General features: G+C 56.4%; 44 protein-coding genes, 2 tRNA genes, 1 pseudogene and 1 riboswitch (1 of these 48 running past the window's edge). Of the genes and pseudogenes, 11 read left to right on the forward strand and 36 right to left on the reverse strand.

Annotation, left to right across the window (positions count from 1 at the left end; genetic code table 11):
* Positions 1-81: 81 nt before the first annotated feature.
* From RTU96_RS00005 to RTU96_RS00020, 4 genes are all read right to left on the reverse strand, one after another.
* A complete protein-coding gene (locus RTU96_RS00005; RefSeq protein ID WP_312634208.1) occupies positions 82-1,218 on the reverse strand; it encodes an acyl-CoA dehydrogenase in 1,137 nt (378 codons plus the stop codon).
* 25 nt (positions 1,219-1,243) lie between these two features.
* Positions 1,244-2,722, reverse strand: coding sequence for a 4-hydroxyphenylacetate 3-hydroxylase N-terminal domain-containing protein (locus tag RTU96_RS00010; RefSeq protein WP_312634209.1), 1,479 nt, complete (start codon positions 2,720-2,722; stop codon positions 1,244-1,246).
* 67 nt (positions 2,723-2,789) lie between these two features.
* Positions 2,790-4,346: a CoA-transferase gene (locus RTU96_RS00015; protein WP_312634210.1), complete on the reverse strand. Its 1,557-nt coding sequence runs from the start codon at positions 4,344-4,346 to the stop codon at positions 2,790-2,792.
* A gap of 45 nt (positions 4,347-4,391) precedes the next feature.
* The gene (locus tag RTU96_RS00020; RefSeq protein ID WP_312634211.1) at positions 4,392-5,168 is read right to left on the reverse strand and encodes an enoyl-CoA hydratase-related protein; all 777 of its coding nucleotides are present in this window, start codon (positions 5,166-5,168) and stop codon (positions 4,392-4,394) included.
* A 394-nt stretch (positions 5,169-5,562) separates the two neighbouring features.
* On the opposite strand from RTU96_RS00020, the gene RTU96_RS00025 reads away from it, so the two are divergent.
* Entirely contained in the window at positions 5,563-6,999 is a 1,437-nt protein-coding gene (locus RTU96_RS00025; RefSeq protein ID WP_312634212.1) for a sigma 54-interacting transcriptional regulator, read from the forward strand.
* A gap of 166 nt (positions 7,000-7,165) precedes the next feature.
* Here the strand turns inward: RTU96_RS00025 and nifJ (RTU96_RS00030) are convergent, their stop codons facing one another.
* Positions 7,166-10,825, reverse strand: coding sequence for a pyruvate:ferredoxin (flavodoxin) oxidoreductase (nifJ, locus tag RTU96_RS00030; RefSeq protein WP_312634213.1), 3,660 nt, complete (start codon positions 10,823-10,825; stop codon positions 7,166-7,168).
* A 370-nt stretch (positions 10,826-11,195) separates the two neighbouring features.
* Between nifJ (RTU96_RS00030) and RTU96_RS00035 the strand changes: the two genes are divergently transcribed.
* From RTU96_RS00035 to RTU96_RS00050, 4 genes are all read left to right on the forward strand, one after another.
* On the forward strand, positions 11,196-12,713 hold the full coding sequence (locus tag RTU96_RS00035) for a YifB family Mg chelatase-like AAA ATPase (protein ID WP_312634214.1): 1,518 nt from the start codon (positions 11,196-11,198) through the stop codon (positions 12,711-12,713).
* A gap of 152 nt (positions 12,714-12,865) precedes the next feature.
* Entirely contained in the window at positions 12,866-14,053 is a 1,188-nt protein-coding gene (thiI, locus tag RTU96_RS00040; protein WP_312634215.1) for a tRNA uracil 4-sulfurtransferase ThiI, read from the forward strand.
* Positions 14,050-14,256 carry a hypothetical protein gene (locus tag RTU96_RS00045; protein ID WP_312634216.1) on the forward strand — a complete coding sequence of 69 codons (207 nt, stop codon included), beginning with the start codon at positions 14,050-14,052 and terminating at the stop codon, positions 14,254-14,256. The genes thiI and RTU96_RS00045 overlap by 4 nt, the downstream gene beginning before the upstream one ends.
* Before the next feature lie 2 nt (positions 14,257-14,258).
* A complete protein-coding gene (locus RTU96_RS00050; RefSeq protein ID WP_312634217.1) occupies positions 14,259-15,527 on the forward strand; it encodes a competence/damage-inducible protein A in 1,269 nt (422 codons plus the stop codon).
* A 55-nt stretch (positions 15,528-15,582) separates the two neighbouring features.
* Here the strand turns inward: RTU96_RS00050 and RTU96_RS00055 are convergent, their stop codons facing one another.
* Positions 15,583-16,344 carry a ZIP family metal transporter gene (locus RTU96_RS00055; RefSeq protein ID WP_312634218.1) on the reverse strand — a complete coding sequence of 254 codons (762 nt, stop codon included), beginning with the start codon at positions 16,342-16,344 and terminating at the stop codon, positions 15,583-15,585.
* Positions 16,345-16,537: 193 nt separating this feature from the next.
* Positions 16,538-16,638, forward strand: a riboswitch (purine riboswitch).
* A 54-nt stretch (positions 16,639-16,692) separates the two neighbouring features.
* On the opposite strand from RTU96_RS00055, the gene RTU96_RS00060 reads away from it, so the two are divergent.
* The gene (locus tag RTU96_RS00060; protein ID WP_312634219.1) at positions 16,693-17,943 is read left to right on the forward strand and encodes an amidohydrolase family protein; all 1,251 of its coding nucleotides are present in this window, start codon (positions 16,693-16,695) and stop codon (positions 17,941-17,943) included.
* Between the two features lie 54 nt (positions 17,944-17,997).
* Positions 17,998-19,077, forward strand: coding sequence for a hypothetical protein (locus tag RTU96_RS00065; RefSeq protein WP_312634220.1), 1,080 nt, complete (start codon positions 17,998-18,000; stop codon positions 19,075-19,077).
* Positions 19,078-19,199: 122 nt separating this feature from the next.
* Here the strand turns inward: RTU96_RS00065 and RTU96_RS00070 are convergent, their stop codons facing one another.
* From RTU96_RS00070 to RTU96_RS00115, 10 genes and pseudogenes are all read right to left on the reverse strand, one after another.
* Entirely contained in the window at positions 19,200-19,670 is a 471-nt protein-coding gene (locus tag RTU96_RS00070; RefSeq protein ID WP_312634221.1) for a small multi-drug export protein, read from the reverse strand.
* Between the two features lie 73 nt (positions 19,671-19,743).
* Entirely contained in the window at positions 19,744-20,547 is an 804-nt protein-coding gene (locus RTU96_RS00075; RefSeq protein ID WP_312634222.1) for a hypothetical protein, read from the reverse strand.
* Complete coding sequence (locus RTU96_RS00080; protein WP_312634223.1) at positions 20,541-21,236, reverse strand: ABC transporter ATP-binding protein; 696 nt, start codon at positions 21,234-21,236, stop codon at positions 20,541-20,543. The genes RTU96_RS00075 and RTU96_RS00080 overlap by 7 nt, the downstream gene beginning before the upstream one ends.
* Positions 21,223-21,609, reverse strand: a complete 387-nt coding sequence (locus tag RTU96_RS00085; protein ID WP_312634224.1) for a GntR family transcriptional regulator — start codon at positions 21,607-21,609, stop codon at positions 21,223-21,225. Before RTU96_RS00085 ends, RTU96_RS00080 begins: the two co-directional genes overlap by 14 nt.
* Before the next feature lie 242 nt (positions 21,610-21,851).
* The gene (locus RTU96_RS00090; protein WP_312634225.1) at positions 21,852-22,697 is read right to left on the reverse strand and encodes an HAD family hydrolase; all 846 of its coding nucleotides are present in this window, start codon (positions 22,695-22,697) and stop codon (positions 21,852-21,854) included.
* A gap of 517 nt (positions 22,698-23,214) precedes the next feature.
* Positions 23,215-24,039, reverse strand: a pseudogene (locus tag RTU96_RS14705) (stage 0 sporulation family protein); the annotation flags it as partial.
* Positions 24,036-24,902: a DNA polymerase III subunit delta' gene (locus RTU96_RS00100; RefSeq protein WP_312634227.1), complete on the reverse strand. Its 867-nt coding sequence runs from the start codon at positions 24,900-24,902 to the stop codon at positions 24,036-24,038. The pseudogene RTU96_RS14705 and the gene RTU96_RS00100, both read right to left, overlap by 4 nt.
* A 435-nt stretch (positions 24,903-25,337) precedes the next feature.
* Positions 25,338-26,231: a dihydrodipicolinate synthase family protein gene (locus RTU96_RS00105; protein WP_312634228.1), complete on the reverse strand. Its 894-nt coding sequence runs from the start codon at positions 26,229-26,231 to the stop codon at positions 25,338-25,340.
* 26 nt (positions 26,232-26,257) lie between these two features.
* Entirely contained in the window at positions 26,258-27,976 is a 1,719-nt protein-coding gene (ilvD, locus tag RTU96_RS00110) for a dihydroxy-acid dehydratase (protein WP_312634229.1), read from the reverse strand.
* Between the two features lie 194 nt (positions 27,977-28,170).
* Complete coding sequence (locus tag RTU96_RS00115; RefSeq protein ID WP_312634230.1) at positions 28,171-29,589, reverse strand: SLC13 family permease; 1,419 nt, start codon at positions 29,587-29,589, stop codon at positions 28,171-28,173.
* Positions 29,590-30,055: 466 nt separating this feature from the next.
* Here RTU96_RS00115 and RTU96_RS00120 point away from each other — a divergent pair, with 466 nt between their 5' ends.
* Positions 30,056-31,858 (forward strand): helicase-related protein, encoded by a 1,803-nt coding sequence (locus RTU96_RS00120; protein WP_312634231.1) that lies wholly within the window; start codon positions 30,056-30,058, stop codon positions 31,856-31,858.
* Positions 31,859-32,052: 194 nt separating this feature from the next.
* Here RTU96_RS00120 and RTU96_RS00125 read toward each other — a convergent pair whose 3' ends face one another.
* Complete coding sequence (locus RTU96_RS00125) at positions 32,053-32,862, reverse strand: SDR family oxidoreductase (protein ID WP_312634232.1); 810 nt, start codon at positions 32,860-32,862, stop codon at positions 32,053-32,055.
* Positions 32,863-32,935: 73 nt separating this feature from the next.
* Entirely contained in the window at positions 32,936-33,700 is a 765-nt protein-coding gene (locus tag RTU96_RS00130; RefSeq protein WP_312634233.1) for an IclR family transcriptional regulator, read from the reverse strand.
* A 228-nt stretch (positions 33,701-33,928) separates the two neighbouring features.
* Here RTU96_RS00130 and nifJ (RTU96_RS00135) point away from each other — a divergent pair, with 228 nt between their 5' ends.
* Positions 33,929-37,450, forward strand: coding sequence for a pyruvate:ferredoxin (flavodoxin) oxidoreductase (gene nifJ / locus RTU96_RS00135; RefSeq protein ID WP_312634234.1), 3,522 nt, complete (start codon positions 33,929-33,931; stop codon positions 37,448-37,450).
* Between the two features lie 13 nt (positions 37,451-37,463).
* Positions 37,464-37,907, forward strand: coding sequence for a 3-hydroxyacyl-ACP dehydratase FabZ (fabZ, locus tag RTU96_RS00140; RefSeq protein ID WP_294852239.1), 444 nt, complete (start codon positions 37,464-37,466; stop codon positions 37,905-37,907).
* Positions 37,908-37,979: 72 nt separating this feature from the next.
* On the opposite strand, the gene RTU96_RS00145 is transcribed toward fabZ, so the two are convergent.
* The 14 genes from RTU96_RS00145 to RTU96_RS00210 all read right to left on the reverse strand — a co-directional run bounded on the left by RTU96_RS00145 (position 37,980) and on the right by RTU96_RS00210 (position 51,778).
* Entirely contained in the window at positions 37,980-38,654 is a 675-nt protein-coding gene (locus tag RTU96_RS00145) for a class II aldolase/adducin family protein (protein WP_312634235.1), read from the reverse strand.
* Between the two features lie 13 nt (positions 38,655-38,667).
* The gene (locus tag RTU96_RS00150) at positions 38,668-39,720 is read right to left on the reverse strand and encodes an S-methyl-5-thioribose-1-phosphate isomerase (RefSeq protein ID WP_312634236.1); all 1,053 of its coding nucleotides are present in this window, start codon (positions 39,718-39,720) and stop codon (positions 38,668-38,670) included.
* Positions 39,717-40,937, reverse strand: a complete 1,221-nt coding sequence (mtnK, locus tag RTU96_RS00155; RefSeq protein ID WP_312634237.1) for an S-methyl-5-thioribose kinase — start codon at positions 40,935-40,937, stop codon at positions 39,717-39,719. The genes RTU96_RS00150 and mtnK overlap by 4 nt, the downstream gene beginning before the upstream one ends.
* Before the next feature lie 320 nt (positions 40,938-41,257).
* Positions 41,258-41,758, reverse strand: coding sequence for a hypothetical protein (locus tag RTU96_RS00160; protein WP_312634238.1), 501 nt, complete (start codon positions 41,756-41,758; stop codon positions 41,258-41,260).
* Between the two features lie 118 nt (positions 41,759-41,876).
* Positions 41,877-42,509, reverse strand: a complete 633-nt coding sequence (locus tag RTU96_RS00165; RefSeq protein ID WP_312634239.1) for an undecaprenyl diphosphate synthase family protein — start codon at positions 42,507-42,509, stop codon at positions 41,877-41,879.
* 215 nt (positions 42,510-42,724) lie between these two features.
* On the reverse strand, positions 42,725-43,714 hold the full coding sequence (locus RTU96_RS00170) for an aldo/keto reductase (RefSeq protein WP_312634240.1): 990 nt from the start codon (positions 43,712-43,714) through the stop codon (positions 42,725-42,727).
* A 96-nt stretch (positions 43,715-43,810) separates the two neighbouring features.
* Positions 43,811-44,815, reverse strand: a complete 1,005-nt coding sequence (locus RTU96_RS00175) for a Gfo/Idh/MocA family oxidoreductase (RefSeq protein ID WP_312634241.1) — start codon at positions 44,813-44,815, stop codon at positions 43,811-43,813.
* Positions 44,816-44,831: 16 nt separating this feature from the next.
* Entirely contained in the window at positions 44,832-45,995 is a 1,164-nt protein-coding gene (locus RTU96_RS00180; protein WP_312634242.1) for a UxaA family hydrolase, read from the reverse strand.
* 15 nt (positions 45,996-46,010) lie between these two features.
* The gene (locus RTU96_RS00185; RefSeq protein ID WP_312634243.1) at positions 46,011-46,298 is read right to left on the reverse strand and encodes a UxaA family hydrolase; all 288 of its coding nucleotides are present in this window, start codon (positions 46,296-46,298) and stop codon (positions 46,011-46,013) included.
* 29 nt (positions 46,299-46,327) lie between these two features.
* Complete coding sequence (locus RTU96_RS00190) at positions 46,328-47,392, reverse strand: hypothetical protein (protein ID WP_312634244.1); 1,065 nt, start codon at positions 47,390-47,392, stop codon at positions 46,328-46,330.
* A 122-nt stretch (positions 47,393-47,514) separates the two neighbouring features.
* Complete coding sequence (locus RTU96_RS00195) at positions 47,515-49,005, reverse strand: tripartite tricarboxylate transporter permease (RefSeq protein WP_312634245.1); 1,491 nt, start codon at positions 49,003-49,005, stop codon at positions 47,515-47,517.
* Positions 49,006-49,048: 43 nt separating this feature from the next.
* Positions 49,049-50,077 carry a tripartite tricarboxylate transporter substrate binding protein gene (locus RTU96_RS00200; protein ID WP_312634246.1) on the reverse strand — a complete coding sequence of 343 codons (1,029 nt, stop codon included), beginning with the start codon at positions 50,075-50,077 and terminating at the stop codon, positions 49,049-49,051.
* A 48-nt stretch (positions 50,078-50,125) separates the two neighbouring features.
* Positions 50,126-50,632 (reverse strand): tripartite tricarboxylate transporter TctB family protein, encoded by a 507-nt coding sequence (locus tag RTU96_RS00205; RefSeq protein ID WP_312634247.1) that lies wholly within the window; start codon positions 50,630-50,632, stop codon positions 50,126-50,128.
* Between the two features lie 120 nt (positions 50,633-50,752).
* On the reverse strand, positions 50,753-51,778 hold the full coding sequence (locus RTU96_RS00210; RefSeq protein ID WP_312634248.1) for a LacI family DNA-binding transcriptional regulator: 1,026 nt from the start codon (positions 51,776-51,778) through the stop codon (positions 50,753-50,755).
* 891 nt (positions 51,779-52,669) lie between these two features.
* On the opposite strand from RTU96_RS00210, the gene RTU96_RS00215 reads away from it, so the two are divergent.
* Entirely contained in the window at positions 52,670-54,814 is a 2,145-nt protein-coding gene (locus RTU96_RS00215) for a methyl-accepting chemotaxis protein (protein WP_312634249.1), read from the forward strand.
* A 719-nt stretch (positions 54,815-55,533) separates the two neighbouring features.
* Here RTU96_RS00215 and RTU96_RS00220 read toward each other — a convergent pair.
* From RTU96_RS00220 to RTU96_RS00235, 4 genes are all read right to left on the reverse strand, one after another.
* Positions 55,534-55,609: transfer RNA gene (locus tag RTU96_RS00220), tRNA-Met, on the reverse strand.
* 26 nt (positions 55,610-55,635) lie between these two features.
* Positions 55,636-55,722 (reverse strand) — tRNA-Leu (locus RTU96_RS00225).
* A gap of 271 nt (positions 55,723-55,993) precedes the next feature.
* Positions 55,994-57,070, reverse strand: coding sequence for a tRNA 2-thiouridine(34) synthase MnmA (gene mnmA, locus RTU96_RS00230; RefSeq protein ID WP_312634250.1), 1,077 nt, complete (start codon positions 57,068-57,070; stop codon positions 55,994-55,996).
* A gap of 94 nt (positions 57,071-57,164) precedes the next feature.
* Positions 57,165-57,671, reverse strand: partial view of an ATP-binding protein gene (locus RTU96_RS00235; protein ID WP_312634251.1) — the 3' portion only. Its footprint extends 315 nt past the window's final position; 507 of the gene's 822 nt are visible here — the last part of the coding sequence; its start codon lies off the right edge, out of view — the gene reads right to left on this strand; it ends in the stop codon at positions 57,165-57,167.

Raw genomic sequence — 57,671 nt, forward strand, 5'->3', positions numbered from 1 at the left:
CATCCGGATTCACAGCCACCTTCCCGGAGGTATCGGGTACCTGCTTTACACATACAATAACTTTCATTTGTTTGCGCCTCCTTACAGAATGTGGTTGGAAATGACCACGCGCTGGATCTCGGAGGTGCCCTCGTAGATCTCGGTGATCTTCGCGTCACGCATCATGCGCTCCATGGGGAAGTCCTTGGTATAGCCGTAGCCGCCGAACATCTGAAGAGACTTAGTGGTGATCTGCATAGCAGCCTCGGAGGTAAACAGCTTGGCCATGGCGGCTTCCTTGGTGAAGGACTGGCCATTGGTCTTGCGGATGGCGGCCTGATAGGTCAGCAGGCGGCCCGCCTCGATGGACACAGCCATGTCGGCGAACAGGAACTGGGTGTTCTGGAACTTAGAGATGGGACGGCCAAACTGGACGCGGCTCTTGGTGTAGGCAACAGCCTCATCCATCGCGCCCTGAGCAAGACCAAGGCCCTGTGCGGCGATGCCGATACGGCCGCCGTCCAGCGTCTGCATGGCGATCTTGAAGCCCTTGCCCTCTTTGCCCAGCAGGTTCTCCTTCGGCACGATGCAGTCGGTGAACACGATCTCGGCGGTGGGGGAGCCGTGCAGGCCCATCTTTTCCTCGTGCTTACCCACGGAGAAGCCGGGGAACGTGTTCTCCACGATGAAGGCAGAGATGCCCTTGGTGCCCTTGGAGGGGTCGGTCATGGCGAAGACCACAAACACCTCGGCGGCATAGCCGTTGGTGATGAAGATTTTGGAGCCGTTGATGACATAGTGATCGCCGTCCAGTACCGCGACGGTGGTGCCCTTGGAGGCGTCGGAGCCTGCGTCAGGCTCGGTGAGGCAGAAGGCGCCCAGCTTGCCGCCGGTGGTGAGCATGCGCAGATACTTCTGCTTCTGCTCCTCGGTGCCGTTCTGGATGATGGGGCCGCAGCACAGGCCGTTGTGGGTAGCCACAATGTCACCGGTGGACGCGCAGACCTTGGAGATTTCCTCCACGGCAATGGCGGCAGACAGATCGTCCGCGCCGGCACCACCGTACTCCTTGGGTACGCTCATGCCCATGACGCCATAGCGGAACAGCTGGTCGATGGTTTCCTTGGGATACTTGCAGGTACGGTCGGTTTCGGCCGCGATAGGCTTGATCTCATTCTCGGTGAACTCACGGGTCATTTTCCGGATGAGTTCCTGCTCTCGTGTCAATTCAAAATCCATGTCAGTCTCCTATGCTCTAAATTTTTTAGTCCTGAATGCCGGCAATGTATTTCGCCAGCTCTTTTTTGCCCTCGATGTTGCCCTGACGAGCAATCATGACGCGCTGGGCCTGGGGAGAGCCCGCACCGTGCATGGATTCCGTGCGGTAACCCACAGCGGCGGAGCCCAAGCAGATGTTTTCCAAGAACCGGAACACGCGGGCCCGGTCCTCGGCGGATACGCCTTCCTTGGTGGCAAAGAACTTGTGGCAGATTTCGCCGATGGTTTCGCCGTTGTTCCCAACCACCGTGTCGGACTTGAAGTCCGTCTCGGAGGGCAGGGTGACCATTGCGCCGCCGGCAATATCTTCCGCCAGACGCACGATCTCGTAGGGGAAGCGGGTAATGTTCTGCTTGCAGACGTTGGCAAGCAGGAGGTCAATCTGGTAGTTGCCCGCCTTGGTGGGGCAGCCCTCGCAGGAGCAGGCGATTCCGCAGGAATACAGCGTCTCGTTGAGGTGGGTCATCTCGATGAGCTTGTCCTTCACCGCGCTGGCCTTCTCCACGCCGTTGTACTCTGCCGCCAGCGCCGCCGCGCCGATGACCACGTCGCCCACGCCGACCTTGCAGCCGCCGTAGCTCTGGCGGTGATACCCGGCAAAGCGCTCCACCATCATGCCGGCAAACTCATGCTCGCCGTTGAGGAACAGGTACTCGTTGGGAATGAACACATGGTCCAAAACCACCAGAGCCTCCTGACCGCCGAAGCGGGCATTGCCCAGATCCACGTCCGCGTCCTTTTCCATCTTGCGGGTGTCGCAGGACTGACGGCCATAAATCATGTACATGCCTTCCACGTCGGTTGGGCAGGCGAAGGAAACGGCCCAGTCCTTGTCGTCGGGACCCATGGCGATGGTGGGCATGAAGATGTGCCAGTGGGAGTTGACGGAGCCGGTCTGGTGAACCTTAGCGCCGCAGACCACAATGCCGTCGTCCCGGCGCTCCACCACGTGGAGGTACATGTCGGGGTCAGCCTGCTGGTGGGGCGCCTTGGACCGGTCGCCCTTGGGGTCGGTCATGGCGCCGTCCACAGTCAGGTCGTTGTCCTGCACCATGGTGAGGAACTTTTTGAAGTTCTCATGGTAGGAGGTGCCGTGGGCCTCGTCAATTTCAAAGGTGGTGGAGAACACGGCGTTGAACGCGTCCATGCCCACGCAGCGCTGGAAGCAGCTTGCGGTCTTCTGACCCAGCAGGCGCTGCATTTTCACCTTGTTCAGCAAATCCTCGGTGGACTGGTGAAGATGGGTGAAGCGGTTGATCGTGTTGCCCGTCAGGCTGGATTTGACCGTCATCAGGTCCGTGTAGCGGGGGTCGTGGGCCAGACTGTACGTCATGGCCACACAGTTAATGCTGGGGCGAATCATGGGGTGATCCACCCAGTTGTCAATCTTCTCACCAAACATGTACACACGGGTTTTCAGTTGGCGCAGACTTTCCACATATTCTTTTCCTGTTTTGAGTGCCATTTTTTTATTCCTCCTGTAATAAGTCGGTTATAAAACGTTCTTCACCTTTGACGATGAAGAACAGGGATTACTTGCTGACAAGGCCCATCAGTTCATCGCGGAAAATGCGCTCGTCCATGAGCTTCAAGTCTCCCGCGATCTTGGGGATAAACTCCATCTGGTCGAGGACCTGCGTCTGCAAATCCACGCCGGGAGCAATCTCAACGAGGGTGACGCCCTCGGGACGCAGCTCGAACACTGCGCGCTCGGTGACATACAAGACCGGCTGACCTGTCTTGAGGGCATACTTTCCTGAAAAGGTAATATGTTCCACTTCTTTGACAAATTTCTTTCTCGCGCCCTCACGGGCAATCACCAGATGGCCGTCCCGGCAATCGGTTTCAAGGCCCTTGGCGGTAAATGTGCCGCAGAAGACAACTTTTTTGGCGTTTTGGGTGATATCAATAAAGCCGCCGGCCCCGGCCAGACGGGAGCCAAACTTGGAGACGTTCAGATCGCCGCTGGGCGCCGTCTCCGCAAGGCCCAGAAAAGCTGCGTCCAGTCCGCCGCCGTGGTAAAAATCGAACTGTACGTTATGAGGCAGAATCGCCATGGGGTTTGCCGCCGCGCCAAACTGGGTTCCCCCGTAGGGAATGCCAGCAATGGAACCAGCCTCCACCGTCAGGGTCAACTGGTCGGAAATGCCTTCCTCCGCAGCCACATTGGCAATTTTCTCCGGTGCGCCGGTGCCGAGGTTTACCACCGCGTCCTGCGGCAGCTCCATGGCGGCCCGGCGGGCAATAATTTTTTTCGCGTCCAAGGGAATCGCGGGAATGGCGTCCACGGGGATGCGGAACTCGCCGGTGAGCGCCCCGTCATAGGGCATGCCAAGGCACTGCTCGTTGTCCTGAACGGAACCCACCACAATGGAGTCCACGTAGATGCCGGGAATGGCCACAAGCTTCGGGTCCAAAGAACCGCCCTGCACCACCTTTTCAACCTGAACAATGACTCTTCCGCCGGAGTTTTTGCAGGCCTGTGCCATGGCGGTCACGTCGATGGGGCCAATTTCCCGGTGGACGGTGCAGTTGCCGTATTCATCGGCATAGCTTGCCCGCAGGAATACCACGTTGATGGGGAAGGACTTGTAGAGCAGGCGTTCCTGACCTTCAATCTGGATGACCTTGACCAAATCCTCCTTGGTGTGCTCGTTCAGCTTGCCGCCGCCGTTGCGGGGGTCGACAAAGGTGTAAAGCCCCACGGTGGTAATGGTGCCGATGTTGTGGCCCGCAATGTCCCGGTACATATGGGAAATTACGCCCTGCGGCAGGTTATACGCCTCGATTTTATTTGCAAGGGCAAGGTCGCCAAGCCTTGGCGCCCGGTCCCAGTGGCCACCGATCACCCGGCGCAACATGCCCTCGTGACCGAAATGGTCGCCGCCGGTGCCGTCCCGATGGCCCTGTCCAGCCGCGAAAAACAGCGTCAGATTCCGGGGGTGGCCCGTTTCCAGAAACCGCTGCTCCAGCGCTTTGGAAAGCGCCTCGGGGCAGGCGCAGCTGACAAAGCCTCCGGTTGCGATGGTGTCTCCGTCCCGGACCAGTTCAGCCGCCTGCTCAGCGGTGAGAATCCTGACCTTTTTCATGGCAATGTACCCCTCGTATTTGTTAAAATTACGCAGGTTGGCAGCTTACTTGTTTTTGAACTGTGCGGGGCGCTTTTCCAGGAAAGCGGTCATGCCTTCTTTCTGATCCTCCGTACCAAAGCACATGGCAAACAGCTCGTTCTCCATGGCGATGCCGCTGTCCAAATCCGTCTGAAGACCCCGGTCGATGCAGGCCTTGGAGTATTTGACGGCAATGGGCGCGTTTTTCGCAAAGGACTGCGCCATCTCCAGAGCAGCGTCCATCAGCGCCTCAGGGGCGTGGACGGCGTTGACAAGACCCACTTCTTTTGCCTCGTCGGCTTTGATCATCTTGCCGGAGAAAATCAGCTCCTTGGCTCTTGCCGCGCCGATACGGCGCGCCAGACGCTGGGTGCCGGAAAAGCCCGGAGTGATGCCAAGGCCCACCTCGGGCTGGCCGAATTTTGCCTTTTCAGAGGCGAGAATAATGTCGCAGGCCATGGCCAGCTCGCAGCCGCCGCCCAGAGCAAAGCCGTTTACCGCAGCAATGGTGGGAATCTCCAGCAGCTCAATTTTGCGGAACAGAGCGGAACCCCTGCGGCCCCAAGCCCGTCCTCCGGCCAAATCCAGGGGGCACTGCTCGGCAATGTCGGCTCCGGCAACAAAAGAGCGGCCCTCTCCGGTGATCACGAGCGCCCGCAGTGCGTTGTCGTTCTCTATTTCGTTTACCAGTGCCGAAAGCTCCTCGATCACCGTGGAATTCAGGGCGTTCAAAGCTTCGGGCCGGTTAATGGTGGCAATTCCTACACTGTCTTTTACTTCATAGCGAATAGTAGTGTACAATTAAAACCCTCCTTTTCAATGCGTTTTGATTGAGCGAATCCTTCTGCTTTATATTCTAGCAAAATACGTGCCAGAAAAGCAATGGAAATTACAAGAGTTTAAAAAGGATTCACAAAGTATTTGGAAGACCTTGGTGGCATATGCAACAAAATTTTACAAGATTAGCTGATTTTACAGAAACTTTTCGGTAAAAAAGAAGTTGCAATTCAAAAGCGAATAAAGTTAAAACAAATTAAGTCATCAGTAATTTGTGCATTTGTACAAAATTCGAGAATGAAATTTGGCTATGTAAACGTTAAAAAGTAGTTTTTCTCTCTTTCTATTCATTTGTGAATATGATACAATCATAAATGAATAGAAAAAGCATAGGAGGGCTGAGAGGAGTTTGATCGATATGAGTGGGTACCAGGGAATGGATATACAGGATTTCCTGGCCGAACAGGACATCAATTTGCAAGGGCTTTTTGAAATCATCAATCCGGAAAACAATTTGGTTTCCGCAGACGACATGATGCTTTCCGCCGCGGACGGAACGATTCTGCGGGTGAGCAAGTCCTATGAAAAAAACTTTGGATTTGCGCCCGGTTCCATTGTGGGGAAATCGGTGTTTGACCTGGAGAAGGACGGGACCTTTCAGCCCTGCATTACCGCGCAGATTATTCGTGAGAAGCGGAAGATCATGACGGTGCAGACGGTAAACCATATCAATAAGAATGTGTTGACCGTGGGGATTCCCTTGTTTGACAATCAGGGCAAACTTAAGTATGCCGCCTGCTTCAACACGCTGTCTATGGAGCAGATCAACACCATCCAGCGCAGTTACCAGCGGCTTCAGGAATCTGTGCAGCAATATTCTCAGGAACTGGCGGATCTGCGGGCAAAGAACATGGCGGCGGCAGACCTGCTGTTCAAAAGCCCCCCGATGCAAAAGCTCCTCATCCTGATGCAAAATACCGCCAACACCCGGGCCAACATTTTGATTACGGGAGAGACGGGCGTGGGCAAGAGCGCCATCGCAAAAATGATTCATAAAATGAGCGATTTTTCCACCGGCCCGTTCATTGAGGTCAACTGCGCCGTGCTGCATGAAAATCTCATTGAGTCGGAGCTGTTCGGCTATGAGAAGGGCGCGTTCACGGGCGCGTCCTCCGGGGGTAAAATCGGAAAGATTGAGCTGGCCAACCACGGAACGCTGTTTCTCGACGAGATTGGGGAGCTGCCTACGGCATTGCAGTCCAAGCTGCTGCAATTGATTCAGGAAAAGACCATTGAGCGTGTTTCCGGAAATCGGAAGATCGTGCTGGATTTCCGGCTGATCGTGGCTACGAACCGGAATCTTGAGAAGGATGTGGCGGACGGGCTGTTTCGATCGGATCTGTTTTACAGGCTCAACGTGATTCGGATGCAGATTCCGCCCCTGCGGGAGCGGAAGGAGGACGTGCTGCCCATGGCCTATCAGTTCCTGACGCGGTTTAACCGGGAGTATCGGAAGGAACTGACCTTCAGCCCCAGATTTTTAAACTTTCTGGAGATGTACCCATGGCCCGGAAACGTCCGCCAGTTGGAAAACCTGATGGAGCGTCTGGCCATTACGGTGCAGGACCCGGTGATCGACGTGTCCGCGCTGCCCTCCGAATTTGCTGCCCAAACTGCCCCGGCGGAGGATGGGAGGACAGCTCACTCCGCAACATTACAGGAACGGTTGGACGCCTACGAGGGTCAGATTGTGCGGGAGGCCTACGGACTTATGGGTACGACCGTGGGTGTTGCGAAGCGGCTGGGCATCTCGCAGGCCACCGCAGTGCGCAAAATTGCAAAATACGTCAGGTAAGGCAGCGGAGTTCGCAAGTCTGCGGGAAACGGTGGGGTTTGCAGATTTTTTTAGTAATAACGGAGGCTCCCGGCTTTTAAGCCGGGAGCCTCCGTTTTAAATTAGAGAAGATGGCCTTCCACGGAGCGGCGCTTTTTGGTAAGCCTGAGCCGCGAAAAACCGAACCTTACTCGGCGTACAGGGACTTCAGCTTCACCAGCTTGTCATAGCGCGCCTTGGCGGCGTCCTCGCTTCTGGCGAACAGGCTGTCGGCACGGTCCGGGAACTCGCGGGTCAAGCGGGAATACCGGGCCTCGCTCATCAGGAAGTCCTGATAGCCGCCTGCGGGCTCCTTGGAGTCCAGAGTAAACTTCGCGCCTTCGGCGGCGGGGTTGAACCGGAACAGGTTCCAGTAGCCGCACTCCACGGCCTTCTTCATCTCCACCTGGCAGTTGGTCATGCCGCCCTTGATGGAGTGCATCTCGCAGGGGGAATAGCCGATGATGAGGGACGGGCCGGGATAGGCCTCGGCCTCCTGAATGGCCTTGAGGGTCTGGGCGGGGTTGGCGCCCATGGCCACCTGCGCCACGTACACATAGCCATAGCTCATGGCGATCTCGGCCAGAGACTTCTTCTTAACTTCCTTGCCGGCGGCGGCGAACTGAGCAACCTGACCGATGCTGGAGGCCTTGGAAGCCTGACCGCCGGTGTTGGAATAAACCTCGGTATCGAAGACGAAGACGTTCACGTCGTTGCCAGAGGCCAGAACGTGGTCCAAACCGCCGAAGCCGATGTCATAGGCCCAGCCGTCACCGCCGAAGATCCAAGTGGATTTCTTGGTGAGATACTCGCTCTGGGCCAAAATCTCGGAGGCCAGCGTGCAGGCTTCGCAGTCGCACTGGGTCTTGCCCGCAGCCTTCAGCCCCTTCATGTGCTCCAGCATTTCAACCTGCTGCGCGCCGAATTTCTCCTTGGCGACGGGGCTGCTCATAAATTCGACAGCCTCATCCACACCCAGAATACTGCACTTCAAAGCGGCGATATACTTCTCGGACGTCTCGGCACTGGCGGCACTGTCGCCCATCGCGTCAAGCCACGCCTGTGCCGCGGCCTTCACGGAAGGCTGCGCGTATTCCACGGCGATGAGGGCCTGTGTCTTTTCCTTCAGGCTGTTGCGAATGGCGTTCTGGCCCAGATACATGCCAAGGCCGAACTCCGCATTGTCCTCAAACAGGGAGTTTGCCCACGCGGGGCCGTGGCCCTCCTTGTTCACGCAGTAAGGAGAGGTGGCTGCGGGACCGCCCCAGATAGAGGAGCAGCCGGTGGCGTTGGCAATATACATCCGGTCGCCGTACAACTGGGTGACCAGACGGGCATAGCTGGTTTCGGCGCAGCCGGCGCAGGAGCCGGAGAATTCCAGCAGAGGCTGGCGGAACTGGCTGCCCTTGACGGTGTTGTCCTGCATGTCCTTCTTGATGGAGACCTCGGAGACGCAGTAGTTAAAGACCTCCTGCTGGGGAGCCTCCTGCTCCTGAGGAACCATGCTCAGCGCACCGGCGGGGCACTGCTTCACGCAAACGCCGCAGCCCATGCAGTCCAGCGGAGAGATGGAAATGGCGAACTTGTAAACGCCCTTGCCCTTGCCCACCTTCACGTCGGCCATCTTCATGGCGGCGGGAGCGGCAGCGGCCTCTTCCTCCGTCAGAGCAAAGGAACGGATGGTGGCATGGGGGCAGACATAGGAGCACTGGTTGCACTGGATGCACTTCACCTGATCCCAGGTGGGAACGCTGACGGCGACGCCGCGCTTCTCGTAAGCGGCTGCGCCCAGCTCAAACTGGCCGTCCACATGCGGCAGGAAGGCGGAGACGGGCAGGCTGTCGCCGTCCATCTTGCCCACGGGCCACAGAATGTCCTCCACCTGCTTGACAAGCGCGGGCGCGCCCTCGGCCCGTCTGGCTTCGGTGGCCTTTGCTGCGTCCTTCCAGTCGGCGGGGACGTTAAACTTCTTGTAGGCGGTGGCGCCCATGTCGATGGCCTTGTGGTTCATATCCACCACGTCCTGTCCCTTTTTCAGGTAGGAGTGGGTGGCGGCGTCTTTCATATAGCCCATGGCCTCTTCTCCGGGAAGAACCTTTGCCAGAGAGAAGAATGCGGACTGAAGAATGGTGTTGGTGCGCTTGCCCATGCCGATTTTGGCGGCCAGGTCAATGGCGTCGATGGTATAGACCTGAATGTTGTTCTCGGCGATATAGCGCTTGGAAGCGGCATCCAGCTTCTCGGCCAGCTCCTCATCGCTCCACTGGCAGTTGATGAAGAAGGTGCCGCCGGGCTTCACGTCCCGCACGATGGGGAAGCCCTTGGTGATATAGGCGGGAACATGGCAGGCCACAAAGTCGGCCTTGTTGATATAGTACGGGCTGCGGATGGCCTTGTCACCGAAGCGCAGGTGGCTGATGGTCACGCCGCCGGTCTTCTTGGAGTCGTACTGGAAATAGGCCTGAATATACTTATCGGTGTGATCGCCGATAATCTTGATGGAGTTTTTGTTGGCGCCCACGGTACCGTCGCCGCCAAGGCCCCAGAACTTGCACTCGATGGTTCCCGCAGCGGCGGTGGAGGGCACGTCCTTCTCAGGCAGGCTGAGATTGGTAACGTCGTCCACGATGCCGATGGTAAACTGGCGGCGGGGCTGGGCCTTTTGCAGCTCTTCATACACGGCGAAGACGCTGCGGGGCGGGGTGTCCTTGCTGCCAAGGCCATACCGGCCGCCGATGATCTCGGCTTCGCGGCCGGCGTTTGCAAAGGCGGTGACCACGTCCATATACAGAGGCTCGCCCTGAGAGCCGGGCTCCTTGGTGCGGTCCAGCACGGCGATCTTCTTCGCCGTGGCAGGGATGGCGGCCAGCATTTTCTCGGGGGCAAAGGGACGGTACAGCCGCACCTTCAAAAGGCCGACCTTCTCGCCGTGTGCATTGAGATAGTCGATGACCTCCTCGGTCACGTCGCAGATGGAGCCCATGGCAATGATCACGCGGTCGGCGTCAGCCGCGCCATAGTAGTTGAAGAGCTGATAATCGGTGCCCAGCTTCTCGTTGATCTTGCCCATGTATTTTTCAACCACGGCGGGCAGCGCGTCATAATATTGGTTGCAGGCTTCACGGTGCTGGAAGAAGATATCTCCGTTCTCGTGAGAGCCGCGGGTGGTGGGGCGCTCGGGGTTCAATGCGTGCTTACGGAACGCGTCCACAGAGCCCATGTTGCACATTTCCTTCAGGTCTTCATAATCCCACACGGCAACCTTCTGCACCTCGTGAGAGGTACGGAAGCCATCGAAGAAGTTCACAAAAGGAACGCGGCCCTCAATCGAGGCCAGATGGGCCACGGGGCTGAGATCCATGACCTCCTGCACGTTGCCCTCGCACAGCAGGGCAAAGCCGCTGGCCCGGCAGGCCATCACGTCGGAATGGTCGCCGAAGATGTTCAGCGCGTGGGTGGAAACCGTTCGGGCGGAGACATGAAACACAGCGGGCAGCAGTTCGCCTGCCATCTTATACATGTTGGGGATCATCAGCAGCAAGCCCTGAGAGGCGGTGTAGGTGGTGGTCAGGGCGCCGGCAGTCAGGGAGCCGTGGACGGTGCCGGAGGCGCCCGCCTCGGACTGCATCTCCACCACCTTAACCTTGGTGCCGAAGATGTTTTTCTGCCCAGCGGCGGACCACTGGTCCACCAAGTCTGCCATGGGGGACGACGGGGTAATCGGATAGATTCCCGCCACTTCGGTAAACGCGTAGCTGACATAAGCAGCGGCGTTATTACCGTCCATGGACTTAAATTTTCTTGCCATAAGCTTACCTCCTAATTGTTGCCGCCCGCAAGCGGCGGCATTTTAACGAAGCCACGAATCCGCTTTCCCGAACGATATCCGTGCAAAGTCATTATAGCACCGTGATTTTGTCATGTAAACATTTACCTTGTGATTCTATGGGCAAAATCTTGTTTTTCTGCGGAAAGGCCAAAAGAACTCTCAATTTTTGAACACTTTTTTTGTGGGAGGGTTTCCATCTTCGTCGTTTTGTGGTAAAATATTTTTGCTTTTGGTGAGAGCTTCTACCTGTCTGCTTCTTTGCCGCTTGTCATACCTCGCACGGCGGCGGAGCTTGTCCGGGCGGGTATTTTACCCGGTGTTACCGTCAATTGATTTAGGAGGTGGACCCATGGTTGTGTCCATCCGCTCACTGGGGCTGAACGGAATTTCCGGCTACGAGGTGAGCGCGGAGTGCTTTCTCTCCGGGGGACTGCCCGCGTTTGACATCGTGGGCCTGCCGGACGCCGCCGTGCGGGAGGCCCGGGAGCGGGTCCAGGCGGCGGTGAAAAACTGCGGAGTGAAATTTCCCGTCAGCCGCATCACGGTGAATCTGGCTCCCGCCAACCGGAAAAAGGCGGGAACGGTATACGATTTACCTATTTTTATCGGCATTCTGGCCGCGGCGGAGGAACTAAAACGGCTTCCGTCCGACGCTGCATTTCTGGGCGAGCTGTCCCTTACCGGTGCGGTGCGGGGGGTTAGCGGCGTGCTGCCCATGGCTATGGCCGCGCGGGACGCGGGAGTGAAGCAACTTTTTGTCCCGGCAGAAAACGCCGCAGAGGCCACCCTTGCCGGGGGGCTGACGGTTTACGGCGTGGCGGATGTTGCCGCGCTGGTGGCCCACCTTCGCGGCGAAACGCCCCTTGCTCCGGCGGAGCCTTGGCTTCCGGAGGAGGAGACGGAGGCCCTGCCGGATTTGCGGGACGTGATGGGGCAGGAGAATGTAAAGCGGGCGCTGGAGATTGCCGCCGCCGGGGGGCACAATCTGCTGTTGATCGGCTCTCCCGGCTCGGGAAAGTCTATGCTGGCAAAGCGCCTGCCCTCCATCCTGCCGGATATGACCCGGGACGAGGCTTTGGCCGTCTCCGGCATCTGGTCTGTGGCGGGGCTGACGGACCCGGGTAGGCCACTTTTGTCCCGCCGCCCTTTTCGTGCGCCACATCATACCTCTTCCGCCGTGGCTCTCAGTGGCGGCGGTCCGGCTTTGCGGCCGGGGGAGATGTCTCTGGCTCACAACGGCGTTTTATTTTTAGACGAGCTTCCGGAATTTCACCGGGACGTGCTGGAAGCCATGCGCCAGCCTTTAGAGGACGGGGAAGTCACCGTGGCCCGGGCGGGGGGAACCCTGCGCCTGCCTGCCGGGTTCCAGTTGATTTGTGCCATGAACCCCTGTCGCTGCGGCTGGAAGGGGCACCCAACCGGGAAGTGTACCTGCTCATCACGGGACGTAGAGAAGTACGTGGAGAAAATCTCCGGCCCTTTGCTGGATCGCATTGATTTACACATCAACGTGCCGTCGGTTGAATACGAGGCCCTGCGGCGCAAGACCGCGCCGGAGGATTCCGCCGCTGTGCGAGAGCGGGTGTTGGCGGCGCGAGCGGTCCAGCTTGCCCGCTATGCGGGGACGAACGTGACCTGCAACGCCCAGCTTCCGCCCTCCATGCTGGCCGCTTTCTGCGGATTGGACGCAGCGGGAGACAAACTGATGAAATCCGCTTTCGAGCGGATGGGCCTCACCGCCCGGTCCCACGACCGAGTGCTGCGGGTGGCGCGCACCATCGCGGATTTGGAAGGATCGGAACGCATCGAAGCGTCCCATCTGGCCGAGGCCGTGCAGTACCGCAACACGGAGATTTTAAGAGGCTGAGCGTCCTTTTAGCAGGGCCGGACTGCCGCCGTCGGAATAAAGCCCTGTCATCTTGAGACAGGCTGGGTCCTGTCAAGCCGCGCACTGCGGTGAAAAGTGCCTTTTATCAGGGCTTCACCCAAATATTTCAATTCAACCAATCGGAGGGTTCTATGACAAACCAAGACACGCGGGAAATTTTCCTGCTGAAGTTGGGCGAGGTGGTCCTGAAAGGGCTGAACCGCCATACCTTTGAGGACAAGCTGGTGGGCAACGTCAGCCGCCGCCTGCGCCACTGCGGCAGTTTCAACGTAACTCTGCGCCAGAGCACCATTTACGTGGAGCCCAGAAGTGAGGACTGCGACATGGCGGAGGCGCTGACTGCCTGCCGCCAGGTGTTCGGCGTGGTGAATGTGGCCCGGGCCGTTCCCTGCGAAAAGGACGTGGACGCCATCTTTGAAACGGCGGCGGCATATTTGAAGGATGAATTTGCGGCGGCGAGGACCTTTAAGGTGGAGTCCAAACGGGCGGACAAGCTGTTCCGCCTGAATTCCATTCAGATTTCTCAGGCCGTGGGCGGCCTTCTGGGGGAGCGGTTTCCCAATGTGGCTGTGGATGTCCACAAGCCGGATTTGACGGTGCATGTGGAGATTCGGGAAAAGGCGGCGTATGTCCACGCGCCCGCCGCTCCCGGCGCGGGGGGCCTGCCCATTGGCATGGGCGGCACGGCGGTGAGTCTTTTGTCCGGCGGAATCGACTCGCCGGTGTCCTCGTGGATGATGGCCCGCCGGGGCGTGCAGTTGGAGATGGTTCACTTTGTCTCCCCGCCCTATACCTCCCAGCAGGCGCAGGACAAGGTGCTGGAGCTTGCAAGACTTCTGACGGCGTGGTGCGGGCGGCTGACGGTGCATATCGTTCCCTTCACCAAAATTCAGGAGGAAATCCGCAAGCACTGCCCCGAGGAATACTTCACCCTCATTATGCGCCGGTTTATGATGCGCCTTTCCGAAAAGGTTGCACGGAGCGTCCACGCAGGGGCGCTGATTACCGGCGAGTCTCTGGGGCAGGTGGCAAGCCAGACATTGCCCGCTCTTGGAGTGACGGAGGATGTGACCACGCTGCCCGTCCTGCGGCCCCTCATCGGCATGGACAAGGTGGAGATTATCCGCCTTTCCCGCGAAATTGGCTGCTATGAAACGTCCATTCTCCCCTATGAGGACTGCTGCACCGTGTTCACGCCCCGGCATCCCAGCACCCGACCCAATCTGGAGGACGTTCGGGCGGCCGAAGCGGTGCTGGACATCGAGGGTCTGATGAGCGAAGCCATGGCGGGGCGGGAAAGAATTCGTGTAAAGCCGTGAAATGCGCAGGGAAGAATTTGGGCGCCGCCGCGCTGTTTTTCGCGGCGGGGGCAATCTGGCTGGTGGTGGCATTGAGAAACGACTTTCAGGCGCTTTATCTCGTGACAGCCGGCCTGAGCTTTTTTGCCGGAACAATCAAGTTGATTAACGATTTCAAGGTGCGGCACACAGACGAAAAATCCAATAAGAAGGGCTCTGAGTGATAATGCTTTCCGCTGAAATTCTTGCCGTGGGGACCGAGCTGCTGCTTGGCAGCATTGCAAATACCAATGCTCAAATGATCTCCCAGAGCTTGTCCGGATTGGGCATCAACGTGTTTTGGCACACCGTAGTGGGGGATAACCCCGGACGGCTGGAAGAGGCGCTGGACGTCGCCCGAAAACGGGCGAACGTCCTCATCACCGTGGGCGGGCTGGGGCCGACCTATGACGACCTCACCAAGGAAATTGTCTGCCGGGCCTTTGGGCGCAGGCTGACATTCCGTGCGGATATTGCCGAAGAGCTTCGCGCACTTTATGAAACCGTGTTCCGCGTCCCCATGCCGGAGAACAATTTGCGGCAGGCGGAGCTGCCGGAGGGCTGCACGGTATTTGACAATCCCGTGGGGACTGCCCCCGGCTGCGCCTTTTACGAAGACGGCGTCCATGTGCTGATGCTGCCCGGACCGCCCGAGGAGTGCGAAGCCATGCTTCACCGCCATGTGGAACCGTATCTGCGGGGCCTGTCCGACGAAGTACTTCTCTCCCGCGATATTCTGTGCTTCGGGATAGGAGAGTCCGCCGTGGACCAGCTTTTGCGGGATAAAATGTCCCAGATGAAGAATCCCAGCCTTGCCACCTATGCAAAGCCCGCCGAAATGTGCCTGCGGGTGACCGCCAAAGCCAAAACCTGTGACGAGGCGGAGGAGATGCTTGCCCCCGTGGTGGACGAGGTGAAGAAAGCTCTTGGAGACGTGATCTACGGGGTGGACGTCTCCTCGCTGGAGGAGGCGTGCAAGAAGCTTTTGCAGGAACGGAAACTGAGCCTTGCAACGGCGGAGTCGTGCACCGGTGGGCTGCTGGCCCAGCGGATGACGGAGCTGCCGGGAGTATCTGCCGTGTACCGGGGCGGCGTGGTGTCCTATTGGACGTCCGTAAAAGCGGACGTGCTGGGCGTGCCGTGGGCACTGCTGGACGAGTTTGGCGCGGTGTCCGAGCCTGTGGCCCGGGCTATGGCAGAGGGTATTTGCGCCGTCACCGGCGCGGAGATCGGGATTTCCGTCACGGGTGTGGCGGGTCCGGACGCGGACGACCGAGGTAACCCCGTGGGGCTTGTGTATCTAGGGCTGTGCACACCGAAGGGAACCTTTTGCCGAAAGCTTATGCTGGGACGGCGGAAGCGGGAGCGCATCCGCGCATTGGCGGCGAACACCGGTCTGGACATGGTGCGGCGGTATCTCACGGACCTCCCACTGGAACCGACGCGGGAAAAATAATTGGATAAAAACCGGCGGACGCAGGGAAACTCCCTGCGTCCGTTTTGCGCTCGGCTTATCCCAGCGCAACGTCCAGCACCATCATGATAAGAAAGCCCACCACAAAGCCGCAGGTTCCGGCACGGCTGTGGGCCTGAGGAACCAGCTCCTCCACCACCACATACAGCATCGCCCCTGCCGCAAAGCTTAAAAGCCACGGCATCAGAGGACGAACGCCTGCCGCCACCAGCACCACCGCCACGCCGAACAATGGCTCCACAATGCCGGAAAGAGCGCCGCCCGCGAAAGAGCGCAGTCGGCTCCAGCCTTTCTGGCGCAGAGGCAGGGAAATGGCCGCGCCCTCGGGGAAGTTTTGAATGCCGATGCCGATGGCCAGAGCCGCCGCGCCCGCGAAACTTTCGCCCTGCGCCGCAAGGGCGAAGGCGAGACCCACCGCCATTCCCTCCGGAATGTTGTGCAGGGTGATCGCGGTGGTCAGCAGAACGGTTTGCTTCCAGCCGGGGTCCGCAATTTCCCGCTCCCGCCGGAGCCGGGGGAGCAGCGCGTCCAACGCCGCCAGAAAGATCACGCCCAGCAGCATTCCCCCCGCTGCCGGGACCCAGCCGGGAATGCGCCATGCCGCTGCTTGTTCAATGGCCGGAAGCAGCAGACTCCACACCGACGCGGCGGTCATCACGCCTGCGGCGAAGCCCAGCAGTACCCGCTGGATTTTGTCATTTGGTATGTCACGAAAGAAGAAGACTGTGGCGGCGCCCAGCGAGGTCATGGCAAAGGTAAACCCCGTTCCCGCCGCCGCCCACAAAAGCGGCTGAATCATGTAATGGTACCCACCTTTCAAGACGCCTGCCCGCTGCCGGAAGTCCGAAGCCGGATTGCGGGCAAATTGCCCCGCTTTTCCGCTAGGCGGGACACCGCCCATATGCACCAGTATAAGCGGAATGGGCGGCGGGTGTGACGGGGCTTGCAATCCGCGAAAAACTGTGCTATTGTGAAGCTGTTCTCTTGTGTTGAGGCAGAAAACTGAAAAGGCTCATATAATTTCGCTGGAAACGGTGCGAAAGTTTCTACGGAGCCGCCGAAAGGCTCTGCTATGGGTGTCCGCTGCGCTGGAGTGCAGACGGACGCTTTTTTCGTTCTGTCGGACTTTTGGAAAGGAAGCGATTTTATGACCTCCATTGTAAAAGGCATCCTTGTCTCCGCTCCATCCCTTGGCAAGCTGGAGGTTCACACCCCCGGCTGTCTCGTTCTGGAGGACGGCGTGATTACCGGCGTGTTCGACGAGCTGCCGGAGCGGTACGCCGGCGCACCCGTGGAGGATTTTGGGGACTGCCTGATTACCCAATCCTTTACGGACCTCCATCTCCACGGCCCCCAGTACCCCATGCTGGGCACCGGCATGGATTTGCCCTTGCTGGAGTGGCTGAATGCCTATACTTTCCCCACAGAGGCCCGCTTTGCCGATGAACAGTACGCCCGGGAGCAGTATCGTGCGCTGGCACTGGAGCTGATCCGAAACGGGACTACCCGGGTGTGCATGTTTTCCTCTCTCCACCGGAAAGCCACGCTGATTTTGATGGAGGAGCTGGAAGCGGCCGGAGTTACCGGCTATGTGGGCAAGGTGAACATGGACCGCAACGGCGGCGAAAGCTTGCAGGAAACCACGGAGGGATCCATAAAGGAAACGCTTCACTGGCTGGACGAGTGCGGACAATTTACCCATATAAAACCCATCCTTACACCCCGGTTTACGCCCTCCTGCACCGACGAACTGATGGCCTTTCTGGGGAAGCTGGCGGCGGAGCAGAATCTGCCCGTGCAGTCTCACCTTTCGGAGAATCAGGCAGAGCAGGCGTGGGTGTGCAAATTGCACCCGGACTGCGGGCAGTACTGGCAGACCTATGCCAAATACGGCCTTTGGAACCAGCGTACCGTGATGGCCCACTGCGTTTTTTCCGATGAGCGGGAGCGGCGGGCTATGCGGGAGGCAGGCGTGACCGCCGTCCACTGCGCGGACTCCAATCTGAACCTCTGTTCCGGCGTGGCCCCTGTGCGGGCGCTTTTGAACGAGGGCGTTAAGGTGGCATTGGGCAGCGACATCGCAGGAGGGGACACGGTCTCCATGTTCGATGTGACCGCCTCTACCATCCGGGCCTCCAAGGCCCGCCGCATTCTGGACAATTGGAAGACGGATGCCCTCTCCGTGGCGGAGGGCTGGTATCTGGCTACCTCCGCAGGCGCGGCGTTTTTTGGCGGCGAACCCGGCTTTGCCGTGGGGGAACCGCTCCACGCCATGGTGCTGGATGACGGGGCCCTGCCTCCGCTGCGCACGGCGGAGGAACGGCTGACCCGGGCGGTCTGCCGCAGGCAGGAAGGGGCCGTGCGGGCGGTTTGGAGCGCGGGGCGCAGAGTTTTGTAAAGGCGCCGGGCAATACCGGAAACTATGGATTTCATATCCGAAGGAGTGTATCCCGTGAACTGTAAAAGATTTTGTTCCTTGCTTGTATCTCTGCTGCTTTTGGCGGCGCTTTCGGCCTGCGCCCCTGCCGGGGCTGGGAGTGCAGCATCTGCTATTCCCCCCTCTGACAGCGGGGAGATCTATCTTTACGGAGAGCAGCACGGCGTTCAGAAAATACTGAATCGGGAATTTGAGCTGTGGCAGGAACATTACAACACCCGGGGGATGCGCCATCTGTTTGTGGAGCTCCCTTACTATACTGGGGAATTTTTAAACAGGTGGATGCAGGATGACGACGACGCAATCCTGGACGCGGTCTACGACGATTGGGACGGAACCGACGCCCATACCCCGGACGTGAAGGCGTTCTATCAGAAAATCAAACGTGAGTGTCCCGAAACAGTATTTCACGGAACGGATGTGGGGCACCAGCGCCAAGCCACCGGGAAGCGGTTTTTGCAGAATCTTGAGGAAGCGGGCCAAAGGGATTCGGAGCAATACCGGCTTACGGAGGAGGCCATCCGTCAGGGGGAGACTTATTACGGGAAAGATGACAACGTATACCGTGAAAACACGATGACGGAAAATTTTATCCGCGAGTTTGACCGGCTGGACGGCGAGAGCGTCATGGGAATTTATGGCGGCGCCCACACCGGAATTGACGCGATGGAGTATACCACCGGCTCCGTCCCGTGCATGGCAAACCAGCTTGCCTCCCGCTATGGCGCGACCCTTTATTCGGAGGACCTTTCCTGGCTTGCAAAGGACATCGACCCCTTGAAGGTGGAAACGGTGACGCTTGCGGGGAAAGCGTATCAGGCGTCGTACTTTGGCGAAGAAGATATGACGGGACTTCTGAAGGGCGTTCGGTCAAGAGCGTTTTGGCGGCTTGAAAGCGCCTATGAAGATTTTAAGGCCCAGCCCAAGACCGGGGATGTACTGCCTTATGACAACTTTCCCATGCTGGTGGAGGCGGGGCAGGTATTTATCATTGACTATACGAAAACCGACGGATCCGTCACGCGCCAATACTATCGTTCGGATGGACATGAGTGGGAAGGGAGACTTTCCACCGAGGAGTTTTCCGTGAACTAATTGGATGGATAGGTCTGGATTCTGAAATGAAAGGCTGCGCTTTGGTACGATTTTTAAGTCGTATCAAAGCGCAGCCTTTTATGTAATTTCAGGCAATGTTTTCTGCGCGGTGCTGCCAAATCTCAGAAAAAAAGCCGGATAACTCCGCCGGTAGCCAGTGTAACCAACACCCCCGCAATCAGAACGCCCACCGCGATGGCGGGCAGGGCATAACGCATTCGGATGTCCAGAAGGGAAGCCACCAGCGCCCCGGTCCAGGCCCCCGTGCCGGGCAGAGGAATCGCCACCAGAATAATCAGGCCCGCCAGACGGTACTTTTGCACAACTCGTCCTTTCAGGTGCGCGCGGCGCTCCAGCGCGTCAATTTTTGGCCCCCACCACGCACCCTTGCGCAGCCAGGCAAACACCCGGCGAATCAGCAGCATGATGACCGGCACGGGCAGGATGTTTCCCACTGATGCCAGCCAAAAGGATTCCCACAGGGGCAGACCCGCAGCCGCGCCGTAGGGGATAGCTCCCCGCAGCTCCACGATGGGGGTCATCCCCATAAAAAAGGTGATCAGCGCGGGAACCGTTGTCTCTGAAATTGCCATAAATCCGCTCCTTCCAATGAAACCGGGACGGCGGAGCGGGAAAAATCCCGCTCCGCTTTTTATTTAATACCGGTTACTGTAAATTGAGGCGCTTTTTCAGTGTCACCGTGGTGACGACGTAGAAGATTCCTCCGTTCAGCAGCCCCATGCAGATGAGAACGGCCATGAGCTGATGGAAACTGTTCATTCCGCCGATGTTGAAAAGACCTGTGAAAAAGTCCGTGTTAACAAACAGCCCGCTGACAAGCTGCGTGACAAACTGGAATGCGAAAAAGAACAGCACACTCCACGCCGATTTGTGATTGGCGAAGCTGTGGCCCACAGCAATGGCCGCGTAAAATTCAAGGCACAGCACCGCACAGGTAAGAAGCGCCAGCACGATCATCTCTGCCGCCATCATCGGCAGGTTCAGTCCAAATTCCGAAACCAGCTCCTGTACGGCTTCAAAAAACCGGCGGAAAAACGCGGAGCTGAAAATGTCACGCATCCATTCCAGATCGAAGACGCACACCAGAGCTGCCAAAACCTCCACAAGAGCCGTTGCAATAAACCACACAGAGGAGACGATGATCTTGGACCAGACAAGCTGGTGGCCGGAGACGGGCAGGGTAAACATCACGTAGCCCTCGTCGCCCATCAAATTCGCGCGGAAGCGTTCTACCATCAGTACGATGGAGATAATCACCAGTGCCGCCATGCCGATGCCGAAGGCAAACAGCAGAAGCCCCCCCATCAGATTGGGGAAAAAGCCTGAAGCATCCAGAAGAAATTGCAGCGACAGGTTTGCCGTCAGCGCCAAAATCAGAATGATAAGAAACAGCGGCCCCATTACCCGGGCAGTGGCCCGAAATTCGTGTTTGATCAGTTTTCTCAGCATTTAAATACCTCCCGAAACAGCGTATCCACGCTCATACCCTTCTCCTCCCGAATCTGATCCACGGAGGACTGAAGAACGACCTGCCCCTGATTGATAAAAATAACCTCGTCCAGAACCTGCTCCACATCCGCAATCAGATGCGTGGAGATGATCACGGCGGCCTCGGGATCATAGTTTCCGATAATGGTGTTGAGAATGTAGTCCCGGGTGGCCGGGTCCACGCCGCCGATAGGCTCATCCAGCAGATACAGCTTTGCCGCCCGGCTCATCACCATGATGAGCTGCACCTTTTCCCGGGTGCCTTTGCTCATCTGGCGGATGGTCTGGTCCATGCGGATGTTCAGATGTGTCAGCATTTCCTCCGCTCGCTCCCTGCGGAAATCCGCGTAAAAATCCTGATAAAAGTCCAGCAGCTTCCGGGTGCTCATCCACAGGGGGATGCAGGTGCGCTCCGGGAGATAAGAGACAATGGCGTGGGTCGACGTACCGGGAGCCATTCCGTCCACCAGCACTGCGCCGGAGTCGGGCGTCAGCAGGCCGTTTGCCAGCTTAATCAGGGTGGTTTTGCCGCTTCCGTTGGGACCTAAGAGTCCCACAATGTGGCCCGGCTCCACCGTCAAGCTCAGGTGGTCCAGAGCCGATGCGCGACCGTAGCTCTTCGTAAGCTCATTACATTCAAAAATCGCCATGCGTTAAACCCTCCCCCGTGTTTTCCCGACGCACCAGCGTCATAATTTCTTCCTTATTAAATCCCAAGCGGGTCATTGCCGTCAAAAAATTCTGAATCTGGCGATCTGCCAGCTTTCGCTTTGCCGATTCGATCATCGCCGTGTCCTCCGTTACAAATCTGCCTGCGGTCCGCTGGCTGTATACCAGTCCGTCCCGCTCCAGTTCCGTCAAAGCCCGCTGCATGGTGTTGGGATTCACCCCGGCCTCCACGGCCAGGTCCCGCACCGATGCAAGCCGCTCTCCCGGCGGAAACGCGCCGGATACGATACCCACCTTGATCTGCTCAATCAATTGAGAGTAGATGGGTGCGTCACTTGAAAAATGCCACTTCATACCGCACCTCCTGTTCTATTGTTCTAGGCAAGTAATACAATAACACAGATTTGCCGTTTGTCAAGAGCTTTTTAAAAAAATATGAAACCCGTGAAGGGCCGCTTTACACGGCCCTTCAAAAACCGATTCCTTTCGTGGGGCGGCCACTCCCTGCGGGAAATTCTGCGGGCAAAGCAAGCGCACTAAAAAAGAAAAGAATTTCCCACAAAAACAAAAGGGTCATGGGGTTTATGTCGCCGCCGTCAGGAATAGCGCTCCTCCAGTGCGGCAATTACCTCCGCCAGCGCATCGTCCCGGGCGTCGCAGACAAGCCGCGCCCCACAGCGGGCCACCTCGGGCACGCAGTTGGCGGGGGCGAATCCCTGAGAGACCCATGCCAGCATGGTCAGGTCGTTGCGCTCGTCGCCCACTGCGTATACATGCTCCGGCGCAATGCCGAGATGCGCCGCAAGGCGGCTGAGCATCCCGCCCTTGTCCGCGCCCTTCGCGGTAAGCTCCAAGAGGGTTTTTCCCGAGTAAATCAGCTCGTATTCCGCGGCCCAGTCCCGGCTGCGGATAAGTTCCTCTGCCTGAACAAGGTCCCTATGTTCTGCTTCAAACAAAAGCTTGCTTAGGGGCAGGGGGGCCTCCGTCAGACGGGGCAGCGCCCGCACCCGCACGCCGGTGAGATGTTCGTGGGCGCGGATAATATGGTTCACCTGCACCGCGTGAATGACGCTGTCCAGATGATATGCTTCTACTCCCACCCGGGGAAATGCGTCCAGTACCTCCTGCCCCCTCTCCCGGCTCTGCTCGGGTAGAAGTGCCGTCTCCAAATATTCGCCCTTTTCAAAGTCGTAAATCGCCGCCCCGTTGCACACCACACTGGGCGCGTTCATAGGGACCAGCGGGGCCAGCCGCTCAAAAGCGGGCAGTGCCCGACCGGTGGCCACGGTAAAGCGCCCGCCTTGGGCCATAAAAGACTCCAGCGCCGCCCGGTTTCCTGCCGACAAAGGCGGGACGGGCCGACCAGAGCGCAGAGCCTCCTCGGTATAAATCAAAGTGTTGTCAAAGTCGCTGGCTAGCAGTACGCCGTCAAACTTTCCCATGCCGTTCCTCCCAATTTTATAAAGGCGGGAAGAGGAATCTCACCTCTCCCCGCCGTTCGCTTTTACGTGCTTATTCTCCGGAGACGCCTCCGCCTTGGCCTTGGCCGCCTCCTCCGCCCCCTCTGCGGCGGCCGCCCCTGTGATGAGGGCGGCGGACCGCCTGGCCGCCTTCGCTTTTTTCCGCGCGGGGCTTTTCTCCGGCGGGCCGGTCGCCCTTGGGAAGCTGCGGTTTTGCCTGAGCCTTGGGCTTGGCGGGGTGGGGCGGCTGGGGCTTTTCGGGCGCGGTGCTTTGTCCCGCCGGTTTTTTCCCGACGGAGCCGCTTTTGCCTCCGCGATGGCGACGGCGGGAAGAACTCCGGCGCTCGCCGTCCTGCGGAGGAGTAATACGCTCCCGGCTGGGCAGGTCCTCCAGCTTTCCCATGGACATCAGAGGCTCGGAGGAAACGAATTGCAGAACGTCCTCCTCCTCCCGTTCTTCCACGTAGCGCTCGGGCCGCTCACGGGGAATTTCAATGCCCTCCCGGCTGCCCTTGCCGTTGCGCAGGACCCGGATTTCACAGTTGTGGTAGGTCTTCTGCGGCTCCGGTGCAGAGTCAAGGCTCACCTTCACGGTTTCCCGCAGAAGATTCACGCTACGCACGTTGCCGGGGCCATCCGGCGTCTGCACAAAGGACTCGGCCTTCGGCATCCGCTTCATTGCGTCTTCATAGGCGTTCTGTTCGTATTTCAGGCAGCACATCAGCCGCCCGCAGGTGCCGGAAATTTTAGCGGGATTCAGGCTGAGGTTCTGCGTTTTAGCCATTTTAATAGAAACAGGTAAAAACGAATCCAGAAACTGAGAGCAGCAAAATGGCCGCCCGCAGATGCCAAGGCCGCCGATCATCTTTGCCTCGTCTCGCACGCCGATCTGCCGCAGCTCGATCCGCGCCCGGAACACCCCGGCCAAATCCCGCACTAGCTCGCGGAAATCCACTCTCCCGTCGGCGGTAAAGTAGAAAATGATTTTGGTCCCTTCAAAGCTGAAGGAGACGTTTACCAGCTTCATGTCCAGCCCGTGATCCTGAATTTTTTTCTCGCAGACGTCAAAGGCATCGCTCTCCCGTTTGCGGTTGTATTCCACGGTGTGCCGGTCGTTCTCGGTGGCCATGCGGACCACGTTGCTTAAGGGGTGGACGATGGCGGAATCCTCCACCTCGTGGTTGCCCTCCGTACAGGTGGCGAACTCCGGCCCCTGCGCCGTTTCCACGACCACCTGATCGCCCATTTTAATCTGCCGGTCCCCCGGGGCAAAATAATAATTTTTACAGCCGCCACGAAAGCGGACGCTGATTACTTCGGTCAAAGGATACCCTCCAATTCGACGGCCAGGGCGCCCAGCACGTGGTTGACCCCCACGTTGTACGCGCACTCCCGGCAATATGACTGCAACAATTCTATTGTGTGCATAATTTGCTGTTTTGTCAAGTTTTTTGCAAGGAACCGGGCCGTTTTTTCACTCTTTCCCGGCACTTCCTGTCCATAGAAGATCAAAAGCGCATCTGCAAACAGGCCGTGGGCCTGCTCCAAAAGGGTTTGAAGAGTCTCCCGGTCTGTCTTTTTTCGCTCCAGTTCCACCAAAAGCTCTGTCACCGCACCCCGCTTTTTTTCGCCCACGGCCCGGCAAAGGGCCTCCACCTCGGCGGACAGCTCCGTCGCTTCGCTGCCCTCCGCTTCTGGGTGAAGCCTGATTTCCACGCAGCGGGAACGCAGGGTTTGCAGCACTGCCGCGGGGTTTTCCGCGCAGAAGAGGAACGCTGCATAGGGCGGGCCCTCCTCCACGATTTTCAGCAGAACATTTTGATCCTGTTCCGTCAAAAGGGCGCAGTCTTCAAAAATATAAACCTTCCGCGCCCCCTCGTTGGGGCGGATATACGCGTCCGACCGGACGGCGCGCACCGCGTCTACGGAGAGGTTTTTATGATCTTCGTCCCGCACGACGGTTACGTCCGGGTGAATGCCGCCCAGCACCTTGCGGCAGGCGGGACACACGCCGCAGGGCTGTTCCTTTTCTGCCGTGCATTCCATCGCCGCGGCGGCAAAGAGTGCTGCGCCCGCCCGGTCGCCCGGACCGGTGAACAGCAGCGCATGGGCCAAAGCGCCCCTTTGCGCAGCGGCGCGAATGCGGGCCGCTGCCGGTGTGGTTTTCAATTTTTCCAGCTCCGCCATGGGAACCTCCCTTTTCGAGGACTCCGCCTTCGGCGGGCGCAAACGGGCAAACCGTCCACTTTACTAATATTGTAACACGGTTTTGTGGAAAATGGAATTCTGAATTTTGATAACGCGAGAAGTAAAATAAAATTTTTGCAGGCTGGATAAAAAACAATGCAAAAGCCCAGAACGTTCAAAACAAAGTCGCCGCCGCGACACAGGCGTAGCAGATGCTATGCGGGGCTATCTGCGTGCATTTTCACGCTGCGCTGCCGTTGTACAAGCAGACTTCGCAGGAAAATTCGCACCTGTCTTCCTGCCCAGGCACATAAAGCGAGGATGAGAACCGGTATGAATCGGTTCTCATCCTCATTTTTTCTTATACGGGCTGCTTTTCTAAATTCACTCTGTGATCCTGAGGGCTTCCTGCCGGAGTGCGTAGCCCAGCGCGGTTTACAAAATATTCTCACGGCCCAGCAGCTCAAGAATGCGGGCGTCGTCTTCAACCGTGGCGTTGGGCATGGGGAATGTTCCGGCACTGTTGGTGCAGATTCCCCGCAGACGGGCCGTCTCCTTGATGACAGGCAGGAAAGGACTGCGGATGGCGTACAGATCCATCAAGCGGTCAATGCTCTGCTGCCCTGCGGCGATGCCGTCCAAATTATTTTCCCGGAAGGCCCGCACCCACGCGGTGCATACCTCGGGCACCACATTGCTCAGCGCGCCGATGCAGCCGTTGCCCCCGGAAAGAACATTGTGGGCGAAGTTATCGTCAAAACCGGAGTAAATCTCAAAAGAGGGAATCAGAGGCTTGATCAGCTTAATCAATTCTCTGGTATGGTCCATTCCGGAAATGGTGTCCTTAAAGCCCACGATGTTGGGATGCATCTGGGCCAGCTGAAGCACCGTTGCGGGCGGAATGGTGTAGCCCGTGTTGTCGGGGAAATTATAGATATAGATCGGGCCGTGGATTTCTCTGGCCAGTCGGTCGTAATACTGAAGCAGGGCTTCAGCTCCAAAATGAAAATAGTATGGCGGGAGAATCATCACCGCGTCGGCGCCCGCATCCAGACACTCGTTAGAAAAGTCGATAATCTGCTGCGCCACCATGCTGGACGTGCCAATAATCAGTTTCACACGATGGTTAATGCGCTCAATGGCAAACTTGGCCATAATGCTGCGCTGTTCCATGGGCATCGCGAAAAATTCGCTGGAACTTCCCTCCACCAAAATGCCGTCAATGCCCTTTTCGATCAGATTCTCAAAGAGTTTTCCCTGACTTTCCAGATCCAGAGTACCGTCTTCGTGAAATAATGTGATGGCCGGCGCGAGATAAGCTGCTTGCATAATTAAGTTCCTTTCAGATTCCCGGTTTATTCCAGACCCGCGCCCTTCATAGCGGAGATAGCGTGGTCAGTGTAAAGCTTATAGAAACCCTTGCGCTTTTCGCGGGGCAGAATGCCCGCCTTGGAGCGCTCCTCCAAAACCTTTGTGGCTTCCTCAATGGTGCAGGGCACGCCGTGGATACCAGTGAGGTTCATTGTTCTCTCCATAATATCGTAGGAAATAATGTCGCCCTCTTCGATAAAGGCGATGGGGCCGCCGGCAGCTGCCTCGGGGCTGACGTGGCCGATGGCCGCGCCGCGGGTTGCGCCGGAGAAGCGTCCGTCGGTAATCAGGGCGACCTTGCCGTTGAGTCGCTCATCGCACACGATGCCCTCGGTGGTCATGAGCATTTCGGGCATGCCGCAGCCGCGGGGCCCCTCGTACCGGATGACGATAATATCGCCGGGGTTAATTTGGCCTTTGACCACAGCGGCATAGGCATCCTCTTCGTGGTTGAACACACGGGCGTTGCCGGTGACCTTCCACTGCTCCTCCACGCAGGCGGAGTACTTGACTACGCTGCCCTCCGGGGCAATATTGCCCTTGAGGATGGCAACGCTGCCCTTTTCGGGGGCCTTGTCCACCGGAAAAATTACCTGATCGCGGGTCAGACCGTAGTTTTCGAGATATCCGAGGTTGCGGTTGAACCAGTTGTCCCGCTCCAGATCCTCCAGATTTTCGCCCAGCGTTTTGCCGGTGACGGTCATCACGTCCAGATCCAGCATGTCCTTAAGCATCACCTGCACCATGGGAACGCCGCCTGCAAACCAGAAGGATTCGGTCAGCTGGGCGCCGGAGGGATTGATGTTACCCAGATGGGGCACCTGATGGTTGATTTCGTCAAACAGCTCGATGGGCAGATCGTAGCCCAGCTCCCGGGCAATAGAGGGAAGATGGATGGTGGCGTTGGTGGAGCCGCCGATGGCGCTGTGGACAATGATGGCGTTGCGGAAGGCGGCGGGGGTCATGATCTGGCTGGGAGTGATACCCAGCTTAACCAGATTCAGAATCTGCCGTCCGGCCTGACGGGCATACTGCAAAATGTCGCGCATCGTGGCGGGAACCAGAGCACTGCCGGGCAAAGCCAGACCAATCGCCTCCGCCATGCACTGCATGGTGCTGGCGGTGCCAAGGAAGGTGCACGCACCCACGGAGGGGCATCCGGTGAGCTTATAGTCCCGGACCTCCTGCGGCGTAATGGCGTCTTTGCGCTTTTGCCGCAGGGAGATATCGCCCGCCACCAGAGAGGTGGTCATATGGGGGCCGGGCCGCATGGACCCGCCGGGCATAAAAATGGTGGGGATGTCCATACGGGCGGCTGCTTTCAGGTGAGCAGGAATGGATTTGTCGCAGCTGGAGGAGAGGATCATACCGTCCCAAGGCACGGCGGATGCGTGAACTTCCACCATGTTGGCAATGGCCTCGCGGGAGGCCAGCACCATGTTCATGCCGTCGTGGCCCTGCGCGCAGCCGTCGCAAACGTCCGTGGCATGGTATTGGGCAGGAAAGCCGCCCTTTTCAAACACGCCAAACTTGGCCTGCTCGGCAAGCTGATTGAGATGGACGCTGCCGGGATGGGAGTCACCGAACACGTCTTCAATCATGATCTGGGGCTTGGTAATGTCGGTGTCGTCCCAGCCGGAACCCATTTCCAGCGCGTCGAACTGCGCCCAGAGGGCTCTTTCCTTAATGCTCTTTTGATTCATAGAATGTTTCTCCTTTTTAACGGCGGAGCTTTACATAATTTGCCGAAGCTCCTGTTTTCCTGTTTGGCTGCATAAAAATCGGGAAAAGGCCTGCCGCTGCGTCCACAGCGGCAAGCCATTTTCTCCTTAGGCATTGCGCTTACAGGAGAAGGTACTGGCTCCCCTGTGATATTGTGTGGAACCCTTTGCCGCGCTTAGAACAAGCCGATGGCAGCAAAGATGAAGATCAGGATAAAGCAGGTGATACCGGCCACAACATCCGGAATGGTGATATACTTCAGGCCCTGCTTGAGGTCCAGGTTGAAGAACTTGCTGATAACCCAGAAGCCGGAGTTGTTGACGTGGTTGAAGATCATGGTGCCGGCGCCGATGGCCAAAGCGGTGGAAATGGGGGTCAGGCCCAGAGAAGCCATCATGGGCATGATAACACCGGCGGCGGTCAGGCCGGCAGTGGTCATGGAGCCAACGGCGGTCATCATGATCACGCCCACCAGGAAGGGGATCAACAGACCCGGCACGCCGGAGTCGGCGATCACCTGGCTCAGGCCCTCAATGGCGGGAGAGGACTTGATAACGGTGGCGAAGGCGCCGCCCATGCCGGTAATCAGCAGCGCGGGCAGGGCAACTTCCATGCCGCGGGCAAACCAGCTGTTGAGCACAACGTCGCGGAAATCCTTAGGGTCCTTGCCGGTCACATCCTCGTTGCTCTTGCGGACAGAGGCCTTGTGGGCGATGGCCAGGAAGATGGTGTAAATCACGCCCAGACCCAGAGCAACAATCTTATCACCCAGAATGTCGGTGATGCCACGAACCGCGGAATCAGCATCGGGAATGGCCATCTTCACGAAAGAACTGAAGGCAATCAGAAACACAGGAATCAGAATTGTCATGAAGGAAGCAAACGTGCCGGGCAGGTCTTCGCCCTTGATGAGAATGTCGCTGACCTTGTCGGAATTGGTCTCTTCAATCTCAGCCACAACGGCGGGGACCGGCTCCACATATTCTTTGTCAGTCCACTTGCGCAGCGCCAGCCAAGTCACAAAGAACGCAATCAGAGAAACCACAATGCCCCAGGAGATGGTCAGACCCAGATCAGCGCCCAGCATGATGGACACAGCCAGAATGCCGGGGGTGGGGGGGACCATGGCATGGGTCAGGTTCAGGCCGGTCTGGGTAAAAGCGGCCATTTTGCCCATGGAAATGTGCTTGCGCTTGGAGAGGACGTTTGCGATGTTGGAGGTCAGGATGGTGGTGATGTCGCCAAACACGGGGATGGACACCACATAACCGGTCAGAGCAGGTGCCAGCTCCAGATTTTTGCCGTGGAACAGGCGAATAAAGAAGTTGGCAATCGATTTAGCCGCGCCGGTATCCTGCACACCCATTGCCAAAATCGCGCCCAGCATAATGGGGATGCCCAGGCTCTGCAAGGTGCCGCCGAAACCGGCATTGATGTTCACCAGAGATTCGGGGAAGGAGAAGCCCATGACCAGGGACATGACCAGAGCCACGGAAAACAGGGAAAACACCGGGTGCAGCTTTGCTTTCATAATCAGCAGCATCAGCGCTGCAATGGAGAGAACCAGGATTACCAAAAATACGCCAGCAGACATGATAAGTACTCCCTTTCCTTTTGGATTTATGCGTTTGCCATAAATGAGTCGCCATACACACATGGGGCTTCGGCGCATACATGCGATGCCATGTGAAGCAGTATAACCACCGCGACAGTAGCCATACCCAGCACCCCCTCACAAAGCTATTATTCCGCTATACGGAATTACATTCCGAAATATAGGAATAAAAAACATCCCGGCCGGGAATACATCGCTTATAACAGCTTTATATACTTTTGCGAAATTTTTGTCAAGCACGCAAAGACCTTTTCAGCACTTCCTATGAATCGGGTTAATTTTTTTGTTAATCTTGCTAATTTTTTAGGGACATGAGTTGGAAAAAATCTTTTATAAGCATTTTTGGGAGAAGGAGTAAGACCCAGAATTATACAAAACTTCTAAAATATTTCGGTCAAAATAGAAACCGATGGTTCAAAAACACGAATGGCGGGGTAATATCCGAATGAAGAAAGAGCGTAAGCAGCGCCTTGCCTTTGAGCGCGTAAGGCACAATTTTTCCCAAATTCAGCGACAGGCATCTTCGTCCCGTGCCCGCTGCCTGTGGCACAACGAGAGCGCTATCCGCAGCCAGCTTCGGCAGCTTGGAAATCTCACGCTGGCCGATTTTCCAGACGGACAGGCCGTCTATACTCAATATACCGCGTTGCTGGATGATGTGTCCCGGCGGGTGCTGGAGCAGTATAATCGCAAGACGGGAACAAATTACAGCTTTGATGCCGTTGTGGAGAAAAACCGAGCCGAGTATCTGCGCTCCGGAATTCTCTCAGTGTTACTCTCAAACCATATTCCTGGAATGGTCCGGGAGGAATTTCGCCGCCTGCTGCCCCCATATCCGCAGGACGGATACCCGGAGGCACGGCGGGAAAAGCGAATGTTTTATCTCCACCTGGGGGACACAAATACCGGAAAGACCTATCAGGCGCTGCTTCGTCTGCGCCAGAGTTCATCAGGAATTTATCTGGCGCCGCTGCGAATTTTGGCGCTGGAAAATTATGAGCGACTGAATGCAGAGGGCTTCCCTTGCAGCCTGCTTACCGGTGAGGAAGAAGTGTTGACGCCCGGTGCGAAGCACCTTTGCTGCACGGTAGAAAAAGCAAATTTAAGCGGCAAATACGATGTAGCGGTGATCGACGAGGTACAGCTGTTGGCAGATTCCCAGCGGGGCGATGCGTGGACCCGGGCCATTTTGGGCCTATGTTGCCCGGAAATCCATCTTTGCGGCGCGCTGCTTGCAAAGGAGCAGCTGACCGCTATGATCCGGGACTGCGGAGACGAGTATGAATTGAAGGCATATACCCGTCTGGTACCGCTGCAAATGGAATACGCTCCGGTGCGGCTGAAGAGTGTTAGGCAGGGCGATGCTCTGGTGGCCTTTTCCAAAGCTGCGGTGCTGTCCCTGTCGCGGTATCTCGCACAGCTTGGTATCTGCTCCAGCGTAATTTATGGGGACCTTCCTCCAGAGGTGCGCCGGGGACAGTACGATGCTTTTATTCAGGGGAAAAACCCGGTTTTGGTTGCCACGGACGCCATCGGTATGGGCGTCAATCTCCCCATTCGTCGCCTCATTTTCACAGAGCTGGAGAAATTTGACGGGGAGTCCCGCCGACCTCTCACCTCTCAGGAAATAAAACAAATTGCCGGACGCGCAGGGCGCATCGGCATCTATGAGGTCGGATATGTAGCCTGTCTGGATGAGCGTGTCTCTGTGGTGGAAGAAAAGCTTGCCGCCGAAGATGATCCCATAGAGCAGGCTGTGGTCGGCCCCAGCGAGGCCATTTTACAAATTGGCCTGCTGCCATTGCGGGAAAAGCTGGCACTGTGGAGCACAGAGACGGAGTTGCTGCCTTATTACCGCAAGAAGGATGTGAACACAGAGCTTTTCCTGCTGGATATGCTGGAGCCCTATCACCTGCCGGAGCAGATTCAGTGGCGCTTGATGCGCGTGCCCTTTTCTCTGGGAAATTCCGCACTGCTGGCCCAGTTTGCAGAGTATGCCCACGCGTGCTTTTCTTTAAATGCGCAGCAATTGGAGAAGCCCGTCCCGGAGGGGCAGTCCTGCGAGCAGTTGGAGACGTATTACCAGCAGGTGGACCTGTACTATTCTTTTTCCAAGGCACTGGATATGCCCATTGACGAACACTGGGTCCTCGATACCCGAAATCGGGTGTCTGCCCGCATCCGTTCGGCGCTGGAAAAGCTCCGCTGGGACCGACCGGAAAAAACATTCCGCGGGAAGACGCGGTAAGAACAAGTCTGCAATTTTACCCTCTGCAAAATATTTGGGCGAGCCGGACCAAAACTTTAAAGCTTCGGTATGGACACATGCACGGTAGCCGCACTAACGGAGTTATACCCAAAATAAGCACTGCGGGAAAACGAGGAAGACGGCACTTTTAAAAGTGCCGTCTTCCTGATTGCGCGGGCGCTGTGCTGCTTTTGTTAATACTGCGTGTCGTATTCCCAGGGGGCGCCGCCGCACAGGCAGCCGCCGTCCACATGATATGCCTGTCCGGTCATATAGGCCGACGCGTCGGAGGCCAGCATGATAGCCATTCCCACTAACTCTTCCGGCATTCCGGGACGACCCATGGCAATCCGCTCTCTCAGCCAAGGGGCGCGGGTGGGGTGATCCCAGGTCACCTGAGTCAGTTCCGTGAGGATGTGTCCCGGGCTGATGGCATTGGCCCGGATGCCATACTGTGCGAATTCTATGGCCATGGAACGGGTCAGCGCTACCACGCCGCTCTTTGTGGCTCCGTAAACAGAGCAGCCGCCCAGCATCCCCTCATCGTTATGGGAACCGATGTTAATGATGTTGCCGCTTTTTCGCTTGTACATCTCCCGGGCCACGGCCTGACTGAGCATGAATACGCCTTTGAGATTTGTGTCCATAATCCGGTCGTAAGTCTCCTCGGCCACGTCCAGAAGGCCTTCCCGCTTATTCATGCCGGCCACGTTGAACAGCACGTCAATTTTTCCGGATTGGGCGATTACATCGTCCACACAGGTATGGATGCTGCTCATATCCGTCACGTCCAAACGGTGGGCAAAAGCCTTGCCTCCGTTGGCCGTAATTTTATCAGTCAGGGCCTGACACTTTTCCACCGAGCGGCCGCACAGAAACACTTCCGCCCCCGCATAAGCCAATCCTTCGCTGATGGCCGACCCGATCCCGCCGGCAGCGCCGGACACCAGGACGGTCTTTCCGTCCAATCCAAACACATGATTGAGATATTCCTTGCTGTTCATAACTGTTTCCTTTCCTTGGGTGGGTCCACGCCCGCCAATTGCAATTATTATACCGGTGTGTAAAATGGCCTTTTCATTTGCGGTAGCCCAGCAGAGCGGAGATTCGCTCTGCTGATTTTTTTACTTCACTGGTTATAAACGCCTCGTCCGATTTCATCCGATAGTTGGGCCCGGCAATACTCACGGCCGCCCGAACATGGCCCGTCATGTCGTAAATCGGCGCGCCAATACAGATCAGTCCCTGCTCAATCTCTCCATTGTCCATGGCATAGCCGTTTAACCGGGCTTTGACCAGTTCCTCCCGCAATTGCTCGGAATTTGTGATGGTAGTTTCGGTCATGGGTGTTTGATTCTTCATCCATTCGCAGTATTCATCCACAAATGCCTCCGGCTGCGCAGCCATCATCGCCTTGCCGCCGCTGGTGGCATAGGCCGGTGCGCGGCTTCCCACCCGGGTGTTGCACACCACGGAGCGGTGTGTCTCCACCTTATCCAAGTAAAAAATATCATAATCCAGCAAAATACTGAGATTCACAGTCTCCTGTACCACATCGCTCAGCCGCTCCAACTCCGGATGGGCCATGCTGCGAATGTCGGAGCGCCCCATAATTGCGCTGGAAAGCAGATAGAGCCGGGGCCCCACCCGATAGCTTTTGCGGACTGGGTCCTGCTCCAGATACTGCCGCTCTACCAGTGTGGAAATTTGCCGAAAGACCGTGGTGGTAGGAAGATCCAGGCGTTCCACCAAAGCCTTCAGCGTCCATTCGGTGTCACAATCCATAAAGCATTCCAGAATTTGCAGAGCCCGCAAAATGCTGGAAACCTGTTCTTTTGCCATATATTTTCAACCTTTCGCACAGAATTCCGCCTTGAATTTTGTCTGTTATATGCTTGACAAATACTCTACAAGCGCTTATCATGAGTATAACATAAGTGTTTTCATTTGTGAATATTTTTTTGCCCCATTTTCGGAAAACAATTCCGCAATACGGAAATTGCGCGTTGGCAGCGCAAGATTCCATTCAAAGCCCCGATCCCCGGATAAGAGGAAGAAAGGAAGCAAACTATGAGTAAGAAAAGTGTTGTCATGGACGGCAATACGGCTGCGGCATACGTATCCTACGCGTTTACGGAAGTCGCCAGCATATTCCCCATCACGCCCTCCTCCACTATGGCGGAGAAGGTGGACGCTTGGGCAGCCAATGGAAAGAAAAATATTTTCGGAGAACCCGTTAAGGTCATTCAAATGCAGTCTGAGGCCGGTGCGGCCGGCACCTGCCACGGCTCCTTGCAGGCCGGTGCCCTGACCACTACCTATACCGCATCTCAGGGCCTGCTGCTGATGATCCCTCCCATGTATAAAATCGCCGGCGAATTCTTACCCGGCGTGTTCCATGTGTCTTCCCGTACCATCTCGGTCCATGGCCTTTCCATTTTCGGCGATCATTCTGACACCATGGGCTGCCGCATGATCGGCTTTGGCATGCTGGCGTCGTCCTCTCCGCAGGAGGCAATGGATCTGGGGGCCGTGGCGCATCTTGCCGCGATCAAGGCACGTCATCCCTTCCTGCACTTTTTCGACGGCTTCCGCACTTCTCATGAAATGCAGAAGATTGACGCGCTGGATTATGACGATCTTGCCAAGCTGGTGGACTACGACCAGCTGCTGGCTTTCCGCAAAAATGGATTGAACCCCGAGCATCCCTCCACCCGCGGCACCACCGTCAATCCCGATATTTTCTTCCAGTGCCGCGAGGGCTGCAATGAGCACTATGCCATGCTTCCTGCCATCGTCCAGAGCTATATGGACGAGATCAACAAGCTCACCGGCCGGGATTACAAGCTGTTTAACTACTATGGCGCGCCCGATGCCACCGAGTGCGTGATTCTCATGGGCTCCTCCGCCGAAACCGTGAAAGAGACGGTGGACTATCTCAATGCCCATGGCCGCAAGGTGGGCATGATTCAGGTGCATCTGTACCGCCCCTTCTCCGCCGAGCATTTCCTGTCCGTTCTGCCCAAGACCGTCAAAAAGGTTGCGGTTCTGGACCGGACCAAAGAGCCCGGTGGCATGGGTGAGCCGCTCTATCAGGACGTGGAGAGCGTGCTGCACCGCAACTGCCCCGGTGTGCAGGTGGTGGGCGGCCGGTATGGCCTTGCCTCCAAGGATACCACCCCCGGTCAGATTGTCGCCGTGTACGACAACCTGACAAGCGAAGCGCCCAAAAACGATTTCACCATCGGCATTGTGGACGACGTGACCTTTACTTCTCTTCCTTATGAAGAAGTCTCCATCCCCAAAGAGGGTGAAACCTCCTGTAAAATCTGGGGAATTGGCGGCGATGGCACCGTGGGCGCAAACAAGAATACGATTACTACCATTGGTCTTGCGGCAGACATGTATGCCCAGGCCTATTTCTCCTATGATTCCAAGAAGTCCGGCGGGCTGACCCAGTCCCATCTGCGCTTTGGGAAAAACCCTATCCGCTCTCCGTACATGGTGAATTCCGCGGACTTTGTGGCACTGCACGAGCCGTCTTACCTTGGTCAATACGATGTCACTGCCGATCTGAAGGACGGCGGAACCTTCCTTCTGAACTGCAGTTGGAGTGACGCCGACCTGCCCTCTCACATTCCCGGCAAGATGAAGCGGGACCTTGCCAAGAAGCACACGGAGATGTTCGTCATCGACGCCACCGCCATTGCCCGGGAGATCGGCCTTGGAAACCGCACGAACACCGTGCTACAGGCGGCTTTCTTCAAGCTGACCAACATCATCTCGCTGGATCTGGCGGTCAAGGAGATGAAGGACGGCATTTATAAGAGCTATTTCAAAAAGGCCGGTGAGAAGATCACCAATATGAACTATACCGCCGTGGACCGCGGTCTGACCGATGTGCGGAAGTTTGAAATCCCCGCCGAATGGGCCAGCGCACCCGACGATGACGCACCGGAAAAGGATATTCCCGGTTTCATCAGGGACGTGGTTATTCCCATGAACAGCCAGGAAGGCGACAAAATTCCCGTCTCCACTTTCAAAAAGTATAACTGTCTGGACGGCACCTGGGAAAATGGCACCACCCGGTTTGAAAAGCGCGGCGTAGCCGTGATGGTTCCCAAGTGGGATGCCGACAAGTGCATCCAGTGCAACCAGTGCGCCTTTGCGTGCCCTCACGCGGCGATTCGTCCCGTGCTGCTCAATGAGGAGGAGGCCGCCAATAAGCCCGCTTCCTTTGAGACAGTTCAGGCCAAGGGACTGAACCAGTATCAGTACCGGATGCAGGTTTCTCCTTACGACTGCATGGGCTGCGGCTCCTGTGCCAACATTTGTCTGGCGAAGGACACGGCGCTGACCATGGTGCCCTTTGAAACACAGGTAGCCGAGGGAGAGAACTGGGCCTTCGGCGTGGAACAGACTCCTGTTAAAAAGGACGCTTTCTCTGCCAAAAACGTGAAGGCCAGCCAGTTCTCCAAGCCCTACTTTGAATTCTCCGCCGCCTGCGCGGGCTGCGCCGAAACGCCGTATATCAAGCTGGTGACCCAGCTGTTCGGCGACCGGATGTACATTGCCAACGCCTCCGGCTGCTCCTCTGCCTACGGCGGCCCTCTGCCCGCCACGCCCTACTGCAAGGACGAGCGCGGCTTCGGCCCCTCTTGGGAACAGTCTCTGTTTGAAGACAACGCCGAGTTTGGTTACGGCTTCCTCAACGCCCACGAGGTGATCAACAAGGAAGTTCTGCTCCGTATTCAGACCCTGATTGACGCGGGAGTGGCCAAGGAGGCCTGCGAAATTTATCTTCAGGACAAGGACGAGTCCGAAAAGACCCGTGCTGCGTCCGATCAGCTGATTGCCGCGCTGGAGAAGGTCAATACCCCCAATCAGGAAGCGGCCAAGGCAGCCAAGTTTGTGCTGGACAATCGGGAGTTCCTGACAAAGAAATCCGTCTGGTGCTTTGGCGGCGACGGCTGGGCCTATGACATCGGCTTTGGCGGTGTGGACCACGTGCTGGCACAGAACCGCGACATTAACATTCTGGTGATGGACACCGAGGTGTATTCCAACACCGGCGGACAGTCCTCCAAGGCCACTCCCACCGCAGCCATTGCAAAGTTTGCGGCGGGCGGCAAGGAAGTGCGCAAAAAGGACCTGGGCAGCATTCTGATGAGCTATGGCTACATTTATGTGGCGCAGGTTTCCATGGGCGCCGACCCTGCCCAGACGCTGCGTGCTATCCGCGAGGCCGAGGCCTATCCCGGCCCGTCCATTGTCATTGCCTACTGCCCCTGCCTGGAGCACGGCATCAAGGGCGGCATGGGCAACAGCCAGCTCGAGCAAAAGCGCGCCGTGGAGTGCGGCTACTGGCATCTGTATCATTTTGACCCCCGCCTGAAGGCCGAGGGCAAGAATCCCTTCGTTCTGGAATCCAAGGATCCCACCGGCGATCTGTCGGCTTATCTCAAATCGGAGCGGCGCTACGCCGCGCTGGCGGATTCCTTCCCCGAGCGGGCGGAGCAGCTTTACGCAAAGACGATCCGCGATGCCGCCGACCGGCTGGACGGTTATAAGCGCCGGGCGGAAAACGACTGAGGAGGTATCTGCAATGACGCAGGCAGTTCAGCTCAACCACGAGCAAGTGATGGCCATTATTCCCCACAGGGACCCCATGCTGCTGATTGATGAGGTTTCAGAGCTTGTTCCCGGAGAGCGTGTTGTGGCCAGTTTTTATGTGGACCCCGCACGGGAAATTTTCAAGGGCCATTTTCCCGGTGATCCGGTGCTGCCGGGTGTGTATACGGTGGAGGCCTCCGCACAGGCCACCGATCTGGTACTGATGACCAAGCCCGACTATGCCGGGAAAATTCCCCTCTTTCTGGGCATTAACAATGTAAAGTTCCGAAAGAAGATTTTGCCGGGAGACACACTGGAAATCCACGCGGAAATACTGACCCAGCGGCCTGAAAAGGCCATTGCCACCTGCAAATGTACCGTTTATACCGCGGGTGATCTTGCTGCGGAAAGCGAAGTTACCATTGCCATGCGCTGAGGGAGCCTTTTCCCCACAGCACAACCACTATAAAACAATGCCGTATGCTTTTGCATACGGCATTGTCTGTTTTTATGAATGAAGATAGCCCGCGGTCTCTCCCGGAGATTGACCGTAGGACTGAAACCGTTCCAGCACCTGTGCCATCTGGCTTTGGGTGAGGACGTTGGGGGTTCCCACGCACAGCGCCCGGTATTGCAGCTCGGCAACGTACTCTAAATTGCGGGCAAGGCTGTACGCGCCCGGAAGGTCGCTCCCGCAGACTACAACCCCGTGGTTTGCAAGCAAAACCGCGTTTCCATTGCCGCAGGTGGCAATGGCGGACTGTGCCAGCTCCGGGGTTCCGAAGGTGCGGTAAGGTGCGCAGGGGACCTCGTCCGTCCCCGCGTCGCCGATGGCATAGTGCACCGCCCGAAGGGGTTGGCCCAGAACGGCAAAGGTGGTGCAGTAAACGGAATGGGTGTGAACCACCGCCCGCGCTTCCGGCTTGGTTTGATAGAAAATGGCGTGGAGGGCCCACTCGCTGGAGGGCTTTCGGCTTCCGTCCGCCGTGTGACCATTTAAGTCTGCAACTACCACATCCTCCGGCTGAACCTGCTCATAGTCCATGCCAGAGGGACTGATTGCCATAAGTCCTTCTTCCGGGCTGAAGATACTCAGGTTTCCGCTGGTGCCGGGGCAAAGTCCCGCCACACTCAGCTTTCTGCCGTATTGGGCTACCAGCTCCCGCTCTTTTTGCATCAGCATAAAGCTTCCTCCTTTAATAAAAGACCCGCATCGGCCCGTCGAAATACTGCTCCAGCCCATCCGGCGAAAACACGCCCCGATCCGTCACGATGCCGGCGATCAGCTCTGGCGGCGTCACATCAAAGGATGGGTAAATAGCCTTAACTCCCGGCGCGGCATGGGAAATCCCGCCGCAGGAAAGCACCTGTGCGGGGTCCCGCAGTTCGATCACAATGTCTTTTGCGCTGGGCTTGTCCCCGTCGGGAAGGCCGGTGACAAAATAGGGAATCCCGAAGTGCTTTGAAAGAATCGCCAGTTGAAAGGTGCCGATTTTGTTGGCGATGTGCCCGTCCCGTGCGATGGTGTCCGCCGCCGAAGTGAACAGGTCAACGCCCTCCCGCTCCATGACGTAGGCCGCCATGTTGTCGGTAATCACCGTGGTGTCAAAGCCCATTTCCGCAAAGCAGCCCGCCGTCAGCCGTGCTCCCTGCAAATAGGGCCGCGTCTCCGCGCAGAAGACGCGAAAGGTTTTCCCCTGCCGCAGGGCGGCACGCATCACGGTTCCCACAATCGTCTCGCCGAAGCACTGGGTCAGGATGGTTCCGTTTTGCGGAATCAGCTCCGCGAGGGCGTCGCCCACCAACTGCATGACGGCATACCGCCGGTTCAGGGCCTCCACTGTGGAGGCAAATATGGCCTGCGCCGCGTCCTTCCCGGATTCCAATGCCTGAATGCCTACCTCCGCACAGCGGCTGGTGATGATGCCGTACCGATTGGCGGTGGTGGGTCGAGCGTGAGCCAAGTCGTGGGCGGCCTGCTTCAAAAAGGCGGATTGCCGGGCGCAATCCATGTCCCGGCACTGGTGTGCCGCCAAGGCCATGCCCATGCCCACCGCCGTGTAGGGTCCCGCGCTCTGAGTCACCATGTCCGCCACGGCCTGCCGGACCTCCTGATAGGTGAGACATTCCGCAAAGCGAACCTCCGCCGGGTAAACCCGCCGGTCCAGAATCCGCACCCTGCCGTCCTCATACCACGCCACGTTTTCATAGCGCAGTAAAAACGGCATAGCTTCATCGCAGCGCGTCATAGCGATTCTCCTTCTGTCAGAATATGCCGGAACGCCTCGGTCAGCTCCGCGCCGGAGCAAATGCGCCCCCGGTTTTTGACGAGAAAACTTCCCAGCCTGATAAGTGTCCGTTCCAAAGGAAGACGAAGGGCAGGGTCCTGCACGGAGGTAAGCTCCGAGACTTTGGAATCCCCCACCACCCGGCGAATCAACTCCGTCCCCGCGTAGCCAATCGCGTCTGCCATCACGCCATCCAGATAGAAGCTTTTGAATTGTCCGCTGCGGTATAGCGAAAATTCCACCAGCTCGTTGTATTTCCCAGACAGCTTTTCCCGGGTCTTGTCGTACAATTCGCAAATTGTCCTGTCCAGCGCGGCGGCGGGTTCGGTGTCGTCCGGCGCGGTAAAGGCTTTGTTTCCCCGGGAAAAGAACAGGTTCCCGATGACGTTTCCAATGTCGTAGCCCATGGGCCCGTAAAAGGCAAACTCCGGGTCAATAATTTTCACGCCCTGCTCGTTTGCGAAAATGGAGCCGGTGTGCAAATCCCCGTGAAGCAGGGCCTGAGCGTTGTTCATAAAGGCGCAGCGGAGCTTGCCCACCTCGGCTTTCAGCGTCTCGTCCCGATAGAGAGCTTCTTCCACAAAGGCTTCGTTGCCCGGTGTGACAATATTCCGATTTTTATAGTTGTCATACGGCTCCGTCAGCACCAAATCCTCTGTGATTTCGCACAGCTCGGGATTAGTAAAGAAGCAAACCCGTTCCTTTTTCTCTCGCCGGTCCAGCACAAGTTCTGTGGAGGGCAGCAGCGTGTCTGCAAGAAAAGAGGAGATCTGTTCGGCAAGATGAGGGTAAATTCGATTTTCCGCCAGCTCGCTTCGGAGGTTGCGATAGTCAGAAATGTCCTCCATGGCAATCACCGCCATGATTTCGTCGCAGTGGTAAATTTCGGGTACAAGGCCGGGGGCCAGCGCGCTCTCTAATTGCAACGCCCGGGCCTCGATTTTGCTGCGGCGAACGTCCAGCGGGCGGCCGGAGGAGCGAAGCAGCCTGTCCGCCTGCTTGATGATGACGGAACGCCCGCTTGCCTCGGACTCAATGCGGAACACGTAATTGATGTTTCCGTCCCCGATCTCTCGGCAGCGCAGGTCCTCTCCCGACTCAAAGAGATGAAGAACCTCGGCGGCATAGCGTGCTGCGTCCTCCGCATTCATTAAAAAGAACCGGTCGAATCCGGACAATAGAACCTCTCCTCCCGGACGGCGGGGAAAACGTACGCGGGCATTCCCGCCATCGTTTTTCCACCGAAATTGATGGGTTTACTTTATCACAAATTGTGGCTTGATTCAATCAGATGAGGTGTTTTAGGCGATAAAACTGGTGGGGAAGACGAGGAAGTAAAAAAAGAGGAAGAGAACAGGGCGGAAATGCAAACGACAGCACCGCGCCGGGCTGCTTCGTGGGCGGGATTATAAAAACGAAAAAAGCACTCACAAAAAGCGCGGGACAATACCGCCAAGCGGCATTGTCCCATTTAGAAGTTACGTTTTAAAAGAGGCGCTTAGCCCAATGCCCGTAAAAACTCATTGATGGTCTCCACATGCTTTCGCTCGTCTAAAATGATTCTGCGAAAAAGAGCCTGCATCTCCGGACAGTCGATTTGGCGGATCAGTCGCAGATAGTGGGCAATGGCGGCCTTTTCCGCTTCGAGATCAGCCAGAAGGATGGGGCGAATCTGATAAGCATAAACGGGGAATTCCCCGGACCAGTATTCGTTGCTTACATAGCTCATAAACTTCGGGGCCTGCCCCAGCTTTAAAACCAGACCGCCCAGCAGCTTTAAATGGAGAAATTCCACCGAGGCGATGCACTCATATGCAAAATGAAGCTCGGGATGCTCCAGTGTGTAAAAATTATGGGCCACATACTGCGACAGGGCCGTGGCCTCGGAGCCTGCCCCGGCAAACGCGTCGGATACAAGGGCGGCGTATTCAAAGTTGTGGGCAAGCTTTCCCACCTCCGGGTATGGCGCATCTACCAAGTACCTACCGCAATCCTGCAAAGCCATCACCTCTCGAACAGGGTATGATTGCAGCGGCGAGAATATGACAGAAAACGGACGCGGGAAAGGACGGGAAAGCAGGGCTCTTTCCCGTCCCTTCGTAGCTTGGGGCAAAACCTCAGCCGCCCCGGGTCACGTCGCAGGACTGATACCAGCGCAGCGCGTCCAGAAAATGAGCGGGCTGAAAGTCCGGCCAGAAGTCGTCCACAATATAAAAGTCGGCATAGACCGACTGGGCGGGAAGAAAGCCGCTCAGGCGTCTGCACCCGCCCCACCGCACCACAAGATCCACCCGGGAAATTTCGGCGGAGCGGAGAGTTTTGTCCTCCGCAAGATGGTTCAGGTCCCACTCCCAGTCGTAATTCACCAGAAAGTTCAAATTGATCAGGCCCCGGCCAAAGTGAACACGCCGGTTCGCGTATTCCAGAAGTTCAGGCGGAAAAGCGGGGGAGTGTGTGTTGCCGATGACCAGCAAATTAGCGTCTCTTCCGCTGAGAAGGCGTACGGCGTCCACGCAGGCCTTTGTAAATGCGTCCCGCTGGCCTTTTTCCCGCCGGTTGTTGTCTTTGGTGAAGCCGTAAAAGGTGGCCTCCCGGATGCCCAGCTCCAAAAGCTGCTCATAGAGCGCAAAGCCCGGCTGAATGCCTTGGGCGTAACCGTCCTTTTTCTGAAGTCCGTTTGTCACCGCCCATCGCCTGTTGCCGTCGGGAATAATTCCCACATGTAACGGCAATCTTTTAAACGTCTCCATGAAATTCCCCTTTACAAAGCGATTTGATAGACAATAGGTTGCCCGCTTTCCGCGTAATTATCTCCAAAAGAAAGAATCGACTGCTTGCTGCGTCTTTTTTTCCGGCTGGTCAAGGGCTTTCCGTAAGGATAAGCAATCGGGAAAAATCCCCTGCGCGGCAAGAAGTCGCGCAGGGGATCTTTTATCCTATGTAGTGGACTGGGCGGTTCTATCGCTTAGAACATGCGGCCGCCGTCGCCCTGCCACATGTCGGCGTTATCGCCCATGACCGCCTTCAAGGGCTCAGACGCCTTTTCAATCTCCTCCATCAGCTCGGCGGGAATTTCCTTTTCATAGGAGGCGAGATTTTGCTCCATCTGTGCGATGGTGCGCGCGCCCACCAGAATCGTCTGAACGAAGTCCCGGCGCTTCAGGAAATTCATAGCCACCTCGGCGGGGGAGAAGCCATGCTTTTCGCAAAAAGCCATCAGCACGCCGATAAATTCAAAAATCTCATCTTCAAAGCCGGGGTCGCTGTGACGGCAAGGGGTTTGGCCGGTGCGATAGAACCGGGTTTCCCGTCTGCCCACAGGCACGTCCTCGATGCGCCGGAACTTTCCGGTGAGCAGGCCCTGGGCCAGCGGGGAATAAGCGCACACCGGCATGCCGGCAGCAAGGCTGGCGGGAACGACTTCCTTCTCCACAATCCGCCAAATCAGGGAATAGGGGAGCTGGTTCATGGCAACCTCGTAGTCGGCAAGGCTTGCCGCGCAGCCCTTGCCCGCGTTGCACACGCCCGCGATGCGAATTTTGCCCGCCTTTTTCAAGTCTTCAAAGGCACGGAACGTCTCCGCCACGGGGATGTCGGGCGTGGGCCAGTGAATCTGATAGAGGTCGATATAGTCCGTCTGGAGACGCTTCAAGCTGGCCTCGCAGCAGGTGATCACGTCGTCATAGCGGAGCTTGTCGGTGTAAACCTTGGTGGCCAGAACCGCTTTGTCCCGGCGGCCCTTCAGCGCTTCGCCCACAACCTCTTCCGATTTGCCATCGCCGTACCGGTCCGCCGTGTCAATCAGATTGACGCCGTGCTCCAGCGCGAAGTGAATGGTGTCCAGAGCAGCCGCGTTGTCACTTGCGCCCCAGAGGGCTGCACCCGAATAGGCCCAAGTTCCAAGCGCCAGACCGGAAACCATGATGCCGCTTTTTCTCAGCTCGCTTTTTTTCATATTCCGCGCTCCTTTTGTAGAGTATTTTAGACACTGTCAGGATAGCGTTCTAAAACTTTCCGACAAGGGAAAAGCCCCTTGCCGGAAAATTGCAGCTCAGTCCACGCCGCCGGCTTTGCGAATGGCATCACACACTCTGGCCGTCCGCAGGGATTCTTCCCGGGAAATGGTCAGGGGTGCGCCGCTGAGAATCGCGTTGCCAAACTGCTCGACTTCCAGATAATAGTTGTCATCCACCCAGACGGTATAATCGGTGATAACCTCGTCGATATACTCTGCGTTCTGGGGCCGGGCGTTTTTGCCCACCCGGACGTGGCACAGGCCGCGGCTGTTGAACTTGTGGTCCACATCAATGCGGCCCGTCTCACCCAGCACGGAGAAGCAGCCACGGGGATAGGCGTCAAGCCCCGCGTACAGCATAGCGGACGCGTCCTGCCCATAGCGCAGCAGAACGGAGTCGGAGGTGTCCACACCGGTCTGCGCGTCAAAGCCGCAGTACACCTGCATGTCCGTGGGGTCCGCACCCAGCAGATAGGAGACAAGGCTCACGTTATAGCACGTCACGTCGAACACTGCGCCGCCGCCCATGCCCTTTTGATACCGGATGCCCTGACGGTTGGAGTCAAAGGTGGAGTGCTTGGATTCAAAATAGCGGACCTTGCCGATCACGCCGCTGTCGATGATTTCCTTCACCTTCTGCACAAGCTGGGCGTGGCGGAAGGCATAGGCCTCCTCTAGAAGAACACCGTGCTTTTCGGCGGCGGTAAACATCTCCTGTACTTGGCTCTCATTCAGGGCAAGCGGCTTTTCGCACAGAATGTGCTTTCCGGCGGCCGCGGCTTTTACCACCCACTCCATGTGGATGCCGTTGGGCAGGGGAATGTAGACAGCGTCCACGTTCTCATCGTCCAGAAGCGCCTGATAATCCGTATAGAGCTTTTTGGGGCCAAAAGGCTCCGCATAAGCCTTCAGCTTTGCCTCGTCGCGGCCTGCCAGCGCATAAAACTCCGCATTGGACGCAGCCAGCATACCGGGGATGGTGCGGCTTTTTCCGATGCCGGAACACCCCAAGACGCCCCAGCGCACTACTTTCTTTTCCATCTGTGTACTCCCTTTCTCATACAAAATTGCATGCCCGGGCAATTGCGATTTCTGTAAAGCCCAGGGATTCTGCCTTTGTTTGTTTGCCGCTGGCCGTTTCAGCCACCATCTGCAAAAGCTCCTCGCCAAGCGCCTCCACCGTTTTCTCGCCGTAGATCAGGGGAGCGGCGTTAAAGTCGATGTTGTCCTCCATCTTGGCAAAGGTCAGCTTGTTGCCCGTGATTTTGATAACGGGTGCGATGGGGTTTCCGGTGGGGGAACCCCGCCCGCTGGAAAACACCACAACCTGTGCGCCGCCGGCGACCATGGCCGCCACGGAGGCGGGGTCGTTGCCCGGTGTGTCCATAATCACAAGGCCCTGCTTTGGGTCCACCTGCTTGGCATAGTCATACACGGCGTTGACCGGGCTGTGTCCGCCCTTGTGAATGCAGCCCAGAGACTTTTCCTCCAGCGTGGTGATGCCGCCTGCCTTGTTGCCGGGGGAGGGATTTCCAGCCCGCACATCCTCGCCCACAGGGTGAAAGGACTGCTCGAAGCGGGTAATAATTTCGTAGATACGGTCATGAACCTCCGGCGTGGCGGCCCGGCGGGCCAGAATGTGCTCCGCGCCGATAAACTCCGTGGTTTCCGAAAGGATGCTGGTTCCTCCCGCAGCCACCAGAAGGTCGCTCATAGAGCCGATGACCGGGTTGGCGGCAAGTCCGCTGGTGGGATCGGAGCCGCCGCATTCCGTGCCAACAATCAGCTCGGAGATGGGGAACTCCTCCTTGCGCAGGATGCTGGCGTCCGCAACCATCGCCTTGGCGTAACGGACGGCAATTTCCACCGCTTTCAGCGTGCCGCCTACCTCCTGAATGATGACCTGCTCTATGGGCTTGTTGGTCCGCTCGCGAATGGCGGCGACAACCAGATCCATCTGGCAGTTCTCACAGCCGAGAGACACCACGACCGTTCCGTAAATGTTGGGATTGGCCGCAAAGCCAGCCATAATGTCCATGGTATACTGCTGGTCCGGCGCCACCTGAGAGCAGCCCTGCTGATTGTTGAAGGTTACGCTGCCCTCAACCTGCTGGGCGATGATTCGGGTGACGTCCGAAGCGCAGACGCTGGCGGGCAGAATTAGAACCTTGTTCCGCACGCCCACCCGCCCGTCCGGGCGGCGATATCCGTAAAATGTCATGATTGTGATCCCCTTTTATTCCTTGGCCCGACGGTCTTCCTTAATGCTGTCCACGTTATGAACGTGGACATGAGCCCCCGCAGGGATAAACGCCGTTGCGGCGCCGATGTGTTCTCCGTATTTAACCACCGGCTCACCCTTTTGGATATCGCGGATGGCCAGCTTGTGATAGATGATGATATCCTCCGTCGCCGTCAGCGACGCAGGCTCGCCGCCCACAAGATACGTCACCGTATCTCCCGTGGCAACCGGCTCGATGGCAACAATTACATTGTCTCTTGGGTCAACGATCAGTGCATTCATGAAAGCGATACCTCCTGCCTTAAAAAAGGCTATTTTCTCTGATACAGGGCTTTGATTTCCTCTGTAAGGGCGGATGCCTCCGGCGTTTGCCAGACCTGAGCCGGGAGCACCACGGCGGGGAAACTGCTCCAGCCAATCAGATAGTAAGGACCGACTTTCTCGCAGAGGTTGATTTTTTCCACAGGGATGCGCGCCTCTGCCCGGTCAGAGGCAAAGACCACCGTATTTCCCCGCAGGGAGAGGCGATATTCTTCGCTTCCGCGCCAATCGCCCACCTCCCGCCGGATGCGGAAGCGGCAGACAAACGGAAGCATGGAGAGATTCTCCAAGTTTGCCAGCACCAAAAGCACGGCGCTCAGGGCAATGTTAATGGGGGATGCATCCCGGAACAGATTGATGACGGCCAGCACGCTGATCACAAGGCGCACAAAGGTGGCGGAGCGAAAAAAGCGATGCCGGTAATAAAGGGTGCGGAAGGCAAGGTATTGCCCGTCTTCAAGAACGGTCTCCTCCATGTGCCAGGAGAGGCTCCCTTCGGGCAAATCCTCGCGCTTCGCCGGCGGCGGCTGGGAATGCGCCGCCTGATCGCGCAGCGACTGGGCAAAGCGCTCCATGGCCTCCCGATTTGGAAAGGCGGAGTCCGGCACGATGTCGAACATGGTTTCCCCGCAGTAAAGATGCAGGGCGTTCGCCCGCTCCTCCACCCGGGAAAGACCGTGCAGAGGACAGGAAAGGCGCTGCGTGCCATAGCGCAGACGTAACTGCCCGTCCGTCGTGCCCAGCTTGTGCTCCTTCCAGAACTCCTCGGAAAGCTGACCGGTGTACTCCAGACGCCGCAGCGTGCCGCGGGCCCGGGACATAACGGTGCAGCGGCGCAGAACCGTCAGCGCCGCCAAAAGAATTGACCAGACCAGAAAGAAAATCCGCTGGTCCGGATTCAGACGAAAAATACAAAGCAGAATGACGGCTGCCATCTGCACCACAGTCAATAAAAGAAGGGTAAACACCCGGATGGGTCGGCGCTCGTTGCGGCGAATCATGTCTGCCAGCAGGTCGATATACGCCTGCCTTGGTACCTTATAGGTCAAATCCATCGGTCACTCCAATTTTAACAAGGACAGGCAGCCGGGGCACGGCGCTGCAAAGAGTGTTTCTTTGCAATTGCAGCGGGCCCGACTGCCTGTCTGTGCTTACGAACAAGTAGCCCGAAAAGGCCTTAAGTCGTTTTTTTGCTGAGAAGCAGCAGCTTTCGGACGATGGGAACCACCACGAAGAGAATCGCCACCACCACGAAAAACACGGCCACGGGACGGGTGGCAATCTGTCCCCATTCGCCGCTGGAGGCAATCAGGGCCATGCGCATATATTTCTCAATCAGCGGCCCGAGAATGAAGCCCAGAATCACGGGCGCCATGTCGATACCGAGGCAGATGAGGAAATAACCCACAAAGCCAAAAATAATCATCACCCAGACGTCGAACATACGGTTGTTCAGGGTATACACGCCCAGAACGCAGCATGCCACAATGGCAGGGAATAGGTAGGACAGCTTCACGTTGACCATACGGACAAACGCCTTCATCAGGCCCAGTTCCATCACGTACATCACAACGTTTGCCAGGAAGTAAGCCACCATGATGCCGCCCACCAGCTCCGGATGCTCGCTGTACAGCAGAGGGCCGGGCTGCAGACCGTGAATCATCAAACCGCCGATCAGGGCGGAGGTGGTCAGGTCCCCGGGGATGCCCAGGCAGACCAAAGGAATCAATGCACCGCCGTTGGTGGCGTTGTTGGAGGTTTCGGAAGCGGCAATGCCCTCGGGGCAGCCGTGACCGAACATCTCCGGCGTCTTGGAGACGGTGCGTGCAAGGTTATAGGAAATCAGGGTGGAGGCGTTCTGTCCGATGCCGGGCAGAATGCCGATGCCGGTGCCCACCACGCAGCCGATGCCCACAGCCTTCCAGCTTGTCTTCATCTCGGAAAGGGGCGGAACCAGCGTGGTTTTTGCGAAGTGAATCTTGGGGCGGGGCTTGTGCAGCTCCAAAGACTGGTTAAACACCTCGGTGATGGCAAACAGGCCCATCATCAGCGCGGTGGAAGAGATACCAGCCTGAAGCTGCCAGAAGCCGAAGGTAAGACGGGACACGCCGCTGATGGAATCAATGCCGATGCCGCCCAGCATCAGACCGAAGATAGCGCCGATCAGGCCCTTGATCATGGAGTTGGAGCACATGGCCACCACCACCGACAGGCCCATCAAAGCCACCGCAAAATACTCCCAGCTTCCGAAGCTCAGAGAAATTTTTGCAAGCTGAGGCGCAATTGCCATCAGGGCAAACGCGGAGAAGGTTCCGCCCACGAGGGAGCAGAAGACGCCGATGGCCAAAGCCTGCGTGGGCTTGCCATTTTTCGTCATGGGATACCCGTCGAAGCAGGTATAAATGGACGACGGGGTACCGGGAATGTTAATCAGTGTGGCCGTGATCAAACCGCCGCTGATGCCGCCCACATAGACGGCAATCAGCATGGTCAGGCCCTGAACCGGCGACATGACATAGGTAAACGGAATGAACAGTGTAACGCCCAGCGTTGCGGTAAGCCCGGGAATGCTGCCGAAAATAATTCCGACGAAGATGCCCAGCAAAAGCAGCGCGATGGTCATGGGGTCACTGAAGATATACTGAAAGCCAAGGATGATTGTCGACAATCAAGAGCCCTCCCTTTCCTGTCTGCGCAGGATAATATAGTTTTTAGCCGGCAATCTGGGCCATGTCCGCAAAGACGGGGGTCAGGCTTTCTGCCCAGGCAAGTGCGCGAACCTTGGCGGCGGGGCCGTCAACGTAGGCCACGGTAAAGCCCAGGTTGGCCATGGCGTCCACAAACTCGGGCTTCTCGCAGACTTCCTTCATCTTGGCGGAAATGTACTCCAGAACGGCGGGATCGGTGCCTTTGGGGGCGAAGAAGCCACGGGGCTTGCCGTAGGTCACGTTGTAGCCAGCCTCAACGGTGCTGGGCACGTCGGTGAGCGCGTCGATGCGCTCGTCATTGCACACCAGCAGAGGAACGGTGGTGCCGGCTGCGATATAGGCAGAGGTGTCGGCCAGAGAGTTGACCTCCAACTGGATGTGGCCACCCTGCAGGGCGGTTTCGCTGGCGGCGCCGCCGTCGTAAGGCACAATGGTGACCTTGTCATAGATGCCCATGGCCTTCAGCAGCTCCATGGTGGTGCCGTAGTTGACGTTGTTGGAGCCGGTGCAGCCCACGGTCACGGTGCCGGGATTGGCGTTGATGTAATCAATTGCCTCCTGAGCGGTGGTCCAGCCGGTGGCGGGACTGGTGCACAGCAGATTGTAGTCGGTCACCACGTCGCAGATGTACTCCAGATCCTCGTACAGGGGATCCTGAGCCTGTCCGCTCATGGAGTAGGAGATCAGGTCCATCTCGTTGTGGGTCATGATAGTATAGCCGTCGTTGGAGCTGTTAAAGCCCTGCAGTGCGCCGATGTAGCCGGCAGCGCCCTCCACGTTGATGGCAACCGCGGTAGCGCCCAGATCCAGATGCTGAATGACGCCGCGCACCAGGTTGTCAGAGCCGCCGCCGGGAGCGTAAGGAATGATAATCTGAACGTTTTTGGTGGGATAATCCAATGCGGAAGAGCCGCTGCCGGTGCTTCCAGCGCTGCTGGCACTGCCGGTGCTGCCGGAGCCGCTTCCGCCGCAGCCAGACAGGATTCCCGCCAGCATCGCGGACGCAAGCGCAAGTGACATAGCCTTTTTCATGTATGTTTCCTCATTTCCTTAATTTGGTTTGTTTATCCAAAACCCCATTTAGGGAAGGATACACCTGAGAAGCTGGGTAAACACGGCCCACAGAGCAACGGTCAGAGCAACGGAGTAGACGATAATCGCGACAAGCTGCTTTTTGGGCAGCTTTCCCGCTTTTTCGGCATCTCCCTGATTCTCCTTCATTGCAAAGGTTCCGCACAGGACGATATTCAGCACCAGAGTGCAGGGGAAAAACGTCAGCACGGGCAGCAGCAGCGCATAGAGAACCAAGGCCACCGCAGTGATGACAATTTCCTTAGAAATGGGGATTGCGATTGCCTGATGCTCGCCGTCCCGCTTGAAATTGATGGCATAGATCAACTGCAAAATGCACAGCCCCAGCATAATTCCTGCCAGAAGATGGATATAGGTGCTTGCTTGTGCCCACATGCCGCCAAGGCCGTTTTCCACGCCGGTGATGATGTGCTTGCTGGTCAGCAGAAAAATGGACACAGCGCCCATCACCGCCGCCAACACAAGGTCATTGGTGCTTCGAATCACTTTTTTCATAAACTTCCCTCCTTTCAATCACATAACAGTTTTGGAAAAGCTTTGCGTGAGAGCTAAAATCCATTTCAGCAGGCAGGCCTGCTGAAATTAACAGGGTAAAGTGGCCAAAACCAAAATGCCTCAGCAATTATAGAGTGTTTTAATCTGGATCCCTGTGTCGTAATATGCCGTCTCCACCGGACGGTCCTGAAAAATCGCGTCCACCAAAAGCTGAACGGATTTATAACCCTGCATATAAGGGTCCTGCTCGATCAGGAACTGTACGGTCCCTTTTTTCATGCAGGCCACGTTGGAATCAGTGGAGTCAAATCCCACTACTTTGATTTTTCCGGAAAGTCCAGCGTCATCCACGGCATGGGCGGCGCCGCTGAGGCCCGCACCGCTGACAAAGATGCCGGTCAGTCCGGGAGACTGCTCAATCTCGGCGCGAGTAAGCCGATAGGAAATATCGTGATTGCCCTGACTGTAAACCACGGGGGCCAAATCCATTTCCCCGCCCGGAAAGTTTTGAATGTGATCGACAAAACCGTGAATCCGCTCCTCACTGGAGTAATGAAGACGGTCCACGCCTACAATCAGCGTGCGCCCCTTTTCCGGAGAAATCTGCTGCATCAAAAACGCCGCACAGGCGCCGCTTTTGTAAGAATCCTGCCCAACAAAGCAGTCCCGCAGCTTGTCCTCCGTGTCCGCGTTGTACGTGATAATGGGAATTTGTTTTGTGGTGAGCTGGCGAAGCAGGGCGTTGACCTGCTCCGACTCAATGCCGCGCAGCACCAGCCCTCGGATATCGCTGTCAATCAGGCGACCCAGAGCTTCCAGATAAGCGGATTGGTCGTCGGGCGGAGCAAATTCTGTCATAGTCTGTATACCGTACTGCTGAGCGTATGAAATGCCGTCGCTGACGCCGCGCATCACCAGTCTTTGAAAGTCCGGTTCGCGGAGAGAAACCAGAACGCCGATTTTATTTTTCTTGCGGGAGAGATAAAATGCGCGGCCGAGACTGTTGGGCTGAAAGTTCAGCTCATCCATCACGGCCCAGACCTTCTCTACCGTCTCGGCCTTGACCCTTCCGCGATTGTGGAGCACCCGGTCTACGGTCCCTCGGGATACGCCGGCTTTTTGAGCGATGGATTCAATGGTTGTCATAAATCATTCATCTTCTTTCCAAAAAGATACAGCGGGAATGGGACAAATTATATCCGCGATGGCAGCCATGCACCAGAGGGAAGCGTTTGACCTGCAAAAAAGAAAACATCTGCCGTTCTAACAGGAAAATGCTGTTTGCACCGTCGCAAAAGTATTCAAAAAATTATATGAGTGAACGTACACGCAAAAATGCGTGAACGTGCACGCACATGACACAAATAAAAGACGAACTACCTTCGTCTGACGTCAAGCCTCTGTGTACTCATAATAATATAAGTCGTAAGATAGCGGTTTTCAAGTGGAATATATGACAAAAAATTCACACGGTTTTTGTAATATTAACAAAAAATTTAAAATAATTTGGCATTTTTAACTTGCCATAAATGCTTTTTCTGTTTAAAAAGTCATTTGCTATGGTAATGTTTAGAAGACAGCGCTAAGACGGGAACTGAAGCGAAAGAAGGCGGGCGGAAATGCGCCCGCCTTTTGCACACGCTTTTATGTCCAGTTGTTAGATAGTGTCAATAATAAATATGCGTTATAATAGTCTGCAAATATCCGCTCTATCCCCGTATCTGTTCATGTGCCTTTCAAATTTAGTGAAGCTGAGTGTATTTAAAAGCAAGCTGTAATCTACGACTACGAGGTAAATGCTCGTTTTTTAAAATGAATTACATCAATGTACCAATAAGATGCCTGCTAATACGATATGTTCTGTTTTGGTTGCCTTTCGTCTAATTGTCGTCTAATTGCTAGTATTCACAGCTTACAGTCTGTCAAATCTTATTATCTTTTCCAAAATTCTGACGAAAAATATATTAGAACGTGATAAACCTAGTGAATTTCGGAAGAAAAATATTGCGTGCCAATAAAATGAGGAGATTTGATAGGATGAAAAGTATTGCGGCAAAAATTATTACCTGCATCGGCGGGATTGTACTGGCGGCTATGGTGATCGTCTGCGTAGTCACGTCGACTATGGCGTCAAGGGATATGCGCCAAAGTGAAGACAGAATCGTGCAGTTGTCTAACCAAACGAGCGTATCCAACGTTTCCAACTACCTGTTGAAATATATAACCATTGCCCAGCAAATGGCACTTGACCAAAATGTCGTTGAGTTAATGCAGTCCGGCTCAACTGTGGAAAATATGAAGGATTCCCCATATTACAGCGGGGCGTTTACCATGCTTTCCAATCTGATGCAAAATGAATCCGAGAATATCATGTCCGCTTATATCTCCAGTGCCGATACGAACCTGGCATTTGACGGCAAGGATTGGTTTCCCGATGATTTTGATCTGAAAAGCCGTAGTTACTGGTTTTCTGAGCAATCGGACATCGACAGTGGTTATATCATCACCGAGCCATATTTAGACCCGCATACCAATAACATTGTCACGACGATTTCCGTGCCGGTTTACGGTTTGACGGGCGATATTCTCGGCGTTACGGCCATTGATATCCAGATCACCACGATCTGTGACATGGTGGTTAATGCGCAGACCTCGTTCAAGACGGGTTCTCAGATGATGATTTCCAGAGGAGGTGCCATCCTCGCGCATCCAAGTCAGGACCTGCTGATGCAAGGTCTCGATTCCGCAGGGTACTCACAGGAAATGCTTGACGAGCTCTCTATTCCGACCGGAAACGCGTTTCAATACAGCGAAAACGGCGAGGACGCCTTTGCGGTTATCGGGCAGGAATCACAGAGCAAATTCTTGATTGTCACTTCCGTTCCGCAAAAAGAATATCAGGAGGCTGCCTCCCAGTTGGTTCTGGTAAATGCAGCAACCTATCTGATCGCAATTATCATTGTAATTCTTATAATTCTGCTGATTGCAAAAAGCATTTCCAAGCCTCTGAAACGCCTGACGGCCATTACAGACGATTTGGCTGCCGGCAACCTGGACGTCAGCATCGATGTACATTCCAAAGATGAGGTGGGACGGTTGGCCGCGTCCATGCAGTCGCTGGTCACCCGATTGAGGGAGTACATCGCTTATATCAGCGAGACATCGGAGCTTCTGGAGCAGATAGGACACGGGAATCTCGACCTGAAATTTAAAAACTCTTATGATGGCGACTTTGCCATTATCAAAAATGCACTGGTGAAAACATCTGCCATGCTAAATAAAATGCTGACGGAGCTTCGCGATGTTTCCAACAATGTCTCCTCCCATGCCCTTCAGGTGTCGAACGGTTCACAGACGCTGGCGCAGGGAGCCACAGAGCAGGCATCTTCCGTTGAAGAATTGTCTGCCATGGTCACCACGGTTGCTTCCGGCATTACAGAAAATGCCACCAATGCTGTGCAGGCCAGCAGCCTTTCCAAGGAGGCGGAAAGCAGCCTTGTTGAAAGCAATCAACATATGAAGAAAATGGCAAATTCCATGGAGCACATTAACTCCGCTTCTTTGGAAATTCAGAACATTATTAAAGTGATTGATAACATCGCATTTCAGACCAATCTGTTGGCGCTGAACGCCGCAGTGGAGGCCGCCCGCGCTGGTGAGGCGGGCAAGGGCTTTTCTGTTGTGGCCGATGAGGTTCGTAATCTGGCGCAGCAGAGCACCGAGGCTGCCAAGAGTACGGCGGAATTGATTGAAACTGCCGTCGCGGCGGTCAAAGAGGGTGCCGAAATTTCCGCCGCAACTGAAAAGTCTATGAAAGATGCTTCCCACCAAGCCGCCGAGGCCATGAAAATGATGCAAGCCATTTCGGAGGAAACTGAAAAGCAGTCGGTGTCTGTCGAGCAAATTCGAGTTGGTATCGATCAGATCTCCACGGTGGTTCAGGTCAACGCGGCCACCGCAGAGGAAAGTGCGGCGTCCAGCCACGAACTCTTAAATTATGCAGAACATCAACTGGAGCTAATCAGCGTCTTTCACCTATCCGGAGAAGTATCCGACGAAATCCACGACGACATCTCAATTGCTCAGGATAAAACTGCTGAGGTTTCCTATGAACCTGCCAAAGAATCTTTAGAGAAGCCTGCTAAAAATAGCGCAAAGGATATTCTCGCAGGAAAATATTAATTGCTTACATACAATCTGAAAAGGAGGCATTCATCAGGCGGAGAGAAAAGTTTGCCAAGCTTTCCTCCGCCTGATGGATCGAATCTTTACTCTACTATTTGTTAAGTGATCTGTCCTGCACTTTGGTTCTTCGGAGATCTACACCACTTTGTAGATCCAGATACAATGCTGTTTTTTAAATGATAAAAAGAACGATCTTCCACTTCCCGTGATTTTAGTATTATAGGCCACCTTAAATGCTGTGACCTTATACACTCTTTTTACAAAAAAATAACTAGACCGTTCTTGCAAGAAAAATGTTTTTTTCATATAACTTATCTACTTAGGAAATGTCGGGGACAATTCGACATGCCTTTTAACGGAAGCCAATGTAGTTGCCCTGAAAAGCAGGGTATACAGTACGGTTCTATATGCCTAAATAACGCCTATGCAAAAAAGAGACGCATCGGATAGGGAAGAGGCAAAATTTTTTTGGGTGCCATTTACCATACAATTTTCCGAATGTGCAAATCGTGCGCGATTTTTTACACACACCCACCGACATGAAACAACACTTACCAATAGTTTATTAAATAGGCTCGTAGCTACTGGGAACTGATGCAAAGCTGCTTTCCAGCGGGGGAGTACCACATGTTGAAAGAATCTATACAGAAACACTATGTGCAGTATTAAAGCGCAAAAAAGGAAGCTTCCTAACGATTGTTAGGAAGCTTCCTTTATGGTTGCGGGGGCAGGACTCGAACCTACGACCTCCGGGTTATGAGCCCGACGAGCTACCAACTGCTCTACCCCGCGATATAAATTGGCGCTGCAAATACCAATGGTGCCGGTGACCGGACTCGAACCGGTATAGCATCGCTGCCGGGGGATTTTAAGTCCCCTGTGTCTACCAATTCCACCACACCGGCAGATATCGGCAGAAATTAGAATACCACATAAAGCATCGGTTTGTCAACCCTGGTTTTAAAAAATCTTTTTTATATGGGGCAAAATTCCGCGCAATTTTTTATTCCGCTCTGCATATACTGGTCAGGATACGGATTTGAAAAGAGGTGGGTTATGCGTATGAACAGCTCCCAGACCAGCGATGTGGATGATCTCATTTACCAGGATATCTGGTTGACCAGCGACCGATAACAGGCGGGACGCAGACGCGCCCCGCCTGTTACTTTGTCAGTTTTATTGTACGATGGTCCCGCCGCCTACCACCGTCTCCCCGTCGTAAAGCACCACGGCCTGTCCCGGCGTAACAGCCCGCTGGGGCACGTCAAAGGTGAGCCGTAGGCCTCCTCCTTCCAACGCTTCCGCCGTGGCGGCGGATTCCTGCTGACTATATCGGGTTTTGGCGGTGACACGCAAGGGCTTCGTGATCGCGGGGACGGAAATCCAATTCATGTTCTCTGCCGTCAGCATCCGGGTCCACAGGGCCGAATCCGGCCCAAGACGAATGGTTCCGGTGGCGGGGTCCTTGTCCAGTACATAAAGGGGCGGCTCAATGGATAGCCCCAGACCCTTGTGCTGCCCCCGGGTATAGCGGACAAAGCCCTTATGCTGCCCCAAGAGTTTCCCCTCCTGATCCACAAAATCGCCGGTGGGGGAGGAGTGGCCGGTGGTCCGCTGAATAAAGGAGACATAATCTCCGTCGGGAGCAAAGCAGATGTCCTGACTGTCCCGCTTTTTGGCGTTTACCAGTCCGTTTTGCTCCGCAATTTCCCGGACCTCCGTCTTGTGCAGTGCTCCCAGAGGAAATAGGGTGCGGCTTAGCTGGTCCTGTGTCAGCATGTAAAGAAAATAGCTCTGGTCCTTGCTCCGGTCCATGCCCCGCTTTAAAAGCCAGCGACCCGTTGTCTCGTCCCGCTCCACTCGGGCGTAGTGCCCGGTGGCAAGAAATTCGCCGTGGAGCGCCAGCGCCCGTTCCAGCAGCGCGCCGAACTTCACGGAGCGGTTGCACTCCGCGCAGGGGTTGGGCGTCCGGCCTGCCTCGTATTCCGAAATAAAGTCCGCGATGACCGTGCTGCGAAACACTTGTGAAAAATCAAACACATAAAAGGGAATGCCCAGCCGCGCGGTCACTGCACGGGCGTCCTCCGCGTCTGCCAGGGAGCAGCAGGTTTTCTCCCTGCATTCGCCCAAATCCTCGTTGTGAAACAGACGCAGGTTCACGCCGGACACGTCGTACCCCGCCTGTTGCAGCAGCAGCGCAGACACGGAGCTGTCCACCCCGCCGCTCATTCCGAGAAAAACACTTTGACCCATGTAAAAAAATCCTCCTTCGGCCCGGATTGCCGGACCGCAAACGCGCAAAAGGGGACCATTTCGGTCCCCTTTTGCGCCGATAGACAAAGCTTCGTCAGCGGTTGCGAATGACAAACGCCTCTGTGGGCAGGGCGTCCGCCAGTCCCAAAAGGGCCTGGTTAAAGCCGCCGGTGTAGTCAAACCGCGCGTCGGACAAGCCGCTGCGGTTTGCCCGCCGGATGGGGAGCCGGGCTGTAAACCGCGATCCCGTGCCAAGCCGTGACTCCGCCGCCATTCTTCCGCCGTGATCCTCCACAATCCGAAGGCACAGGGGCAAACCCAGACCCAGACCGTGGGGCGGAGGGTCCCGTGGCTCCCGGCGGGAATAGTGGTCAAAAAGAGCCTTCATATGCAGGTCGTTGATGCCGCAGCCGGTGTCTTCCACATCCAGGATCGCGTGGTTGTCGGTGCGCCGCAGTGTCACAGTGACCGAGCCGCCGGCAGGAGTAAATTTAAAAGCGTTGGACAAGAGCTGGAACAACAACTGCCGGATGGAATCCGGGTCTGCCGCGCAGATTAGCTGAGGAAGTGCGCAGTCAAATGTCAGCTCCAAATTCATCAG

This window comes from Oscillibacter sp., assembly GCF_032018205.1.
Classification (GTDB): Bacteria; Bacillota; Clostridia; order Oscillospirales; family Oscillospiraceae; genus Oscillibacter.

Excerpts from the sequence above, each read along its gene's own strand:
- RTU96_RS00005 (WP_312634208.1), bottom strand. The coding sequence starts at position 1,218 with ATGGATTTTGAATTGACACGAGAGCAGGAACTCATCCGGAAAATGACC.
- RTU96_RS00010 (WP_312634209.1), bottom strand. The coding sequence starts at position 2,722 with ATGGCACTCAAAACAGGAAAAGAATATGTGGAAAGTCTGCGCCAACTG.
- RTU96_RS00015 (WP_312634210.1), bottom strand. The coding sequence starts at position 4,346 with ATGAAAAAGGTCAGGATTCTCACCGCTGAGCAGGCGGCTGAACTGGTC.
- RTU96_RS00025 (WP_312634212.1), top strand. The coding sequence starts at position 5,563 with ATGAGTGGGTACCAGGGAATGGATATACAGGATTTCCTGGCCGAACAG.
- nifJ (WP_312634213.1), bottom strand. The coding sequence starts at position 10,825 with ATGGCAAGAAAATTTAAGTCCATGGACGGTAATAACGCCGCTGCTTAT.
- RTU96_RS00035 (WP_312634214.1), top strand. The coding sequence starts at position 11,196 with ATGGTTGTGTCCATCCGCTCACTGGGGCTGAACGGAATTTCCGGCTAC.
- thiI (WP_312634215.1), top strand. The coding sequence starts at position 12,866 with ATGACAAACCAAGACACGCGGGAAATTTTCCTGCTGAAGTTGGGCGAG.
- RTU96_RS00050 (WP_312634217.1), top strand. The coding sequence starts at position 14,259 with ATGCTTTCCGCTGAAATTCTTGCCGTGGGGACCGAGCTGCTGCTTGGC.
- RTU96_RS00055 (WP_312634218.1), bottom strand. The coding sequence starts at position 16,344 with ATGATTCAGCCGCTTTTGTGGGCGGCGGCGGGAACGGGGTTTACCTTT.
- RTU96_RS00060 (WP_312634219.1), top strand. The coding sequence starts at position 16,693 with ATGACCTCCATTGTAAAAGGCATCCTTGTCTCCGCTCCATCCCTTGGC.
- RTU96_RS00070 (WP_312634221.1), bottom strand. The coding sequence starts at position 19,670 with ATGGCAATTTCAGAGACAACGGTTCCCGCGCTGATCACCTTTTTTATG.
- RTU96_RS00075 (WP_312634222.1), bottom strand. The coding sequence starts at position 20,547 with ATGCTGAGAAAACTGATCAAACACGAATTTCGGGCCACTGCCCGGGTA.
- RTU96_RS00080 (WP_312634223.1), bottom strand. The coding sequence starts at position 21,236 with ATGGCGATTTTTGAATGTAATGAGCTTACGAAGAGCTACGGTCGCGCA.
- RTU96_RS00085 (WP_312634224.1), bottom strand. The coding sequence starts at position 21,609 with ATGAAGTGGCATTTTTCAAGTGACGCACCCATCTACTCTCAATTGATT.
- RTU96_RS00090 (WP_312634225.1), bottom strand. The coding sequence starts at position 22,697 with ATGGGAAAGTTTGACGGCGTACTGCTAGCCAGCGACTTTGACAACACT.
- RTU96_RS00100 (WP_312634227.1), bottom strand. The coding sequence starts at position 24,902 with ATGGCGGAGCTGGAAAAATTGAAAACCACACCGGCAGCGGCCCGCATT.
- RTU96_RS00105 (WP_312634228.1), bottom strand. The coding sequence starts at position 26,231 with ATGCAAGCAGCTTATCTCGCGCCGGCCATCACATTATTTCACGAAGAC.
- ilvD (WP_312634229.1), bottom strand. The coding sequence starts at position 27,976 with ATGAATCAAAAGAGCATTAAGGAAAGAGCCCTCTGGGCGCAGTTCGAC.
- RTU96_RS00115 (WP_312634230.1), bottom strand. The coding sequence starts at position 29,589 with ATGTCTGCTGGCGTATTTTTGGTAATCCTGGTTCTCTCCATTGCAGCG.
- RTU96_RS00120 (WP_312634231.1), top strand. The coding sequence starts at position 30,056 with ATGAAGAAAGAGCGTAAGCAGCGCCTTGCCTTTGAGCGCGTAAGGCAC.
- RTU96_RS00125 (WP_312634232.1), bottom strand. The coding sequence starts at position 32,862 with ATGAACAGCAAGGAATATCTCAATCATGTGTTTGGATTGGACGGAAAG.
- RTU96_RS00130 (WP_312634233.1), bottom strand. The coding sequence starts at position 33,700 with ATGGCAAAAGAACAGGTTTCCAGCATTTTGCGGGCTCTGCAAATTCTG.
- nifJ (WP_312634234.1), top strand. The coding sequence starts at position 33,929 with ATGAGTAAGAAAAGTGTTGTCATGGACGGCAATACGGCTGCGGCATAC.
- fabZ (WP_294852239.1), top strand. The coding sequence starts at position 37,464 with ATGACGCAGGCAGTTCAGCTCAACCACGAGCAAGTGATGGCCATTATT.
- RTU96_RS00145 (WP_312634235.1), bottom strand. The coding sequence starts at position 38,654 with ATGCTGATGCAAAAAGAGCGGGAGCTGGTAGCCCAATACGGCAGAAAG.
- RTU96_RS00150 (WP_312634236.1), bottom strand. The coding sequence starts at position 39,720 with ATGACGCGCTGCGATGAAGCTATGCCGTTTTTACTGCGCTATGAAAAC.
- RTU96_RS00165 (WP_312634239.1), bottom strand. The coding sequence starts at position 42,509 with ATGGAGACGTTTAAAAGATTGCCGTTACATGTGGGAATTATTCCCGAC.
- RTU96_RS00170 (WP_312634240.1), bottom strand. The coding sequence starts at position 43,714 with ATGAAAAAAAGCGAGCTGAGAAAAAGCGGCATCATGGTTTCCGGTCTG.
- RTU96_RS00175 (WP_312634241.1), bottom strand. The coding sequence starts at position 44,815 with ATGGAAAAGAAAGTAGTGCGCTGGGGCGTCTTGGGGTGTTCCGGCATC.
- RTU96_RS00180 (WP_312634242.1), bottom strand. The coding sequence starts at position 45,995 with ATGACATTTTACGGATATCGCCGCCCGGACGGGCGGGTGGGCGTGCGG.
- RTU96_RS00185 (WP_312634243.1), bottom strand. The coding sequence starts at position 46,298 with ATGAATGCACTGATCGTTGACCCAAGAGACAATGTAATTGTTGCCATC.
- RTU96_RS00190 (WP_312634244.1), bottom strand. The coding sequence starts at position 47,392 with ATGGATTTGACCTATAAGGTACCAAGGCAGGCGTATATCGACCTGCTG.
- RTU96_RS00200 (WP_312634246.1), bottom strand. The coding sequence starts at position 50,077 with ATGAAAAAGGCTATGTCACTTGCGCTTGCGTCCGCGATGCTGGCGGGA.
- RTU96_RS00205 (WP_312634247.1), bottom strand. The coding sequence starts at position 50,632 with ATGAAAAAAGTGATTCGAAGCACCAATGACCTTGTGTTGGCGGCGGTG.
- RTU96_RS00210 (WP_312634248.1), bottom strand. The coding sequence starts at position 51,778 with ATGACAACCATTGAATCCATCGCTCAAAAAGCCGGCGTATCCCGAGGG.
- RTU96_RS00215 (WP_312634249.1), top strand. The coding sequence starts at position 52,670 with ATGAAAAGTATTGCGGCAAAAATTATTACCTGCATCGGCGGGATTGTA.
- mnmA (WP_312634250.1), bottom strand. The coding sequence starts at position 57,070 with ATGGGTCAAAGTGTTTTTCTCGGAATGAGCGGCGGGGTGGACAGCTCC.